The 44,280-nt window shown below is 59.6% G+C and carries 31 protein-coding genes; 16 read left to right on the top strand and 15 right to left on the bottom strand.

Features of this window, described 5'->3' with window-relative positions:
• Positions 1-123: 123 nt before the first annotated feature.
• Positions 124-1,368 (bottom strand): Zn-dependent hydrolase, encoded by a 1,245-nt coding sequence (locus HMPREF0908_RS07460; protein ID WP_006690872.1) that lies wholly within the window; start codon positions 1,366-1,368, stop codon positions 124-126.
• 181 nt (positions 1,369-1,549) lie between these two features.
• Between HMPREF0908_RS07460 and clpX the strand changes: the two genes are divergently transcribed.
• Positions 1,550-2,845 (top strand): ATP-dependent Clp protease ATP-binding subunit ClpX, encoded by a 1,296-nt coding sequence (clpX, locus tag HMPREF0908_RS07455; protein ID WP_006690871.1) that lies wholly within the window; start codon positions 1,550-1,552, stop codon positions 2,843-2,845.
• Positions 2,846-3,224: 379 nt separating this feature from the next.
• Here clpX and HMPREF0908_RS07450 read toward each other — a convergent pair whose 3' ends face one another.
• The 3 genes from HMPREF0908_RS07450 to HMPREF0908_RS07440 all read right to left on the bottom strand — a co-directional run bounded on the left by HMPREF0908_RS07450 (position 3,225) and on the right by HMPREF0908_RS07440 (position 7,637).
• Entirely contained in the window at positions 3,225-3,977 is a 753-nt protein-coding gene (locus tag HMPREF0908_RS07450) for a nucleoside/nucleotide kinase family protein (RefSeq protein ID WP_245522932.1), read from the bottom strand.
• Between the two features lie 441 nt (positions 3,978-4,418).
• The gene (locus HMPREF0908_RS07445; protein WP_040572590.1) at positions 4,419-6,683 is read right to left on the bottom strand and encodes an anaerobic ribonucleoside triphosphate reductase; all 2,265 of its coding nucleotides are present in this window, start codon (positions 6,681-6,683) and stop codon (positions 4,419-4,421) included.
• Between the two features lie 183 nt (positions 6,684-6,866).
• Entirely contained in the window at positions 6,867-7,637 is a 771-nt protein-coding gene (locus HMPREF0908_RS07440) for a class I SAM-dependent methyltransferase (protein ID WP_211204796.1), read from the bottom strand.
• 211 nt (positions 7,638-7,848) lie between these two features.
• On the opposite strand from HMPREF0908_RS07440, the gene trpS reads away from it, so the two are divergent.
• The 13 genes from trpS to aepY all read left to right on the top strand — a co-directional run bounded on the left by trpS (position 7,849) and on the right by aepY (position 27,582).
• Positions 7,849-8,853 (top strand): tryptophan--tRNA ligase, encoded by a 1,005-nt coding sequence (trpS, locus tag HMPREF0908_RS07435; RefSeq protein ID WP_006690867.1) that lies wholly within the window; start codon positions 7,849-7,851, stop codon positions 8,851-8,853.
• On the top strand, positions 8,853-9,572 hold the full coding sequence (locus tag HMPREF0908_RS07430) for a phosphocholine cytidylyltransferase family protein (RefSeq protein WP_006690866.1): 720 nt from the start codon (positions 8,853-8,855) through the stop codon (positions 9,570-9,572). The genes trpS and HMPREF0908_RS07430 overlap by 1 nt, the downstream gene beginning before the upstream one ends.
• Before the next feature lie 89 nt (positions 9,573-9,661).
• Positions 9,662-10,957, top strand: a complete 1,296-nt coding sequence (gene aepX / locus HMPREF0908_RS07425; protein WP_006690865.1) for a phosphoenolpyruvate mutase — start codon at positions 9,662-9,664, stop codon at positions 10,955-10,957.
• A 32-nt stretch (positions 10,958-10,989) separates the two neighbouring features.
• Positions 10,990-11,697, top strand: a complete 708-nt coding sequence (locus HMPREF0908_RS07420; RefSeq protein ID WP_006690864.1) for a class I SAM-dependent methyltransferase — start codon at positions 10,990-10,992, stop codon at positions 11,695-11,697.
• A 6-nt stretch (positions 11,698-11,703) separates the two neighbouring features.
• On the top strand, positions 11,704-12,411 hold the full coding sequence (locus HMPREF0908_RS07415) for a class I SAM-dependent methyltransferase (RefSeq protein ID WP_006690863.1): 708 nt from the start codon (positions 11,704-11,706) through the stop codon (positions 12,409-12,411).
• Positions 12,412-12,414: 3 nt separating this feature from the next.
• Positions 12,415-13,509: a 2-aminoethylphosphonate aminotransferase gene (locus tag HMPREF0908_RS07410; protein ID WP_006690862.1), complete on the top strand. Its 1,095-nt coding sequence runs from the start codon at positions 12,415-12,417 to the stop codon at positions 13,507-13,509.
• Positions 13,510-13,550: 41 nt separating this feature from the next.
• Positions 13,551-15,707, top strand: a complete 2,157-nt coding sequence (locus HMPREF0908_RS07405) for a sulfatase family protein (protein ID WP_006690861.1) — start codon at positions 13,551-13,553, stop codon at positions 15,705-15,707.
• Positions 15,708-15,723: 16 nt separating this feature from the next.
• Entirely contained in the window at positions 15,724-17,829 is a 2,106-nt protein-coding gene (locus HMPREF0908_RS07400; RefSeq protein ID WP_006690860.1) for a sulfatase-like hydrolase/transferase, read from the top strand.
• A gap of 1 nt (position 17,830) precedes the next feature.
• Positions 17,831-19,984, top strand: a complete 2,154-nt coding sequence (locus tag HMPREF0908_RS07395; protein ID WP_006690859.1) for a sulfatase-like hydrolase/transferase — start codon at positions 17,831-17,833, stop codon at positions 19,982-19,984.
• A gap of 30 nt (positions 19,985-20,014) precedes the next feature.
• A complete protein-coding gene (locus HMPREF0908_RS07390; protein ID WP_006690858.1) occupies positions 20,015-22,162 on the top strand; it encodes a sulfatase-like hydrolase/transferase in 2,148 nt (715 codons plus the stop codon).
• Between the two features lie 14 nt (positions 22,163-22,176).
• Positions 22,177-24,306 carry a sulfatase-like hydrolase/transferase gene (locus HMPREF0908_RS07385; protein WP_006690857.1) on the top strand — a complete coding sequence of 710 codons (2,130 nt, stop codon included), beginning with the start codon at positions 22,177-22,179 and terminating at the stop codon, positions 24,304-24,306.
• Position 24,307: 1 nt separating this feature from the next.
• Positions 24,308-26,479, top strand: coding sequence for a sulfatase-like hydrolase/transferase (locus tag HMPREF0908_RS07380; protein WP_006690856.1), 2,172 nt, complete (start codon positions 24,308-24,310; stop codon positions 26,477-26,479).
• Entirely contained in the window at positions 26,476-27,582 is a 1,107-nt protein-coding gene (gene aepY / locus HMPREF0908_RS07375) for a phosphonopyruvate decarboxylase (RefSeq protein ID WP_006690855.1), read from the top strand. Before HMPREF0908_RS07380 ends, aepY begins: the two co-directional genes overlap by 4 nt.
• A 352-nt stretch (positions 27,583-27,934) precedes the next feature.
• Here the strand turns inward: aepY and csaB are convergent, their stop codons facing one another.
• The 6 genes from csaB to HMPREF0908_RS07345 form a co-directional block, all read right to left on the bottom strand.
• Positions 27,935-29,032: a polysaccharide pyruvyl transferase CsaB gene (gene csaB / locus HMPREF0908_RS07370; protein WP_006690854.1), complete on the bottom strand. Its 1,098-nt coding sequence runs from the start codon at positions 29,030-29,032 to the stop codon at positions 27,935-27,937.
• 137 nt (positions 29,033-29,169) lie between these two features.
• Complete coding sequence (locus tag HMPREF0908_RS07365; protein ID WP_006690853.1) at positions 29,170-31,221, bottom strand: DUF5693 family protein; 2,052 nt, start codon at positions 31,219-31,221, stop codon at positions 29,170-29,172.
• Between the two features lie 267 nt (positions 31,222-31,488).
• Positions 31,489-32,163: a DUF2993 domain-containing protein gene (locus HMPREF0908_RS07360; protein ID WP_040572589.1), complete on the bottom strand. Its 675-nt coding sequence runs from the start codon at positions 32,161-32,163 to the stop codon at positions 31,489-31,491.
• 216 nt (positions 32,164-32,379) lie between these two features.
• Positions 32,380-33,486 (bottom strand): peptide chain release factor 2, encoded by a 1,107-nt coding sequence (gene prfB, locus HMPREF0908_RS07355; RefSeq protein WP_006690851.1) that lies wholly within the window; start codon positions 33,484-33,486, stop codon positions 32,380-32,382.
• Between the two features lie 231 nt (positions 33,487-33,717).
• Positions 33,718-36,369, bottom strand: coding sequence for a preprotein translocase subunit SecA (secA, locus tag HMPREF0908_RS07350; RefSeq protein ID WP_040572588.1), 2,652 nt, complete (start codon positions 36,367-36,369; stop codon positions 33,718-33,720).
• 167 nt (positions 36,370-36,536) lie between these two features.
• Complete coding sequence (locus HMPREF0908_RS07345) at positions 36,537-37,550, bottom strand: acyltransferase family protein (protein ID WP_281042017.1); 1,014 nt, start codon at positions 37,548-37,550, stop codon at positions 36,537-36,539.
• A gap of 363 nt (positions 37,551-37,913) precedes the next feature.
• Here HMPREF0908_RS07345 and HMPREF0908_RS07340 point away from each other — a divergent pair, with 363 nt between their 5' ends.
• Entirely contained in the window at positions 37,914-39,476 is a 1,563-nt protein-coding gene (locus tag HMPREF0908_RS07340; RefSeq protein ID WP_006690848.1) for an ArnT family glycosyltransferase, read from the top strand.
• 30 nt (positions 39,477-39,506) lie between these two features.
• On the opposite strand, the gene HMPREF0908_RS07335 is transcribed toward HMPREF0908_RS07340, so the two are convergent.
• Positions 39,507-40,400, bottom strand: a complete 894-nt coding sequence (locus HMPREF0908_RS07335) for a LysR family transcriptional regulator (protein ID WP_006690847.1) — start codon at positions 40,398-40,400, stop codon at positions 39,507-39,509.
• A 239-nt stretch (positions 40,401-40,639) separates the two neighbouring features.
• On the opposite strand from HMPREF0908_RS07335, the gene HMPREF0908_RS11045 reads away from it, so the two are divergent.
• A complete protein-coding gene (locus HMPREF0908_RS11045; RefSeq protein ID WP_006690846.1) occupies positions 40,640-40,807 on the top strand; it encodes a hypothetical protein in 168 nt (55 codons plus the stop codon).
• A 111-nt stretch (positions 40,808-40,918) separates the two neighbouring features.
• Here HMPREF0908_RS11045 and hypE read toward each other — a convergent pair whose 3' ends face one another.
• The 4 genes from hypE to HMPREF0908_RS07310 all read right to left on the bottom strand — a co-directional run.
• Positions 40,919-41,929: a hydrogenase expression/formation protein HypE gene (gene hypE / locus HMPREF0908_RS07325; RefSeq protein WP_006690845.1), complete on the bottom strand. Its 1,011-nt coding sequence runs from the start codon at positions 41,927-41,929 to the stop codon at positions 40,919-40,921.
• Positions 41,919-43,022 carry a hydrogenase formation protein HypD gene (gene hypD, locus HMPREF0908_RS07320; protein WP_006690844.1) on the bottom strand — a complete coding sequence of 368 codons (1,104 nt, stop codon included), beginning with the start codon at positions 43,020-43,022 and terminating at the stop codon, positions 41,919-41,921. Before hypD ends, hypE begins: the two co-directional genes overlap by 11 nt.
• Entirely contained in the window at positions 43,019-43,282 is a 264-nt protein-coding gene (locus tag HMPREF0908_RS07315; RefSeq protein ID WP_006690843.1) for a HypC/HybG/HupF family hydrogenase formation chaperone, read from the bottom strand. The genes hypD and HMPREF0908_RS07315 overlap by 4 nt, the downstream gene beginning before the upstream one ends.
• A 361-nt stretch (positions 43,283-43,643) precedes the next feature.
• Positions 43,644-44,280, bottom strand: a 637-nt coding sequence (locus HMPREF0908_RS07310; RefSeq protein ID WP_006690842.1) for a Kae1-like domain-containing protein, incomplete at its 5' end; no start/stop codon positions are given.

Below are 44,280 nucleotides of genomic sequence, written 5' to 3'. Positions count from 1 at the left end.
ACCCGCCGCCCGCATCGGCGCGACTGTCATAATATAACACGTCCCCTTTCGTTCGTCAACCCCTCTTTTGCAGTTTTTGAAAAAAATTGCTTCCTCCGCCCGCAGAGGAAGCAGCCGTGTGCATCAGTCCAGCGTTATCGCTCGCTGCGAGAGCCTTCGCACGACGGCGGAGTAAAGCTGTACGCCGCTGAAGATATGTTCCGGATCAGCATACTCAGCGGGATTATGGCTGATACCATCGCGACAGGGAATGAAGATCATGCCCGTTGGTGCATAGTCTGCCCAGTGCATGCTGTCGTGTCCTGCCCCGCTTGGCATTCTGCGGTATCTCATTCCAAGCTCTTCTGCCGTCGCTGCAATCATATCCACAAGGGCAGGCGACATTTGTGCTGGAGTTTCCTTGCTCACACGGCGCATTGTCCACGTGATGCCGCGCCGCACCGCCGCTTCATCAAGTGCCTCGGTCACATCCTGCTCGACCGCATCGCGTGCCGCGGTGTCGATGCTGCGCAGGTCAACGCCGAGTGTAACAGCACCGGGGATGACGTTCATCACACCGGGCACGACATCGACGATACCAACCGTGCCGACCGCCGGCGGCTCCTCCTGCGCCCCTGCCGCACGTTCCACGGCAAGGATGATCTCCGCTGCCGCACAGAGTGCATCATGGCGCAGGTGCATCGGCGTCGCCCCGCTGTGGTCAGCATTGCCCTGAATATCAATATAGAAACGGGAAGGCGCGGCAATCCCCGTCACGACGCCAATGGGCAGATGTTCATGTTCCAGCACCTTGCCCTGCTCGATGTGCATCTCAAGCACCGCCTTCAGCGGCTTTTGGTAAAGGGCCTCCGCTATCGCATCGGGACGAAGCCCGCGCTCTTTCAAAACCGTATAGAGATCCTTGCCGCTCTTCTCGTGCAGAGAATGCAGATCCTCCCTGCTGAGTTCGCCCCGCATGGCGCGGCTGCCAAGCGTCGCCGCAGAAAAGCGGCTTGACTCCTCACACATAAAGAGGACAATCTCGAGCGGGTGCTCCGGGCGGAAACCATCCTCTCCCATGCTGCGCACGGTCTCGATCGCCGCCAGCACACCCGCCAGCCCGTCATAGTTTCCGCCCTGCGGAACGCTGTCGCTGTGTGACCCGCACATCAACGCCGGCAGGCTCTCATCTTGACCTGTATAATGACCGATGACATTGCCGAAGGCATCCTCACGCAGGGTGAGTCCCGCCGTCTCCATCTGCCGCATGAGATAGGCACGCCCTTCCCAGTCCTCCGCCGAGAAAGCAAGGCGCGTGATCCCTTCCCCCGGCGCAGTAATCTCCTTCATCACGGCAAAATCCCTCATCAGCCTCTCTTTGCTGATCATCGTATCGCTCCCTTTCCTGTTTTGCTTTCTCTATATTGTAGGCACTTGATGACGATTTTTCAAGTACACCAAAGTACACCACATGCTCACGGCATTTGCTGGACGCATCCCTCTATCTATGTTATAATTCTCCCGTAAAAATGAAAACAAGTGATATCATTTCTTTCGAAAGGAAATTTTCATGTCGAAAAATCCGGTCAAGCATCAATGCACCTTCTGCAAGCGAATCATCGATGTGCACGATCAATACGATATGCCGATCTACGATCCAAATACGGGCTTTGCCATCTGCAAGGACTGTGTGCGTGAAATCAATCGCTTCCTCGACGAGCACGACGCATCCGTCTCCTCGGAGGAGCGCACGACGTTCCGCAAGGAGCTGGGCGACGTGCTGGAAAAGACGCGCCCTCACCTCATCAAGGAGTATCTCGACACCTACATCATCAATCAGGACCGCGCGAAGAAAATCCTCGCCGTCGCCGTCTACAACCACTACAAGCGCATGAAATACGGCTACGAAAAGAAAGAGGACGAGGGCACGGAGATCGAGAAGTCGAACGTCATCATGCTTGGTCCCTCGGGCTGCGGCAAAACCGCCCTCCTCTCCCATCTCTCAAAGCTCCTCGATGTGCCGTTTGCCGTGACAGATGCCTCCAGCCTCACCGAGGCGGGCTTCGTCGGCGCGGATGTCGAGGTCGCCGTCCGCAACCTCTACTATGCGGCGGACAAGGACGTGGAGAAGGCGGAGCACGGCATCATCTACCTCGACGAGTTCGATAAAATCGCGCGCAAATCCGGTGCGAACAATTCCATCACTGCTGACCCCGGCCACGAGGGCGTCCAGCAGGCACTCCTCAAGATGCTCGAAGGCAGTGTCGTCGAGTTCACGGCGCGCGGCCAGCGTAAACACCCCGAGGCGCCGACCATCAAGGTCGATACGAAAAACATCCTCTTCATCGTCGGCGGCGCATTCGTCGGCATCGAGAAGATCATCGCCAAGCGTCTCAAGAAAGGCAACGTCGCCATGGGCTTTGGCGCGGAGGTGCGCGGCAAGGATCTCGAAAAGGAATACGACGCACTCATCCATCAGGTCACGCCGGAGGATCTCATGGAGTACGGCATCATCCCTGAGATCATCGGCCGCCTGCCCGTGATCTGCACGCTCGAAACCCTCGACGAGGACGCGCTCCTGCGCATCCTCACGGAGCCGATCAACGCGCCGGTACGCCAGTACCAGCAGCTGCTCGCGATGGATGGCGTGGAGCTCGTCTTTACCGAGGACGCTCTGCGCGCCGTCGCAAAAAAAGCAATCGAGCGCAAGACGGGTGCACGCAGCCTGCGCGGCATCATCGAGGAGGTCATGCTCGACGTAATGTTCGACATCCCGCGTGAGACCGCCCCGCGCCGCGTCACCGTGACGAAGGAATGCATCACCGAGGGCGCGGCGCCGACCGTGGAGAACGCGGCGGCGGGGTGATAAATTTATCCTTGCAAAACAGCATAAACGTGTTATACTGTGTGTAGAAGTCAACGATGGTCATTGACAACCAAAAGAAAGAAATCCCCTGCGGCTGGTTACCGCAGGGGTCTTTCTTTGCAACTGGTGAGGTCGCATCTGGCTGGTGCCACGACGGCGGTCGCTTCTACCGCCCCAGCCTCTGCAGAATCAGCGCCCCGAGAATACTCCCGAGTACGCTGGTCAGCAGGGAAAGCATAACATCTCCGATGGTCATCGTGACAACCTCCCTTCCTTGCCGGATTGGCTTGGTTAGGGCCGTGGCAGCTTCAGTATAACACAACGGACGACAAAACTCCCACTGCGATGCCAGCCGCAGTGGGAGTTTTCATATGGAAATTTATACCCGCACGAAATCGCCGTCTGCCTCCATATGCCAGATCTCGTCCGCCGCACCTGCATGTGCGGCAAAGCGTTCGACGTTGCGGGCATCGCTCGCCTCGCAGAAGGCGGTCGCTTCCGCCTCGGAGAGTCCCCCCTGCACCTTGCGGGCGATGAGGCGATTCCGCAGGAACGCGGCGGGTGCGTCGATGCGAACGACATAGTCGGCGAGCGGACGGAGGCCGCCCCACGGCTCCTCGTCCAAGATCAGCCAGTTGCCCTCGACGAGGAGGATTGGCGCATCCGCCGTGACGGCATTGGGCACGACATCGTGAATGCGGCGGTCATAGACGGGGAATTGAACCGCGCCAACCTTTGCCGCCGCAAGTTTCTCCGCAAGTGCTGCCGCATCGAATGTCTCGGGTGCGCCCTTGATGGATTTCAGCGAAATCTCTTTTCCGCCGCGCACGGTGGTATACGTTTCGAGAGCGGCATTCGGATAGTGGAAGCCGTCCATGCCGAGTGCCTGCACGGGGGTCAGTCCCTCCTCTGTGTGCGAAAGCCGCTCCAAGAACTGCGCGAGCGTCGTTTTCCCCGTGGCGGGCGGCGCGGCAAGGAAGACGATGCACCGCCGCCCGCTGCGCCGCTGCAGCTCCGTGAGACGACGCAGCAGCGGCAGGAAGAGATGCTCCACCGTATCGGTGCGGTAACGAACACGCTGCGGCAGTCCGTTGACGGTCATCGCGCAGGTACGCCACTCTTTTTCACGCACAGAGATCCCCTCCTCGATGGAATATTTTAGCAAAAGTATGCCCGTGGTTCAACTGTAGATAAGTTTCCATATAAAAAGGACTGCTGAACGAGTCAAGCTTCGTACGGCAGTCCTTTCTTGTGCCCCCGCCACCGCTTGCTGACCTGTCCAAGAAGCAAGTCCGTAGGACGAAGCTGATTGGAAAACAGGTCGTATGCGAAAACGTCCCAAGAACACGAGCGTTAGCGATGTGTGATTGGCTGACGTTGACCGCTCGCGGTCCCCCTCCCCCGTCACAGCGGGGGAGGCTTTAGCGAAATCACGGCATAGCAGCTTCCCCATTTACGAAGGGGCTAGGGAAGCACGAATAAGTTTGGCACAACCATCTTGAAGCATCTTTTACGCCCGCTTTTCGTTAGCCAATGTTCCACATAGCCTCTGCTATGCGCCCGGTTTGCCTCCTTAATCCTTCATGCGCGGAACGGTCATGGTGCCGAAGGCAGTCTCCTTGCGATGGCAGTGCGGGCACTCGTTCTCGATGAGTCCCGTGTAGCCGCAGACAGGATCGCGGTCAACAGGGTGGTTGATGGAGAAGTAGCCCATGTCTGCGTCGTGCATGGCTCGAACGACTTTCTCGAAGGCCTTGACGTTCTTCGACGGGTCGCCGTCCATCTCGATGTAGGCGATGTGTCCCGCGTTCTCGAGCGCATGATACGGAGCCTCGATGCGGATCTTGTCGTAGGCACTGATGTCGTAGTAGACGGGCACATGGCTTGAGTTCGTCATGTAAGAGCGGTCGGTGACGCCGGGTATCGTCCCATAGACGCGCTTGTTCGCACGCTGGAACTGTCCTGCCGTACTCTCCGCAGGCGTGCCGAACGTCGACCAGTTGCGGTGCTCCGCCTCAGTGTACGCGTCGGTACGCTCACGCATGTGACCGACGATCTCGAGCCCGAGTTTCTGCGCCTCCTCACTCTCGCCGTGGTGCTTTCCGATGAGTGCGACGAGGCATTCGGCGAGTCCGCAGAAGCCGATCGAGTACGAGGCGTGCTTCAGCACTTCCTTGATGGAGTCGACGGGACTCGCCTTTTCGCTGTCGAGCCAGACGCCCTGCCCCATAAGGAATGGATAGTTGTAGATGTGCTTTTCCTCGATAATCTTCAGCCGATCGAGCAAATAGTCGTGGCAGAGGTCGATGTAGTAATCGTAGAGTTCCCAGAATTTCCCCAGATCGCCCTTGGCCTCGAGCGCAAGCTTCGGCAGGTTGATCGTCGTAAAGGAAAAATTCCCGCGGCTGCCCGACTGCTCGGGGCCGTTGACGTTGCTCATGACGCGCGTGCGGCAGCCCATGGTTGCGACGCAGCTGTTATAGTCGCCGGGCTTGTAGTATTGGAGGTTGTACGGCGCATCGAGGTTGACGTAGTTTGGAAACAGGCGGCGCGCACTGACGCGGCAGGACTCGATAAAGAGGTCGTAGTTCGGATCCTCGGGGTTGTAGTTGACGCCCGCCTTAAGCTGAAAGACAGAAATGGGGAAGATTGCCGTCTCGCCGTTGCCGAGCCCCTGCCAGATCGCGCTCAGTACCTCGCGGATAACGAGCCGTCCCTCGGGCGAAGTATCCATGCCGTAGTTGATGGAGCTGAACGGCACCTGTGCCCCCGCACGCGAGTGGAGCGTGTTGAAGTTGTGAATGAGCGCCTCCATCGCCTGATGCGTCTCCTCTTCGACACTCTCGCAGGCGAGCTGGTAGATCGTCCGCACGTCCGCCTCGAGTTCCTGCTCCGCCGGGGTGTCGAATGCCGCACTGTAGACGATGTTCAGTGCACGCATGAGTTCGGCACGGGCGCGCTCCGCACGCGCGTCGTCCTGCTTTTCCGCATAGACGCAGACGGCAAAGTCGAGCTCCGCGCGCAGTGCCTTCTTGAACGCCTCGTGGGTAAAATAACCATGCCCGATGTGGTAGAGCAGCGCCTTCCACGCCTCCTCGAGGATTGCCTTGCGGAAGGACTTCTTTACGCCGTCTGCCATGGCGTAGTCAAACGCGTTGATGCTCTGCCCGCCGAACATGTCGTTCTGGTTCGACTGGATCGCGATGCACGCGAGGCTCGCGTAGGCACGGATGGAGTTCGGTTCGCGCAGGAAACCGTGTCCCGTCGAGAAGCCGCCGCGAAAGAGTTTCAGAAGATCGATCTGGCAGCAGTTGAACGTGATGAGTGAGAAGTCCTTGTCATGGATGTGGATAAAGTTCTCACGGTCAGCAGTCGCATAGCGTTCGTCGAGAACGTAGTTGTCGACGAAGTGCTTTGCCCCCTCCGCACCGAGCTTCAGCATGATGCCCATCGACGCGTCTGTGTTGATGTTCGCGTTGTCGCGCTTGAGGTCGGAGTCCACCGCATCGGCAAAGAAGATGTCGCGGTAACTCTCCATGAGGTGCTTCTGCGCGCGGCGGCGCTGGGCATGCCGCTGGCGGTAGGTGATGTAGCGGCGCGCAATGTCATAGTGCCCGTGCGCGAGCAGCTGTTTTTCGACGAGATCCTGGATCTCCTCGACGCTGATCTCCGTGCGGTCGCCAAATGCCTCCTCGACGCTCTTCGTCACCGTGTCGATCTCAAGTGCCGTCATCGGGTGGACGTACTCCTTGCTCGCCGAGGTAATGGCATTGAGGATCTTCGAACGGTCGTAGGGCACCGCATTGCCCGCGCGTTTTGTCACCGTCGTCACTGTCATAGATTTCGCTCCTTTATCCATACATAATACTATATCTTGTGGTTCGCATTTTTTGCTACGGAAGATATTGTAACAGAGAGGAAGATTCTTGGCAAGGTATTTTTCACGCAAAAAGGCAGCGGTGCGTCACAATATGACATACCGCTGCCCATGTGCGCAGCGAAGCATCCTCGCTGCTTTTCGTTACTTCTTGCTGACGATGGCAATATAGGAAAACTCTTTGCCATGATCGAAAAAGAAATTGAACATCGTGCGGAAACGGTCGATGTTCTCCGTGCGCAGCCCGTTGCGGATGATCTTCATCGCACCGTCGAACCCCTCGTCGCGCACCAATCCGGCAGGATCGAGCAGCGTCATCCGCCCCGTCTGCACCTCCGTCGTAAATCCCGTCTGTTGAAAGAGCTGCCGCCACATGCCCTCAGAGAGCGGATCGACGTTTACGCGAATCGCACGCGAGATCCCCGCGCGCAGCTCCGCCGCCTGCTCCTCGTCGTCCGTGCGCAGGGCAACGTCATGGGTCAGGAGCACACCGCCCGGCTTCAGCACGCGAAAGTATTCGGCGATCGCCTTTGCCTTGTTCTCGCGCGGCAGCATGGTAAGCATCGCCTCATTGATGACGACGTCAAACACAGCATCGGGGAACGGCAGCGCCATGGCGTTGCCCTCGACCACATCGACCACATCGGAAAGCCCGTGTGCCTCGATATTGGCACGCGCCTTCGCGAGGGCGGCGGGATTCATATCGAGGCCCGTGATGCGGCAGCCATGCTCCTCCGCCAGCGCGATCATCGTCGTGCCCATGTTGCAGGCGACCTCAAGGACACGCGTGTCAATGGTAAAATCCACATGGGAAAGGAGCCACTCCGTCGCCTCACGCCCGCCGGGACGCAGGCGCGTCTTGCCAAGACGTGCAAGGAACTCATGGCCCATCTCGTTTTGCTTCTGTTCTGTCATCATAACACCTCCGTTGGTCGATTATAGAACGATTCTCAACGTCATTCTACTGGGTATTGGCAGTCGTTTTCTGTAACGAATGTTACGGGCATAAAATTATTTCCGTATCTTCTATCTCCTTAACGGGAAATTCATTGCTCCGCGGCTTTGCTTATCTTTCTCTCATGAGATATAATGAAAGAGATTCTACGTGTATAAGGAAGGAATATCCATGAACGAAAACGATCCAGCCCGCCGCAGGATCATCCTGAGCGGCATTCAGCCCACCGGCACATTCACCCTCGGCAACTATCTCGGCGCGGTGAAAAACTGGCGCCAGCTGCAGAAGGAATACGACTGCTACTACTTCGTCGCCGATCTCCATGCGCTCACCGTCTATCACGAGCCTGCGATGCGGCGAAAGGCAAGCCGCGCGGCGTTTGCCCTCCTGCTCGCGTGCGGACTTGATCCGGAGGAGAGTCTCGTCTTTATCCAGAGCCACGTGAGTGCACACGCGCAGATGGGATGGATGCTCTCCTGTCTCAGCCCGTTCGGTGATCTCAGCCGCATGACGCAGTTCAAGGACAAGTCGGCGAAGCATCCCGAGGACATCAACGCGGGGCTCTTCACCTACCCGGCGCTCATGGCCGGCGATATTCTTCTCTATCAGGCGGACTACGTGCCCGTCGGGGCAGATCAGACGCAGCACCTTGAGTTTACGCGGAACGTCGCCGCGCGGTTCAACCACGTCTACGGCGAGACGTTCCGCCTGCCCGAGGGCTATTTCCCGAAGGCGGGTGCGCGCGTCATGAGTCTCGCGGAGCCGACGGCGAAAATGAGCAAGTCCGACGAGAACGCCAAGGCGACCATCTTCATCCTCGACGATGAGAAGACGATCCTCAAAAAATTCAAGTCCGCCGTCACGGACAGTGATGCCGAGGTCGCATTTCGCGAGGGCAAGGACGGCATCAACAATCTCATGACGATCTACTCTGCCATCACGGGGAAATCCTACGATGCGATCACGGCGGAGTTTGCAGGAAAGGGCTACGGCGACTTCAAGACGGCCGTCGGGACGGTCGTCGCCGATGAGCTGCGCCCCATCCGCGAGCGTTATGCGGAGCTGCTCACGGATAAGGCGTACCTCGACGCAGAGATTGCGCGGGGGGCAGAGCGCGCCGCACACATCGCCGAAAAGACGCTTGCGAAGGCGAAACGCAAAATGGGGCTGTGCTGATGAATGCACATCGTGTGACGCGCGCCGTCATTCTCGCAGCCGGGCGCGGGTCACGGCTCACACCGCTGACCGATCACCTGCCGAAGCCGCTTGTTCCCGTGAACGGCGTGCCGATCATCGCAACCATTTTAGATGCGCTTAATGCGGCGGGGATTTCGTCGATTACTATAATACGGGGCTATTGCGGTGCGGCGCTTGACACGCTCAAGGACGCGTACCCGCACATCGCCTTTCTCGACAATCCGGACTGGGCGGCGGCAAACAACATATCCTCCATCGCGCTCGCGGGGCGTGCAGGGCTGCTTGAGGACAGCTACGTCATCGAGGGTGATCTCTACCTCGCGCATCCCGCCATCATCACGCCCACACAGGAGCGCACGAACTACATCGCCTTCCCCGTGGCAGCGACGGACGACTGGTGTTTCGACGCGGATGCCGACGGGAGGATCACGCACATCGCTACAGAGAGCTCACACCCCTGTCACCAGATGCTCGGTCTCTCCTACTGGACGGCAGAGGACGGGCGGCGGCTCGCGGCCTGTGCGGATGCGATGTACCGCGAAGAACGATACCGTCAGCTTTACTGGGACGAGATCATTTTGAAATACAATCCCGACACATGCGATGTGTATATCAGGGAGTGCACGCGCGAGGACGTGTGGGAGATCGACACCGTGGCGGATCTGCGGGCGCTGGAGGCGCGGATAAGACATAATTGAGCCCCGTCTGCGGGGACGTCCGACGCAAACGCCTCGTCAGATCACACATAAACACTCCTCCAACGAAATCAGGGAATAGAGGGAAAGATATGAAGAAAGTCTACACCTGCTTCTGCACGGACATCATCCACGCGGGGCACAAGAACCTCCTGCGCGCGGCGGCAGAGCTCGGCCGCGTCACTGTCGGCGTCCTCTCCGACGCGGAGATGGTGCGCTACAACCGCTTCCCGACGAAGACACTCGAGGAGCGCATGGCGATGCTCAGCGAGCTGCCCGAGGTCGCGGAGGTCATCGTACAGGATCACATCATGTACGACGAAGTACTGGACCGTCTGCGCCCCGACTACGTCGTCCACGGGAGCAACTGGGCGCAGGGTCCTGAGTCCGCCATCCGCAAGAACGTCCTCGCGGCGCTCGCGCGCTACGGCGGAAAACTGATCGAACCATCCTATACCTATAATGACGAGGTGCGCAAGATCGACTGGCAGATGCGCGAGCAGCTCGCTATGCCCGAGGCGCGCCGCGGCCGTCTGCGCCGTCTCCTCGATATTGTCCCCATCGTCAAGACCATCGAGGTGCACAACGGCCTCACGGGACTGATCGCGGAGAAAACCATCGTCGAGAATGACGGCGGCCTCGACCAGTTCGACGCCATGTGGGTCTCCAGTCTCTGTGACTCGACCTCACGCGGCAAGCCCGACATCGAGCTCGTCGACCTCTCCGACCGCATCCAGACCATCAACGAGGTCATGGACGTCACGACGAAACCCATCATCCTCGACATGGACACGGGCGGAACGGCAGAACACTTCGCCTACAACGTCCGCACCCTTGAGCGCATCGGCGTTTCCGCCGTCATCGTCGAGGACAAGACGGGCGCAAAGCGCAACTCCCTCTTCGGCACGGAGGTCGCGCAGACGCAGGACACGATCGAAAATTTCTCCGAAAAGATCGCGGCAGGCAAATCGGCACAGCGCACGGAGGAGTTCATGATCATCGCGCGCATCGAGAGCCTGATCCTCGAAAAGGGGCAGGAGGATGCCCTCGCACGCGCCGAAGCGTACGTCGCGGCGGGTGCAGACGCCATCATGATCCACTCGCGCGCCAAATCACCCGATGAGGTCATCGCGTTCTGCGACGCCTTCCACGCGAGCCACCCGGACGTCCCCATCGTCGCCGTCCCCTCCTCCTACAACACGATCACGGAGGCGGAACTCTCGGCACATGGCGTCCGCATCGTCATCTACGCCAACCAGCTCACGCGCGCGGCATTCCCCTCTATGGAGAATGCGGCACGCTCCATCCTCGTCCATCACCGCGCCCACGAGATCGACAAGGAGCTCCTGCCGATCAAGGACATCATCCGACTGATCGAGGTCGTCTGAGCGCTGCGTCATCTGTATGGAAGGAAGGTCACATGGACAACAAGTGGAAAGACGTTTGGAACCGACGGCACGCAAACAAAGCTGCCCTCTCGGGCAGCTGGCAGGATATCTTCCTCGAGCTCAAGCGCATGAACGGCTTCGACGTCATGGACGGCGGCATACCGCTCGATTCTCTCCTCATGCAGGCACAGCGCATCAAGGAGCTGCTGCACCTCACAGCAGGGATGAGTGTCTTCGACGTCGGCTGCGGGGCGGGCGCGAACCTCTATCTCCTGCAGCGTGACGGCATTGCCGTCGGCGGCACGGACTACTCTGCAGCTCTCGTCGAGGCGGCACGCGGCGTGCTTCCCGAGGCACGGGAGCTCACGTGCGGCGAGGCAGACGCCTTTGACACAACGCTGAACTACGATGCGGCACTCTCCAACAGCGTCTTCTCCTACTTTCCTGACGAGGCATTCGCGGAGCGCGTGCTCACGCGGATGCTCGAAAAGGCAGCGGGAGCGATTGGCCTCATCGACCTGCACGACGCAGCGAAGAAAGAGGATTTCCTCGCCTACCGCCGCGCGGCAATCCCCGACTATGACGAGCGCTACAAAGGACTCAGCAAGCTCTTCTACCGCCGCAGCTTCTTCGCGGACTTTGCCCGTTCGCACAACCTCAGGATCGAGTACCCCGCCATCGAGATGGAAGGGTACTGGAATACACCGTTCGTCTTTAACGTATTTCTGTATCGAAAGTAGGTCGCCATGGACAACAAATGGAGAGAGATTTGGAACCGCAGAAAGCCCGGCACGGGCAAGCTGTCGGGGAACTGGGAGGACACTTTCCTCGAACTCAAGCGCCTCAACGGTTACGACGTGATGGGGGAAGGCATCTCACTGGATGCCTTCCTCGACGAATACGCACAAACGAAAGAACTGCTCTGCCTCACCAATGATTCCAGCGTCTTTGAGGTCGGCTGCGGGACAGGTGCAAACCTCTATCTGATGCAGCGCGATGGGATGACCGTCGGCGGAACGGACTACGCCGAGGGGCTCATCGAGACCGCACGTGCGGTGCTCTCATCCCCGGTAGAGTTATACGCCGGCGAGGCAGACGCCATCGCCGTCGATCAGAAATACGACGCCATCTTTGCCAGCGGCGTATTCCCCTATTTCCCCAGTGACGACTACGCCGTCCATGTCCTCGACCTCATGCGGGAAAAGAGCCGCGGCGCCATCGGCATCATGGGGCTGCACGACATTGAAAAACGCGAAGACTACCTTGCCTTCCGTCGGGCAAATATTCCCAACTACGACGAGCTGTATAAGGATCTGCAGCGGCACTTCTACACACACAGCCTCTTTACCGACTACGCATCGGCACATGGACTGCGCATCGCATTTCCTTCCATGGAGCTCAAGGGATACTGGAACAACGCGTTCGTCTTTCACTGCTTTATGTATCGGGAGTAAACCATGAACATCCAGCGCAACGTCCTCCTCAACCCGGGACCTGCGACCACGACGGACACCGTCAAGATGGCGCAGATCGTCCCCGACATCTGCCCGCGTGAGCGTGAATTTGGACAACTCATGCGCGAGCTCAGCACCGACCTCCTGAAGGTCGTCCACGCCGATGCGGCGGACTGGGCGGCCGTTCTCTTCTGTGGGTCGGGCACGCTCTGCATTGATTCGTGCGTCAGCTCGCTCGTCCCCGCGGGGAAAAGACTCCTCATCATCAACAACGGCGCCTACTCCGCACGCGCGGCAGCCGTCGCACGCGCCTACTCCGTGCCGCACATCAACCTGACCTTCCCGGCGGACGGTCTGCCCGACCTCGATGCGGTGGAGAGCACGCTCGCAGAGAACACCGACATCGCCGCCGTCTACACGACGCATCAGGAGACAGGCACGGGCATCCTGAACCCCGTACGCGAGATCGGTGCGCTCGCCCACGCGCATGGCGCGGTCATGATCGCCGATACCATCTCGACCTATGCCATGATCCCCTTCTCCGCCGACGAGATGAACATCGACGTCTGCATGTCCTCGGCGCAGAAGGGTATCCAGGGGATGACGGGGCTCTCCTTCGTCATCGCCAAGAAATCTCTGCTCACAGCGGCAAAGGACTACCCCGTGCGCTCCTACTATACGAACCTCGTCATGCAGTACGAGGGCTTCGAGGAGACGGGCGAAATGCGCTTTACCCCGCCCGTGCAGACCGTATACGCGGCAAAGCGCGCCCTCGCCGAATACTTCGCCGAGGGAGAGGCGAAGAAATGGGCACGCCATACGCGTACGATCAACGCCATCCACGAGGGAATCGCCCGTCTGGGGCTCACCGAGACCATCCCGCGCGCGATCCAGTCAGGACTCGTCGTCGCCGTCAACTATCCGTCGGCGGACTTTGATTTTACCCGTGTGCACGACTACTGCTACGAACGCGGCTACACCATCTATCCCGGCAAGATGCAGACGGCATCGACCTTCCGCCTGTGTGCACTCGGCGCGATCGATGCGCCCGACATCGCGGCGTTCTTCCGCGTATTCGAGGAAGCACTGAACGCATAGCAACAGGAGCCCTATCGCGGCTTTGAGGAAAGGGACCCACCATGCAGGACGACGATTTCAGCATATTCTGGCGCAACGATGCACACGCCCAGGGGCTCTTCTGTGATCTCCTCGCACGGTCGGAGCAGGATGCCTACGACGACGCCTTTCTCATGCAGCTCGCCGCGTATCGGGAGGAAGCGCCCACGAGTGAGCGCGCGGATATCTTTGCGGCGAAGTATCTCCTCCATCACGGTGACGCGGAGAATGCGGCGGTCTGCGCGGAACGTGCCCGCGAAAAACGTCCGCTCAACTACGAGATCTGGAAGATCCTCGCCGTTGCCTACAAAGCCCTCTACCGCGAGATGGATTCTATCGATATGCAGGGACTTGCCTACGGGCTTTACCAAGCACCGAAACTTGCACTGAGCCTGACACCGTCCAATCTGCAGGAGGGACTGGGACGTCTCACCATTGCGCTAGGGCACAGCCTGTATGCACCCACATCGGAAAGTCGTGCCTATGTGGAAAACGGTGCACTCTGTTTCCGCCATGACGTCTTTCTTGGTGAGGCACTCCCGCTCACTATGCCCGCCGGCAGTGCACGGTTTTGGAGTGCCGTCTATACGGAAAATGCGTTTCTGTCAGACCACAGCCGCCTGATGGAGGGTCTGCGCCATCAGGAATCGTTCATCGGCTACGGACACCGCGATTTCCTCTTTGACCTGCAGAAGGCGACAGAGGTACGCGGGACGGCGAAGATCGAGCTCCCTCCAGGGGAGGAGGCGATCCTCCCCATCGCAGGGACGGTCATCAATCAGCCGCTCTCCGTAACGACGGAGTCCCTCGGAATAAAGGAAGCCTATCTCGGTAAATGGGCATTCAGCTTCTTCCGTTTCAGTGAGAGTGCCACACTGCACGCCTCCGAGGATGCTCCTTATGCCGTTGGAACACCGATCCGCCTCGGACACGACCCGCAGCGGAGAAAGCTCGTCCTGAACCTCTTCGTCGATGGCCTGTCCTGGGCGGCTGCACGCTCCTATGCAGCGACACATCTGCCGAACGTCATGCGTTTCTTTTCACGCGGAGTCATCTTCGACCAACATTTTTCGACCTCGGAGTACACCCTGCCGGCGCATCCCGCCATTGAGACAGGATACTATCCGCATCATACACAGATCTTCAACGAGAAGGCAGGCTATGAGCTCCCGCTCCACATGACGACAATAGCCGAGCAGATGAAGGCACAGGGCTACTACTGTGCTGCACCACTTGCCTCCACCCATGGTGTTTCCCATGGCGTAATGCGCGGTTTCGACCGTCTGATCGCCACCGGCTGGACACTGAACTCCGTCAATGCCGTGGACTCGGCCATTCGACATCTCACGGCATTCGACGAGGCCGATCTGTTTCTCTTCCTGCACATCAATGACGCGCACCCATACGATGCCCTTGATTTTAAGTTTGACACGGCGGTTGAGACGCACATTCCGCTCGCAGAGCGCATCTTCAACCAAAAAGCGCCTGCCGCCGCCGTGCGTCTCCCAAGTCTATACATCCATCAGGAGCAATATCTGGAACGGATCAGGCAGGTTGACCGCAATCTTGGGCAGCTGCTTTCCTATCTGGAGCAGCATTTTAACGAGGATGAGTATCTTGTCAATCTATACTCGGATCACGGAGTTTCCATTTTCAACCGCAATAACACTGGCGCGGTGGACGTCATCTCAGAGAATTCTACCTGCGCCGCGTGGATGATGCGCGGTGCAGGTGTGCCTGAGGGACGCATCGTCCACGACCTCACGAGTACGGTGGACATCTATCCGACCCTGGGGCACCTCTGCGGATTCCCTGTCAATGACGATATTGACGGCCGTCTTCCCGCCGTCTTCGGGGGTACAGTCCGCGACGCAGCATACAGCATGTCAATGTTCCCGGGGCAGACGTATAAGCTCGCCGTGCGAAACCACGGGCACGTACTTCGTCTGGAGACGCGTGAAGTGCTCGACGAGGACGGCACGGTGGATTTCACCGATGCACGTGTGGGGATCTACCCGCGCGGCCATGAGCTCGATGAGAACTATGCTGAGGATAGTGCGGATCTGCGGAAATTCTTCTATCCGCGTGCCCGTGACTTCGTCCGCGAGATCGCAAACAACGGGGAGTTCTGGCCCGCGATGCGTGCTGCACGCCCCACGTGGTTCGGCGGACAGCTCTAAAAGGAAAAGAGATATTATGAGCGACGATTTCAGCACATTTTGGCGCAATAACGAGCAGGCTTCTGCGCTCTTTTATGATCTCCTCGCACGTGCGGAGCAGGATGCCTGCGACGACGACTTCCTCATGCAGCTCGCCGCCTATCGGGAGGCGGGAGGGGATGCCGCACACGCCGACATCTTCGCCGCGCAGCATCTTCTCGCAAATGGAGAGGCAGAAAGCGCCGTCATCTGCGCGGAACGTGCCTTTCGCCTGCGCTCTGTCGAGCCTGCGGTCTGGGCAGTGCTTCGCCGTGCGTACACAGCGACGGCACGCTATGCCGATGCGCTTGTCATGCAGGCGTACACGGCGAAGCTGCTGAACCGTCCGCTCACGCTCCCGACGGATATTCCGCGCAGTGCGCTGACCCCCGAGGTGCTCGATCGCCTGTCCGTTGCCATGGGCTCACCATCATTTGCCCCGCTGGCATTCAGCCGTATCAGCTGCGATGGGGAACATGGTCTCTGCGCATCCGAAGGCGTTTTTGCGGGTGAATACATTCCCGCACCGCACGCTTCACACCCGCCCTACTACGTTGCTGCATATACCGAGCAGGAACAGCAGGGGGACAAAGCATGGCTGCTGCAGACGATTCAGGGTGCGGCTGGGTTTGCCTACAATGTCGGCGGAGGGTTCACCTATGAACTCATTCGCGCCAGCCGTGCTCCCGGGTACGCCGAGCTTCACTGCACAGGAGAGACCGTTCTCCCCATCATCGGCGTATCAGCCTTTCAAAATCTCCATATAAAGACCTCATCGGTGGATCAGGACACGCCTCTTGCGCCCGCAACACCGAATTTTTTCCGTCTGTGCGAAGACACCCATCTGTCCTCGGATCATGATTTTCTCGTCGGTGCACCGATCGCAATCGGGCACAGCTCGACGCGCCGGCCGCTCGTGCTGAACATCCTCGCCGATGCACTCTCATGGGAGGTCGTGCGTACTCACTTTGCCGAATGGATGCCGAATACGGCCCGCTTCTTCGCGCAGGGAACGATCTTCGATCAACACTTCTCCGCATCGGAGTATACCTATCCGTCTCTCTCGACCATTGAAACGGGGATGTATCCGCACCACAATCAGATCTTCAACGATACGCTTGCCGTCCTCCTCAACCCTGAATATATCCCGCTCTCCGAGCGCATGCGTACATGCGGATATGCCACGGCGAATCTCATGGGGGAGGGCAGCGGTATCTATAACGGGGCAACGCGTGGCTTTGACCGGCTTGTGATCGCTCCCTATCACCTGTTCGCCTACGAGGCTGCGGAACGAACCATCCGTTATTTGGAGGGGCTGCGCGACGCCGATCATTTCATCTACCTGCACACATTGGATGCGCATCCATGGCCTTATCCGCGCTTTCAGATCACTGCGAGCACGCAGGCACGTCTGCCGCTCGAGGAACGTCTGTCGGGGGCAAGGAGCAACTCTCCCAGTCCCTATCTTCAGTCCACGAAACTGAGCATGGCTGCCTATATCCAGGGCATCCGTGATCTCGACCGGGCGCTCGGCACACTCTTTTCCTATCTGGAGCAGCACTACACACCGGATGAATACCTCGTCAGTCTATACTCCGACCATGGTGTTCCCATATTCAGCAAGCACCACTACATCGTCAGTCCGGACATGACACACACTGCATGGATGATGCGCGGGGCAGGCGTTCCCGCGGGGATCACGGTGAGCGAAATGACCAGCACGGTGGACATCTATCCGACACTCGCACATCTTCTCCATTTCCCTGTCGGAGAACATGTGGATGGGGTCCTTCCGCAGATCTTTGGCGGCAGCGGACGTGAGATCGCGTTCAGCAACTCGCTCTACCCTGGGCGTACCTACTGCCTGCGTGCACGCACGCGAGAGCATACATTTCACCTCGAGTCAACAGATGCTCTCCTGCCGAATGGGACGGTGGATCTCGCGCGTGCTGTCACAGCATGCTATCCACGCGGCGAGGAGGGACTCGCGGGGCGTGAAATTGACGATCCCGCGCTGAGAGCCTTCTTCTATCCGCGTGTGCGGGATTTCCTAATGGGCATCGCAAGCAATGGGGAGATATTCCCGCCGCCAAAGGAGGCATGAGATGAACGACGATTTCAGCATATTCTGGTACAATGATGAGCACGCGCAGGGGCTCTTTTATGATCTCCTCGCACGATCAGAGCGTAATGCCTACGACGACGATTTTCTCATGCAGCTCGCCGCCTATCGTGAGGCAGCACCCGCGAGTGAGCGCGCCGATATCTTTGCGGCGAAGTACCTGCTCCATCACGGCGATGCGGAAAACGCCGCCGTATGCGCAGAACGTGCCCGCGCAAAGCGCCCGCTCAACGCCGAGATCTGGAAGCTCCTCGCCGCCGCCGATAAGGCCCTCGGCCGCGAAAGCGATGCGGCCGCCATGCAGGGCCATCTCTACGGCCTTTACGGCGCGCCGATGCCATCGCTGGATATGGGATCACCATCGCTGACAGAGGCACTGGATCGGCTCTCCCTCGCCATGGGAACATGCCTCAATATACCGACTGCCACGAGCCGTGCCTACGTGGAAAACGGGGAGCTTTTATTTCGTCCCGATATATTTGTCGGTGAGGCACTCCCCCTCACCATGCCGGAGGGAAGCGCCTCCTTTTGGGGTGGGATCTACGCCGAGAATGCCTGTCTGTCGGATCAGAGTCATGTGCTGACCGATCTGCGGCATGAGCGTTCCTTCAGTCGTCATGGCTACCACGACTTCTTCTTCGATCTGCAAAAGGCGCAGGAGGTCCGCGGCACGGTGTCCATCCAGCTTCCGCCGGGGGAGGAGGCGATCATCCCCATCGCGGGCACGGCACCGGAGCAGCCGCTCGCCGTAACAACGGCATCCGACGGCACACAGGAAACCTGTCTGGGCAAATGGTCGTTTAATTTCTTTCGCTTCAGTGAAAATGCCACCCTGCATGCCCCTGCGGACAGCCCCTATACCGTCGGCACGCCGATCCGCCTGGGGCACAGCCCGCGGCGCAGAAAGCTCGTCCTGAGCATCTTTGTCGATGCGCTGTCATGGGCCATCGCACGCCCCTATGCAGAGACACATCTGCCGAACATCATGCGTTTCTTCTCGCGCGGAACAATCTTTGATCAGCAGTTCTCGAGCTCTGAGTATACCCTGCCCGCCTACCCCGCCATCGAGACCGGATACTATCCGCATCATACAAATATATTTAATCTGCGCGTCGGATACGAGCTGCCGCTCCGCATGCCGACCATCGCAGAGCGGATGAAAGGACTCGGCTACCACTGCGCTGCCCCCATGGCGACGACACAGGGGATCGCACACGGTCTGCTGCGCGGGTTCGACCGTGTCATCGCCGCCGGATGGACGCTGCACACGGCGGTTGGCGTGGACTCCGTCCTCCGCCACATCGACGCCTTTGACGAGACCGATCAGTTCCTCTTCCTCTATCTGCTGGATGTGCATCCGTACAATGCACGCTGGTTCAAGTGCGATACTGCCGTTGAGGCACACCTGCCGCTTGCGGAACGGTTCTTCCCGCATGACTCTGATGTAGCGAGTGTCCGTCTGCCCAATCTCCGCATCTATCAGGAGCAGTATCTGGAGCAGATGCGGCAGACGGATCGCACGCTTGGGCTGCTGTTCTCCTATCTGGAGCAGCATTTTAACGAGGATGAGTACCTCATCAACCTGTACTCGGATCACGGGATTCCCATGTTCGGTGATACCATCGGCGGCAGCATCGACATCCTCAGCGAACGCTCCACCAGTGCCACGTGGATGATGCGCGGTGCGGGCGTCCCCGAAGGCACTGTTGTTCACGACCTTACGAGCACGGTGGACATCTATCCGACCCTGGGCCACCTCTGCGGGTTCCCCGTCAACGACGATATTGACGGACGTCTTCCCGCCGTCTTCGGCGGTACGCCGCGCGACGCGGTATACAGTGCATCGCAGTATCCGGGGCAGACGTATAAGCTCGCCGTGCGCACCCACGATCACACGATGCGCGCTGAGACACAGGACCCCGTCGATGAGGACGGAACGGTGGACTTTATGATTACGCGCGCCGGTATCTATCCGCGCGGCCATGAACTTGAGGCAGGCTGCGCCGTTGACCAAGAGGATTTGAATGCGTTCTTCTATCCGCGTGCCCGTAACTTCGTCCGTGAGATCGCGAACAACGGGGAGTTCTGGCCCGCCATGCGCGCCGCACGCCCGGAGTGGTTCGGCGGACAGCCCTAAAAAGCGCAACCGAAAAAGGAAAGAGATACGATGAGCGACAATTTCAGCATATTCTGGCGCAATAACGAGCGGGCATCTGCGCTCTTTTACGACCTCCTTGCGCGAGCAGAGCGTGGTGCCTACGACGACGACTTTCTCGCGCAGCTCGCCGCCTATCGGGAGGCAGAGCCCACGAGTGAGCGCGCGGATATCTTCGCGGCGAAGTACCTGCTCCATCACGGGGATGCGGAGAATGCGGCGGTCTGCGCAGAGCGTGCCTACCGCAAGCGCCCCGTCAACTACGAAGTTTGGCTGCTGCTGGCCGATCTCTATGCACGACTGAACCGCCCGATCGACGCGCTCATCATGCAGGGATACGCTTATGGTCTCTACGGTGCGCCGCAGTTCTCCTTTCACCTCGACGAGGATCAGCTCCGCGAGGGGTTGGGGCGTCTGTCGATTGCGCTGGGCATGGGCAAGGGTGCTCCCCTGGCAAAGGTGCGCGCGGTCATCAGAGGACAGGGACTCCAGTTCTCTACGGATCTTTTCATCGGCGAGCCGCTCCCTCTCACCATGCCGCCGCATTACTCCAGGTTTTGGGCGGCATCCTATACGGACTACTATCTCTCCGACCAGGGCATCATGCTTGACCACAACCGCCATACGGATGCATTCAGCACATACGGCTACCGCGCCGCTTCGTTCCAGCTGCAGCAGGCGGAGGAGGTGCGCGGTCCATCGGAGATACAGATTCCGGCAGAAACAACCGCCATCGTTCCCATCGCGGGCACAAGCCATCTGCAAAAGCTGACCATCACAAATGCAGGAGCCTCCCATCCGCTGTACCTTGGAAAATGGGCGTTCAGTCTTTTTCGTCTGGAGGGATCCGCGCACATCACCCCCGCAGATGACCGCCCTTACGCCATCGGCACACCCATCCCACTGGGACACAGCCCCGCACGGCGAAAGCTCGTGCTGAACATCCTCGTCGATGGACTTTCCTGGGGCGTCATCCGTGCATGTTTTGCCGAATGTATGCCGAATACCGCCCGTTTCTTTGCACGCGGCACGATCTTTGATCAGCATTTCTCCGTATCGGAATTCACATATCCCTCTTTGCCGACCATCGAGACGGGACGTTATCCGGCGCATACGCAGGTATTTAACGAGAACGATAGTCACGAACTGCCCCTCGACATCAAGACGCTCTCGGAGTCGATGGCGGATCTCGGCTACTATACCGCCGCACCGCTGGGTGCAGCGGACTGCATCTACAGCGGGGCCATGCGCGGCTATCGGACGCTCAACGTAACGCCATGGACGCAGCCAAGTGCCGATATGGCGGAACGTACCATCCGCCAGATCGAGGCATTTAACGAGACAGATCAGTTCCTCTACCTGCACACAGCAGATGTTCACCCATGGAACCCCAAGGGGTTCAAGTTCTACCCGGCGACAGAAACCCACCTCCCACTGACACAGCGCGTTTTTGAGGTGGATGAAAATGTGACGGGTGTGCATCTGGCGCAGCTGCCCGTCTATCAGGATCATTTTTGGCGCAGCCTTTCCTGTGTTGACCGCCACCTCGGTTATCTGTTCTCCTACATTGAGGCGCACTTTGACGAACGCGATATCCTCGTCAGTCTCTACTCCGATCATGGGAATTCGGTATTTACCATGCCTGTAAAAGGCAGTGTGGACGTCATCGCCGAAAATGCGACGCACGCCGTATGGATGATGCGCGGTGCGGGTGTCCCCGAGGGACACATCGTAAGCGAGCTGACCAGCTCGGCAGATCTCTATCCGACGCTCGGGACGCTCTGCACCTTCCCCGTGGCAGAGGACATCGACGGCAATCTGCCGGCGGTCTTTGGCGGAAAAGAACGCGATGCTGTATATAGTATGTCGATGTTCCCGGGACAGACCTATAAGCTCGCCGTGCGCACCCACGACCATGCGCTGCGCCTTGAGACGCAGGAAAAAGTCGATGAGGACGGTACGGTGGATTTCGCAGATGCGCGTGTGGGGATCTATCCCCGCGGCCATGAGCTCGATGAAAACTATGTCGTGGACAGTGCGGAGCTGCGGGCATTCTTCTGCCCGCGTGCCCGTGACTTCGTCCGTGAGATCGCGAACAACGGGGAGTTCTGGCCCGCCATGCGCGCCGCACGCCCCACGTGGTTCGGTGGACAACCCTAACAAAGAAAAGAGATATGATGAGCGACGATTTCAGCACATTCTGGCACAACAACGAGCGGGCTTCTGCGCTCTTTTACGATCTCCTCGCACGCGCGGAGCAGGACGCCTACGACGACGACTTTCTCATGCAGCTCGCCGCGTACCGCGAGGCGGGAGGGGATGCGGCACACGCCGACATCTTCGCGGCGCAGTATCTTCTCACGAATGGAGATGCAGAGAACGCCGTTATCTGCGCGGAACGCGCCTTTCGTCTGCGCCCGCTCCAAGCGCCGATCTTCGAGGTGCTCGCGCGTGCCTGCAAGGCGCTCGGCCGCTATGCTGACGCACTCCTCATGCAGGGCTACACCAACCGGCTCACCGATGTGCCAATCGCGGTGGATGACTACCCGCATGAAGCGATCACGCAGGAGGCACTTGACCGCCTGTCCGTCGTCCTGTCTCATCCTTCGTTCGTGCCGCTCGCCACACGCGCGTCCTATGATCCAGAGGCGGGCATCACCACGATGGACGGGCTCTTTGCCGGCGAGTTTCTCCCCGCATCCCAAAATCACCACTGCGCCTACTATGTCGGTGTCCACGCGGAGCAAGGGCAGCAGGGCGATAAGGCATGGCAGCTGAAGAACATTCGTGATGCACAGGGCGTCGGTTACTTCGCCGCAGGAGACTTTGTCTTTGATCTGATGCGCGCGCAGCGTGCCCCCGGTGCAGCACATATCGAGCTTGCTCCCGGACAGGAGGTCGTCCTCCCCATCATCGGCACCGTGCTCCCCGCTGTCGGCGTGTGCCAGCCACAGCAGATCCACGTGCGCTCCGCATCGGTCGACGAGCCCGGCTGGCTGAATGTTGCCACGCCCAATTTCTATCGGCTTCGTGAGACGACCGACTTCTCCTCAGATCATGCGTTTCTCGTCGGCCCCCCGATCCAGATTGGGCATCATCCGAGACGCCGTCGTCTGGTACTGAACATCCTCGTCGATGCGCTCCCCTGGGAGATCGTCGGCAGCTGCTTCGCAGAGATGATGCCGCAGACAGCACGCTTTTTCGCGCGCGGACTGATCTTCAATCAGCAATTCTCTGCCTCCGAATACACCTATCCGTCGCTGGCGACCATCGAGACCGGGCTCTATCCACACCACAGCAAGATGTTCCACGACAAGATTCCCGTTGCGCTGTCCCCTGACATCGCAACGATCTCGGAGCGTGCACGGGATCACGGCTATGCAACGGCACAGCTGATGGGGTTCGGCATGGGGCTGTACGACGGGTGCATGCGCGGCTATGATCGCCTCATCGCCGCGATGTACCGTACGCCTGCCTACGAGGGGACAGAGCGCATCATCCGTCATCTGGACGGCATGCCCGACGCAGATCACTTCATCTATTTTCACACGGCAGATGCCCACCCATGGCCTGCGCCGCTCTTTCAGCAGGCAGCCACAGTGCAGGCCTCGCTGCCGCTTGCCGCACGTATGACGGATGAGATTCACGCGCCGCATAGCCCCTATCTCCGTCCGAGCCCCATCAATCAGGCATCGTTCCGCTATGGGGTGCGCAGTACGGATCGGGCTCTTGGCACACTGTTTTCCTATCTGGAGGAACACTATGCGCCGGAGGAGTACCTCGTAAACCTCTACTCCGACCATGGCGTCTCCATCTTCAGCCCAACGCCCTACATCGTGGACAGCCCGCTGACCCATACGGCATGGATGATGCGCGGTGCGGGCATTCCCGAGGGGGTTATCACCGAGGAATTGACCAGCACGGCAGACATCCATCCGACGATAGCGCATCTGCTGGGTTTCCCCGGCGATGCCGATGTGGACGGCGTACTCCCGCGCGTATTGGGCGGCTCAGGACGGGATGTTTCATTCAGCAACTCCCTCTACCCCGGCAAACCGTACTTTCTCGCGGTACGCTCGGCATCGCATACGCTCTGCCTCGAAACAGAGGAACCGGTCCACACCGACGGCACCGTCGATCTCGCTCGAGCAAACGTCGCCATCTATCCGCGTGAGCACGAGCGGGAAAGAGGATATGAAATCGACGACCCAGCCCTGCGCGCATTTTTCTACCCGCGCGCGCGGGATTTTCTAAGGGGAATCGCAAGCAACGGGGAGACATTCTCTCCGCTGAAGGAGTCATGAGATGAACGAAGACAACCGCGTATTCTGGCACAACAACGAACAGGCTTCTGCGCTCTTTTATGATCTTCTCGCGCGGTCGGAGCAGGATGCCTACGACGACAACTTTCTCATGCAGCTCGCCGCCTATCGGGAGGCAGCGCCCACGAGTGAGCGCGCGGATATCTTCGCGGCGAAGTATCTCCTCCATCACGGGGATGCGGAGAATGCGGCGGTATGCGCGGAACGCGCCTACCGAAAGCGCCCCGTGAACCGCGAGATCTGGCTGCTGTTGGCCGAGTCATACGCCCGGCTGGATCGTCCCGTCGATGCACTCACGATGTATGGATATGCCTATGGGCTCTATCTCTCCCCTGAGATTCCCATGGAGCTGCTCATGCGCGGCGGAAAGGACGGTCTTGACCGGCTCTCCATCGCCGCAGGCATCGGAACAGGTGCCCCGATGACACAGAACCGCGCCTTCCTCGCAGGCGCAGATCATGTACTGGAGTTTCAGCTCGACGCCTTCGTAGGAGAGTATCTCCCGCTCACACCGCCCGAGGGAAGTGCACGCTACTGGGTCGCTGCCTATGTCGATAATGCGTTCCTCTCGGATCAAAGTCAGCTGATCGAGAAAATGCGGCATACCGACGTCTTCGTCGATAGGATGCAGCGGGATTACCCGTTCTGTCTGCAAAGGGCACAAGAGGTACGCGGCCGTGTGACGATCGAAGTGCCGGAGGGGGCGGAGGTCATTCTCCCCATCGCGGGGACGGAGCCCCTGCAGGAGCTGACCATCGCATCCAAGTCCCAGCCGCCGGCATCCGCCTATCTCGGCAAGTGGGCGTTCAGTCAGTTCCGCCTCACGGAGACGACCGAGATCACGTCTGCCTCTGATGCCGTCTATGCTGTCGGCACGCCGATCCGCCTTGGGCACAGCCCCGCGCGGCGAAAACTCGTGCTGAATATTCTCATCGACGGGCTCGCGTGGAATATCGCGCGCACGCACTTTCCCGATGCGATGCCGAACATCGCACACTTCTTCGCGCGCGGCACGATCTTCGACCAGCATTTCTCCACATCGGAGTGCACCTATCCATCCCTCCCCGTGATCGAGACGGGACGCTATCCGATCCATACACAGGTATTCAACGAGAGGAACAGCCACGAACTTCCGCTCGATATGATGACCCTCTCGGAGTGCATGACGGATCTCGGCTACTATGCCGCCGCCCCGATGGGGGCAGCGGACCCCATCTACAGCGGCACACTGCGCGGCTACGATCAGCTGAATACCACTGGGTGGAAGCTCCTCTCTGCTGAGGCAGTTGACCGCACCATCATGCAGCTCGAGGCGTTCGATGAGACGGATCAGTTCCTCCATCTGCACGTCGCGGACGTGCATCCGTGGAATGCCAAGGGGTTCAAATTTCACCCTGCGGTGGAAACGCATTTGCCGCTCTCAGAGCGCCTGTTTGATACTGATGAGCATATCGCCAGTGTACGCCTGCCCAAGCTCAAGATCTATCAGGAGCAGTTCTGGCAGAGTCTTCGCCGCGTGGACCGCAATCTGGCGCAGCTCCTCACCTACATCGAGGAGCACTACGCGGAGGAAGAATATCTCGTCAGCGTCTACTCCGACCACGGCAACTCGATCTTCAGCGCGCCCGTGAACGGCGTGATGGACGTGATTGCCGAGAACTCAACGCGTGCCCTCTGGATGATGCGCGGTGCCGGTGTCCCCGAGGGGCGCATCGTAGACGAGCTGACCAGCTCGGCGGATCTCTATCCGACACTCGGTGCGCTCTGCGGTTTCCCCGCGGCAGAAGACATCGACGGCAATCTGCCGGCGGTCTTTGGCGGAAAAGAACGCGACGCTGTATATAGTATGTCGATGTTCCCGGGACAGACGTATAAGCTCGCCGTACGCACCCATGACTTTGCGCTGCGCCTTGAGACGCAGGAGAAGGTCGACGAGGACGGTACGGTGAATTTTGCAGATGCGCGTGTGGGGATTTATCCGCGCACCCACGAGCTCGAGGAGGACTGCGCCGTCGACAGCGCGGAACTGCGCGCATTCTTCTACCCGCGTGCGCGCAGCATTGCCCGCGCGATCGCAAACAACGGGGAGTTCTGGCCTGCGATGCGCGAGGCGAGACCTGAGTGGTTTGGAAGCAGTACAAAGGAGCATCTATGAACGCGAACGATCTCATCACCGCCCTCGGAGCGGAGTTCTTCACAGGCGTGCCCGACTCAAAGCTGCGCCCCCTCGTCGACTGCCTGATGGATACCTATGGGGCGAACAGTCCGTCGCACATCATCGCGGCGAATGAGGGGAATGCGGCGGCACTCGCGGCGGGCTATCACCTCGCAGCGGGCAAGGTGCCGCTCGTCTACCTGCAGAACAGCGGGCTCGGCAACATTGTCAATCCCCTGCTCTCCCTCCTCCACGAGGAGGTCTACGGCATCCCGTGCATCTTTGTCATCGGCTGGCGCGGCGAGCCGGATCTCCATGATGAGCCGCAGCATCTCGTCCAGGGGCGTCTCACGCTGCCGCTCCTCGAGACGATGGGCGTCAAAACGATGGTGCTCACGGAAGCGTCGCGCGCAGAGGATGTCGCCGCATGGATGGAAAACCTGCGCCCGCATCTCGCTGCCGGCGGGCAATGCGCGCTCCTCGTCCGAAAGGGGGCGCTCACACATCCGAAACACAAATACGCAAATGGGAATCCCCTGCGGCGCGAGGATGCCATCGCGCAAATCCTCGATGCGGCACAGGGCGCCGTCGTCGTCGCGACCACGGGCAAGACGGGACGTGAGCTCTTTGAGCTGCGCGCGGCACGCGGCGAGGATCACGCCCATGACTTTCTCACCGTCGGCTCGATGGGGCACGCGGGGGCGATTGCTCTCGGCATTGCCCTCCACCGCCCGTCACAGCGCATCTTTATCCTTGACGGAGACGGGGCAGCCCTCATGCACATGGGCGCGATGGCGACCATCGGTGCCGCCGCTCCGCCGAATGTCGTGCACGTCCTCCTCAACAACGAGGCGCATGAGAGCGTCGGCGGCGCGCCGACAGCGGCACATACCGTGGACTTCCCCGCCGTCGCGCGTGCCGTCGGCTACCGCCTGGTGCAGACAGCGGCGGATGCGGCAGAACTCGCGCAGGTACTCCCTGCCGTGCAGAGGAGCGATGTGCTCACCTTCCTCGAGGTGCGCACCGCCATCGGCTCGCGCGACGATCTCGGCCGTCCAACGACAACGCCGACAGAGAATAAGGAAGCTCTGATGCGGGGATAAAAAAGGGCACTGCATTGGCGAATCACCGGTGCAGTGCTCTTTTAATATAAGAATTTTTGTTTGCTTTTTTAAGTAATTTTATTGATAATCAAGTGGAACGTCCCAGCAAAGAGGCGGTGTCTTTCCCCCGAAAGGGGGTGAGTGAGATGACGGAAGCTGACGCTATCGTATTGCTTGTCGCAGCAACTGGCTATATACTCGCAATAACCCAAAAGAAATAACCGCCGTCCCTGACAAGTCGTGCGGTTATCTTAAAAAATAATTCGTTATGCTTGGAAAGGCGCCGCCGGGGCGTTCTTTCTTTTCTTATTATAGCAACAATCTCCCCCATTGACAAGCGGAAAATACAACATTACTTTTTCCCGCTGATCAGTCCCACAGCGAGTTCGGCGTTGCGTGCGGCGAGGCTGCGCATCTGTGCGAGGAGGTCGGCGTTCGCCGCGGTAAATTCGCTGCGTGCCGCCCATTTGCGGCGGACTTCCTTGAGGACGCTCACGGTAGTGATGTCCTGCAGGTCGTTGACAGGCTTTTCCCCGATGGAGCGCAGGAAACGGTCAACCTTGGGATCGTAAGAGATGCCGATCATGGGGACGCCCATGACACCTGCAAAGATGAGGGCATGCAGGCGCACGCCGATCATGAGGTCCATGTTCGCGACGAGGGAGAGGAGCTCGGCCGTCGTATACTCGCCTGTGAGGACAGTGCAGTCCTCCTTGGTCCATGCAGCGACGGTCTCCGCCGTCCGCACGTCCTCGGGGTACTGCATGGGGAGAAAGACGACGCGCGCATCGAGCTCGCGGACGATGGCATCGCTGATCTCAGCGAGAATTTCCTTGTAGTGCTGCCAACCCTGCCAGTCGCGCACGGAGATGCCGACGACGGGACGTGCCCCGTCTGCCGCGCAGGCAGCTAGAATAGCACGCCCTGCCTCACGTCCGACGGGATGGATGCCGAGCACGGGGTCGGCGGTGCACTCCATCGGCGGGCGGCGGATGCCGAGGCGGCGCAGCTCCGCCATGGAGCCCTCATCACGCACGGTGATGAGGGAGACGCGGTTGCCGAGCCAGCGCATGCAGCGGCAGGCAAATTTCCCCGTGACGGGGCCGATCCCCTGTGCATAGAGCATGGTACGCTTGCCGAGGAGAAGGGCGAGCAGGATGACCGCCATGTAGTAGTAAAGGCTGCGGCGGCTCGTGACGTTCTGGAGGAGGCTGCCGCCGCCGCTGATGAGGAGGTCGGCATGGCGCACAGCGCGGAAGATTCCGCGCGCGTCAAGCGAGCCGACCGCATGGACGCCGTGGCGCCGCTCGGTGTCGGCAGGGTTGGCTGAGATGACTGTGATATGAAGTTCCGGGTCCAAATCTCCGAGCACCTCCAGCATCGCCGCGAGCATGGCCTCATCGCCCGCGTTCTTTGCACCGTAGTACCCGGATACAACGATCCGCTTCATCAGGTAAAGCGCCCTCCGTTCCGTTTTCCCATTCCTGCCATTTTCCCTATGATAAGGCACAGGCAATCCCCAAGCGAACTCTAGTGAAGTACACGACCGCTTGCGTAACGAGACGTTCTGCGAGGGGATTGCTTATCCTACTCCGCCTTCCTTACGCGCTCCAGCAGTCCATTCCACGCTGCGACGAGGGCAACGAGAACGGCACCGATCGCGCCGCCGAGGACGATGCCGCCGATGCCGCGCACGAGAGACATCTCAATCGGCGTCCGCATGTGGGCGAATGTCTCCACCATCGAGCCCTGGCCGATGGTCGCCGCAAGCACGAGCGCAAAGACGATCCACGTCCGCCACCGCTGTGCCGCCGCGTAGAGGGCGAGGAGGAAGGCAGGATGTCCGATCATGAACTCCTTGGTCCGCGGCCGCGCGTAGAAGATCTGCTCCAATGCGGCGCGCATTTTCAGCTCGATCCCGGGCACCGGCAGCCCCGAGGTGTGCCCGCTGCGCAGGACGAGGACAATCAGTGCCCCGATGAGGACAAGCCCCCCGAGGAGCGAGCCGACGCGCACGGGGGTCGCGAGGATCTCGCGCATCTGCCCGAGGACGCCCGCCGACGTGTCGAACTGCCCGTCAAAGATATCAAAACGCTGCATAAAAGCAATCGCCACGAGTACCATCGGCAGGACAAAGGTCAGCTTGATCCCGCGGAAGATGTCGAATTCGAGGAGATAGCGCGTATCGACGAGCGCTCCCGAGAGATAGCCCGCGCCGACGAGGGAGAGCGCGCTCGTGATGCCAAGGAGCACCCAGCCCGCGACAATGATCCGCCATGCGGGTGCCCCCTTGGCGAAACGCCGTCCACCGAGGAGATCAAGGAGTGCCGTAACGGCAAGTGCCGGAAAGAGGTTTGCGCTTGCCAGCGCCGCGAGAACGCGGATCTTGCTCCCTGCGCCGAGCAGGACGGGCATCATGCCGATGAGCGCGAGCACGACAAAGGCGAGGAGCACCACGCGGCGGCGGCGATTCAGTGCCGGAACAACAAGCGAAAGATAGAGCACGCCCGCGGCAGCGACGCCCATGATGACGAGCGCGCGCAGGAGGCGGGACGGCGCGTAATCCGCGAATGTCCCCGCCCGACCGATGGCAAAGCCGTGTGACTCGAGTGCCATACGCGTATCGGTGAAATACTTCATATTCGTCTCGATGAGAGACATATTGGGCGCAGGCGTATCGTAGATGCGCAGGAGATTGATGCGGATGTTGCGCTCCTCATCCGTCGTCACCCAACGCTCGACCGCCTCGGCGATCTTGAGCTTTTTCTGTTCATCGGGCGGGATGGCGTAAAGACGCACGACATGCTCCTCGCCCAGACCCTTCGCAATCTCATCCATTCCCTGCTGACGGTAGAACTGCAGCTGCGTGATGCCCTCGATCAGCCCGAGCGTCAAACGGCGTTCCTTCATCTCATCGATGGTCGTCTGCAGTGCCTTCGGCGCACCGAGGGTCTCCTGTCCCGAGAAAACGACGGCAGAAACGCGGATGCCCTCCATGCGGTCAAAGACCGCGTGCACATCGTCCGCCGTGCAGGCATGGTAGTTCGACGGACGCGCGAGCACATCAAAGCCCGCCGCGTTGACGGCGTGCATCTCGTCCGTCGGCATCCCGATATTCTGCTTCAAAAAAGCCTCGTAGAATGCCTTGACCGCAATGACTTCATCGCTGCCGACGGTGTAGACCGTGACGCGGTCTGCGCCGAAGCGGCGCAGGAGATCCTCCTTCAGCTCCGTATAGGTCTCGGGGTCATGCCCCACAACATAGACCTCCGTGCCGACGATCTTCCCTTCGGCAACGAGGGTGCGCCAGAGCGGATCCATAAGCATCCCGCTGTGGTAGCGTGCGAGGACGTCCGCCCCCGAAAGCACGGCCGCCTTGCCGTTCGCATTGAACTTCTTGAACGTCGTCTCATAGACGGCAAGCGAGGTGATGCCTGCCTCCTTTGCCTGGGCGAGCACCTCCTCGGCGGGCAGCCCCTCCCGCTGTGCGAGCTCCAAAAGCCCCTCGTAGTCGATGGCGAGCTCCGCCGTGCGCGAGTTCACCTCGACGGCGTGCCGCTGGAAGCCGATCACGACACTCGCGACAAAGCCGATGAGAATCGCCGCCAGCAGAATCGGATGATAGTAAAATTTCTTCATCTGAAATAAGTCCTTCGATATAATACAGCGTCCATGCCGCGCATTCTGTATCAAATGAGGGCGTCTGCCATACTGGTCACTTATGTATGTGGAGGGCAGCATCCGCTGTGAACCCTAGTGGAGCAAGCGAAGAATAAGGCACGTTCTGCCCCCTGCGGATTTCTATCGTTCAAGCGAAGCGCGTTAAGGAATCCGCAGGTATTTAGGCAGATAAGTGCCTGCCCGCTTGCGCAACGAGGCGTTCACAAGGCATGCTGCCAGCCCCCCTTACTTCCCAGCCGTCAGCACCACAACACCGTCCCGCGCCTCGACCGTCTCAAAGGCAAGGCCAAGCGGCAGGCTGTTGGCACGCGCGACGAGGATGTCGGGGAGGAGACTGTCGAGACTCAGTGCGTTCAGCCCCAGCCCCCGTGCGGAGATACGGCGTGCCTTATAGTAGAGATCCCCGTCCGCGACGGTGAATGTTCCGTCGATGGTCACATCAAACGTCTGCCCGAGGGCTTTTGTCTTTGCCGTCGCGAGCACCTTGCCTGGCTGCACAGTCACCTCGATGTCCTCGAACTTGCCCGAGGAGCTGCCGATCAGCTCACGGACGGCATCGCCGTCCACGACACCGCGCATCTGTACGCTCTCGGCAGAAGTAAGCGTCACCTTGTGCTCACGAAGGAGGGTCATCATATCGACCTGCAGCCCCGTACCGCTGACGGTCAGTTCACGCACGAACAGCTTGCCGACGCGTCCCTGCCGCAGAACACCGTCCACCGCGCCGATTTCGCCGAAAACGAGACGCGGGCTGTCACTGATTGAGATCTGCACATCCTCCGCCGCCGTCTGCTGCTGCAGGGCATCAACGATGCGCTCCTCCACAACTGACGGCAGGACGAATACCGCCCCCGCCGCAATCAGCGCAAGGATGAGAATGGCCGTGACTGCCTTCCACATGATGCTCCCTCCTTGTGTGAACTTCATACAACGCAAACCATACGCATGGCCTCGATGTGAACCTTAGTGGAGCAAGCGGGGAACGTACACGTTCTTCCCCTGACGAATTTCTTCATTCAAGCGAAGCGCGTTTAGAAATTCGTCGGTATTTAGAAAGATAAGTGTACGACCGCTTGCGAAACGAGGTGTTCACGAGAGGCATGCGGATGCGATTCCTTAAAACTCGTGATTCGCCTTGGCGTTGAGATACGCGCGGATAAATGGGTCGATCTCGCCGTCCATGACCGCCTGCACGTTGCCCGTCTCGGCGTTCGTGCGCACGTCCTTCACCATGGTATAGGGCTGGAATACGTAGGAGCGGATCTGGCTTCCCCACTCGATCTTCTGCTGGACGCCCTCGAGTTTCGCGATCTCCTCTTCCTTCTTCTCCTGCTCGAGCTCAAAGAGCTTCGCGCGGAGCATCTTCATGCACTGCTCCTTGTTCTGGAGCTGCGAGCGCTCGTTCTGACACTGCACAACGATGCCCGTCGGTTCATGCGTCATGCGCACAGCAGACGAGGTCTTGTTGATGTGCTGTCCGCCCGCGCCGCTCGCACGATAGTAGTCCACACGCACATCGTCCATATTGATCGGCACCTCGACCGCATCGTCGATCTCCGGCATGACATCACATGCGGAGAACGACGTGTGCCGCCGCGCCTGCGAGTCAAACGGCGAGATGCGCACAAGACGGTGTACGCCTTTCTCCGATTTCAAAAAGCCGTAGGCGTTGTGTCCCTTGATAAAGAGCGTCGCGGACTTCACGCCCGCCTCATCACCCGGCTGCAGGTCGGCGGTCTCCACGGCAAAGCCGTGCCGCTCGGCCCAGCGCCCGTACATGCGGAGAAGCATCTGCGTCCAGTCCTGTGCTTCCGTACCGCCCGCGCCCGCATGGAGCGTCAGGATGGCATTGTTTGCATCGTAGTCGCCCGAGAGCAGCACCTCAAGCTGCAGCGTCTCAAGCCCCTCCGTAATGAGGTCGAGCTCGGCGCGGATATCGTCCTCCATGGACGCATCGCCCTCCTCGATCCCCATCTCATAGAGCGTCTCGGCGTCCTCGTACTTCGCCATGAGCCCCTTATAGGTATCGACGCCGCCCTTGAGGTCCGCGAGCTCCTGATTCAGCTTCTGCGCCGCCGCCGCGTCGTCCCAGAAGGACGGCTCGCCCATCTTGTATTCGAGCTCGGCGATCTTCTCCTCCTTCGCGGGGATCTCAAGCGAGATGCGCATCTGATCCAGCTTTTCGCCCAGATCATTCAGTGTCGGTTTCAGATCTTCCAGCATTGTTTTTTCCTTAAAGTGTAAATCCCTATTTCCTGTTCAACGTGATATAACAACGGACCGTTCAAAGCGCCCCCACCGGCTCACTCCGTTCGCCACCTCCCCCGTACCGACGGGGGAGGCTTTCGTATTCGGTAGAATGCGGCAGGATGCTCATAAGCAAACCCTAGTGGAGCACGCGATCACTTGCGCAACGAGACGTTTGCGTTGAGCATCCGTCGCAAAGCCTAATCATCATTTATCCTTCCCGTGGCAGTTCTTATACTTCTTCCCGCTGCCGCAGGGACATGGGTCGTTCCGTCCGACCTTCCTGCCGTCCTCATTCTTCGCCGCCTTTGCCTCGGCGGGCACGGACTCCTCACCGTGCGAGGCGCGTGCGTTCATGAGGTGGTTTTCGAGCTTTGAGCGCTCGCGTGCGAGCAGCTGCTCCGCGCGCTGCTGCGCCGCCGCATCCACGACGGGTGCGGGCAGGGGCGCACTGCCTTCTGGCGCGCCGTCCGCCGTTCCCTCCTGTGCGGGTCCCTGCGGCGTGACGATGCTCACATGATACATGAGCGAGGCGATCTGATCCATGATCGCCGCCTCCATCTCCTCGAACATCGTGAGCGCCTCGATCTTGTACTCGACGAGCGGGTTGCGCTGGCCGTAGGCGCGCAGGTTGATGCCCTCGCGCAGCATGTCCATGTGATCGAGGTGATCCATCCACTTCTGATCGACGACACGGAGCATGACGACCTTCTCGAGCTCGCGCATATTCTCCTCGCCGAACATCAGCTCGCGGTTCCTGTAGCCCTCTTCGGCGACCTTCTCCAGTTCTTCCTGGATCTCGTCACGCGCGAGCTGCTCGAGCTCCGCCTTCTTGAGGCGTCCCTTCGGTGCATAGACCTTCTCCGCGTCCTCGATGAGGGCGTCGAGCTGCCACTCCTCGGGGTAGAGTTTCTCGTTCGCGTACTGGCTCATCTCGTCCTTGATGATGTGCTTCACCATCGCAAGGATATTCTCACGCAGATTCTCGCCCTTGAGGATCTTCCTGCGCTCGCCGTAGATGACCTCGCGCTGCTGATTCATGACGTCGTCGTACTCGAGGACGTGCTTGCGGATGTCGAAGTTGCGTGCCTCGACCTTCTTCTGCGCATGCTCCACCGAGCGCGTGATGATCGCGTGCTCGATCGGCTCGTCCTCGTCCATGCCGAGGCGGTCCATGATGCCCGCGATGCGGTCGGAGGCAAAGAGGCGCATGAGATCGTCCTCGAGCGAGAGGAAGAACTTCGACGCCCCAGGGTCGCCCTGACGGCCCGAGCGGCCGCGCAGCTGGTTGTCGATGCGCCGCGACTCATGCCGCTCCGTGCCGACGATATAGAGTCCGCCGAGCGCCTCGACCCCCTCGCCGAGTTTGATGTCCGTACCGCGTCCTGCCATGTTGGTCGCGATCGTGACCGCGCCCTTTTGTCCTGCATTGGCGACGATCTCGGCTTCTTTTTCATGGAACTTCGCGTTCAGCACGACGTGCGGGATGCCGTTCTTTTTGAGGACGTGCGACATCTCCTCGGACTGGACGATGGAAGTCGTGCCGATGAGGACGGGCTGCCCCGTCTCGTGGATCTCCTTGACCGCCTGTCCGACGGCGCGGTACTTGCCTGCCTTCGTCTTGTAGATGACGTCCGGCTCGTCGACGCGGCGGACGGGTTTGTTTGTCGGGATGACGATGACGGGCAGCTTGTAGATCTTGAGGAACTCGTTCTCCTCCGTCTTTGCCGTTCCCGTCATGCCCGCGAGTTTGTCGTACATGCGGAAGTAGTTCTGGAACGTGATGCTCGCGAGCGTCTGCGACTCGCGCTGGATCTTGACGCCCTCCTTCGCCTCGATCGCCTGATGGAGGCCGTCGGAGTAGCGGCGTCCCTCCATGAGGCGTCCCGTGAACTCATCAACGATGATGATCTCATCGCCCTTCACGACGTAGTCGCGGTCACGGTGCATCAGTGCCTTCGCGCGCAGTGCCGCCGTAAAGCAGTGCGAGAGCTCGATGTTCTCGGGCGCGTAGAGGTTCGAGATGCCGACGATCTTCTCGATCTTCGGCACGGCAGAGTCCATCGGTGCGACGGTCTTTGCCTTCTCGTCGACCGTGTAGTCCTCGCCTTCCTTCAGGTGGCGTACGGCATCCGCCATGATGCGGTAGTTGTCGGTGGACTTCGTGCCGGGGCCCGAGATGATGAGCGGCGTGCGCGCCTCATCAATGAGAATGGAGTCCACCTCATCGACGATCGCATAGTGCAGATCCCGCTGCACCATCTGGCTCTCGGAGAGCACCATGTTGTCGCGCAGATAATCAAAGCCGAATTCATTGTTCGTCCCGAACGTCACGTCGGAAGCGTACGCCGCCTTGCGCTCGGGGAAATCCATATTGTGTGCAATGAGGCCGACCGACAGCCCGAGATAGCGGTAGAGCTTGCCCATCCACTCGCTGTCGCGGCGGGCGAGATAGTCGTTGACCGTGACCATGTGGACGCCCTTGCCCGCGAGCGCGTTGAGGTAGACCGCCGTCGTCGCGACGAGCGTCTTGCCCTCGCCGGTACGCATCTCGGCGATGCGCCCCTCGTGGAGGCAGATGCCGCCGATCAGCTGGACGTCAAAATGCCGCATGCCGAGCACGCGGCGCGAGCCTTCGCGCACGACTGCGAACGCCTCTGGGAGGATCTCCTCCATCGTCGCCCCCTCTGCGAGCTGCTCACGGAACTTCCGCGTACAGCCCGTCAGCTTGTCATCCGTGAGGTTCACCATCGACGGCTCGAGCGCGTTGATCTGCTCCACGATGCCGCGGTAGCGCGCGATCTCCTTGTCGTTGTTGTCGCCGAGGAATCGCTTGAGAATCGAAGATATGCCGAACAAATATTTCACACTCCTGTGCTGCTGGTAATCATAAATCGATTGAAAGACAATATCCGTTTTATTATAGCACAAAGCCCCCGTCTTTGCATAATAAATGTTGCAAAACAGGGGCAGGGAATGTGATCTCTTATGCGGAAGGCGCAGAAAATGCAGCAGGAAATCTTGTTCTATTTGATGCGTCGACCAAGCATGCGCATAAGCGGCCGTTCCACAAGCCTGATGCGTATGTACTCCAACCCTGAACACACCGCAAAAACTGCCGCAGCGGAAAGAATCATATGCGGCACAGCAAATGGGGTGTCATAAAATCGATATCCCTGCATCACGTCATTCCACAGCCACATTGACACGAACGAATTATCATGGATGAGGTATATGCCGAATGTCGTTGCGGCAATCGTATTGATGCGCGGATGAAAGGCCATCCGAACATCTTTTGCCCACACAAACAATCCCATTGCGGTCATCAGGGCAAATACATTTTCTCCGCTTTTCGTACACGACAGCACATTGCTTTGGATCCGATAAAAAGGATCACTGAGCCCCATATAGTCAAAGAACAGGACGGAGGAAGCCAATACGATCAGGCCCAGCACACCGGCAATTTTCAGCTGTCTTGCCAGCCTCTCATTCCCATATTGACGGATATATGCACCGATCATATACATATCAGCAAACATAAAGGTCGAATTCCCATAGCCGCCCCTTGTCCCTCCAAGCACGGTCGGAACAACATAGAAATACATGGTCAGAACCAGTATGACACAGCCCAGGGTCCTCCGACTGACACGAAAAATAAACCGATTCAGCAGGGGGAATATGATGTACAGGATGAAGTACGATCTGGCAAACCAATTCAGCGGTGTAAGGGGGAAAAGCGACTCCAAGATGCGGTCCGGAGCGAGCTGATCCACACCAAACATAAAAATCGCAAAAGCAAGAATAACAAGGCTCCAAAAATAGGTGCACGAAAAGAATTTACATAATTTCAGCCATCGGAACTCCTGCGTGATTAAAAAATATCCGGTGATGACAACAAAGACATCCACGCCGATTTTCGAACCGGAGCTCAAGAGCTGCATCACGACATGGCTGGCCGTAACATCCATTTCCTTTGAGAATGCTCCATATAGATAGTAATGAAATAAAATAATCATCACCATACATACGATTCGAAGCATTTCAATGTTGCTGATTCTTGCCGTGGAGGATAAATGCGCATGTTCATATTGTATCTTCTCCCATTCGCTGCTGTAACCGGATCTCATTTTATCATAATTTCTGCATCTGGGAAAGCAGCATCGGTCTCTCCTAAAAAACACCTGTGCTGCTCATACGACGGAGAGCCCCTATTCGTTTTGTTCTGACACAAAGCCCCTGCCTTTGCTGAATCCCTGTTGACATGCCGCAGACAAACGGCTATAGTACGAGTTTAGGCATAATGACCGATGAATCATGACGTGACGTCTTCACAGGATGATATCAAAGGCGCGCGTATATTCTGCGCAAATCAAACGGACAAGAAAGGAGGTCGATGATTCCGCGTGGCTGAAACCAAAAAACATCTGGGACTCTTGTGCGTGCTGTGCGCGATTTTCTTTCTCGGAAGCAGCGGACTTGTGATCACGGATCAGGTGGAGTCAAACTATGCGCTGACCGCGAAAGAGATGCTTGCCTCCGGTGATTACTTCTCACCGCGTATCTACGGCAATTATTGGTACGACAAGCCGGTGTTCTTCTATTGGGAGCTGATCGCTGCCTTTTCCCTCTTCGGCACATCGGATTTTGCGGCGCGCTTCTTTCCGGGACTCTTCGCGAGCATCGGCGTCCTGCTCACCTATGCCTTTGGGCGGCAGATCTACAGCGCGCGGACCGGCTTCTTCGCCGCGGCCATTCTTGCGACCTCCTTTGCCTATTGGCTGGTCGGAAGGAGCGTGATTACCGACGCGACGCTGTTTGTCTTCCTGAACGGTGCCCTCGTCTTCTTCTATCTCGGCTATACGCGGAACCGCAGGTTCTACTACCTTGCCTACGTTTCCGCCGGACTCGCCGTGCTGACAAAGGGCCCCGTCGGCATCGTCCTGCCGGGTCTCGTCATTCTTGCCTTCCTCCTCATGCGCCGCGACCTCGGCGAGCTCCTGCAGATGAAACCGCTCGGGATTCTCCTCTTTGTCCTCGTGAGCGGCATCTGGTATGCAGGAATGTATGCGCTGCACGGCATGGATTTCATTGTGAGCTTCTTCGGTGTGCACAACCTTCTGCGTGCAGCAGTCGCGGAACACCCCGCTTGGGATGTCTGGTACTTCTACCCTGCCATCTTCCTCATCGGCTTCTTTCCATGGAGTTTTGCCCTCGTGATTCCGCTCGCCCAAAGGCTGCGCAGGGGGCTCGGTACGCTCGCCCCGCATACTCTCTTCCTGCTGATCTGGGCGCTCACAGTCAACGTATTCTTCCAGCTGATGGCGACGAAGTACGCGACGTATACGCTGCCGGCACTCATGCCCATTGCTCTCCTCACGGCGCGTCTTCTCCTATCGCATATGCGGCTGCTGCACAGGACGCTCTCTCTTGCCATCGTACTCTGCGGACTGCTCACGATGCTGCTGCACCTGCCGATCGACGCCGCGGACGGCAGGATCGCATACGCGCTTGAGGTGCCGGGTCAGACAGGCTACCACACGATCGACCTGTTCTCGGGGAAATGGCAGGCGGACGTGCTGAAACAATATGTGAGGCGCGACGACCTCATCGTCTCCTACGGGGAATACCAAACATCCGTCGTATACTATACGGGACACATGGTCTACGATCTCATCCCCGCCTCCCTGTACGCAAAACGAACGGGCACGGACATCAACTGGCAGCGCAAGTACGTCATGCCCGTTCTCACGTTCGAGCAGCTGCCACACGATCGGGACATCTATCTGCTCTGGGACACGCGGCACGACAAAGAGCTCGGCGAGCACCTGAACCTCAATGAGTGGCAGGTGCTCGCCGAGCAAAAACACGTACGCATCTATCGGCGGGCAAAGGATACGTCCGCCGCACATTCCGGAAATCGACAGCACAATGCCGCCGGATCATGCCGCATTCCCCAAATCATCTAAACCAGGGGATACGGCATGATCCGGCGTTTTTTATTCCCCGCCGCCCAGCAGTTTCTTCGTCAAGCCGCGCAGGTAGTGCATGACGAGGCGAGTGTCATCGAATACCTGCCGCCCCTTTTTCGTGACGAGCCCGCTGTTGATAAAGATGGGGTCGATCAGAGGGATCTGGACGAAGCCGTCCGTCGGGAGGACGGATGGGCGTGCGAGGAAGGTCGATCCGATGCCCGCGTGCACGAGGTTTTTGACGGTGTGGAGGTAGGGCGAGTAGTGGATGATGTTCGGCTTTTCTCCGGCGCGTCCATAAGCATCCTGCACGAGGCGGTCAACGAAGAACTTGCTGTCGAGCATGATGAGCGGTTCATCCTTCAGATCGGAAATGCTGAGGGTATGCCGTTGTGCGAAAGGATGGTCGGGACGTGTGACAAAGGTACACTCACAGTCAAAGAGTTTTGCGTAGGAGAGCCGTGCGCTGAAGTCCGCCGTATAGTTCGTCAGGGCGAAGTCGAGTTTCTCCTCCTCGACCATCTGCAGGGCGCTCACGCCGCCCGTCTCGATGATCTCGAGCTCGATCTCTGGATGCTCCGCGCGGAACTCACCGAAGATGTGCGGGAGAAAGACGACGCCGAGCTGCAGCGGCATGGCGATGCGCACCTTCGCATGGCGATGCGCCATGTCGCGGATCTCATCGTCGAGGCGCGCGACCTCCGTGAGAATGTAGGAAACCTTGCTGAGGAGTTTTGCCCCGTCTGCCGTCACGGTGATCTTGCGCCCCTCGCGGTGAAAGAGGTTCAGCCCCGTCTCCGCCTCGAGTGCCTGCATGGCGACAGTGACGGTCGGCTGGGAGACATGCAGATGCTCTGCCGCCTTCGTGATGTTCTGCCATTGACACACCTCGTAGAAATATCGCATCTGAACCAGCGTCATGGGATCATCTCCTTCCGCGCCTCTGCGGCGACAGAACGTAGTGTATTCCTATATCATCATTAGTCTACTATATAAAGAACCGGGACAATATTTCAAATATCACATTTGTCCAATAGATTTTTTTAATAAAGTTACACTATTATTTTATCAGAAAGAAATATTTTCCACAAGTCCCAAAAAATGATATGCTCGGTTCGAAATAAAGATCACCATCAACGGTCATAGGAAGGGGTTTTACGATGAAGGTATATTGTGCAGATGCAGTGGAGCGTTTTGTCGAGGATATGCTCAAGGCGAACGAGGACAATCTGAAGGCGTATGAGACGAAGCCGGGCGTGTATGCCAACGTCGACCCGGACACGCATCATGATACGGTCGAGATTCCCGACGTACATCTGACGAAGTAAGACGTTTGATAAAAAGCGAGCGGACGATCCGCTCGCTTTTTTGTTCGTAAAAATTATGTCAGTAAAAATCATGCAAACATCATCCATGGAGGTGGGTGCTCCTGCCGTATCCTAGCAAATGCGCGGCACCAGTTCCCCAAGCGGCAAATCCACGACGCGGATGCCGCCGAGCGCGGTCCTGAGCCCCACCGTGCCGGGCGCATCCGCCGTCGTGTGTCCGATCACGCACGCCTCGCGTCCGTAGGGGTTCTCGTGCATCACATCGAGGACACGCGCCGTGACGTCGGGACGGACGAAGGCGAGGAGTTTGCCCTCGTTCGCGAGCGTCAGCGGGTCGAACCCGAGCATCTCGCAGACGCCCTGCACGGCGGGACGCACGGGGATCTGCTCCTCATCGAGCAGGACGCCGACGCCCGCTGCGCCCGCCAGCTCGTTCAGCGACGCCGCCGCACCGCCGCGCGTCGGATCGCGCAGAACGGCGATGCCGTCGCCCGCCGCCACGATCATTTCCGCCGTCAGGTGACAGAGCGGCGCACAGTCGCTCTGTATCTCGGGCGGCAGGGTGAGCCCGTGCCGCGCCGCCATCACGGTCGCCGCATGGTCGCCGAGCGTGCCCGAGACGATGATGTCCATGCCCGCCGTGATGTTCGTCGGCGCGATATCCGCCCCCGCGAGCATCGTCCCGACACCTGCCGTATTGATGTAGATGCCATCGCCGCAGCCACGCGGCACGACCTTCGTATCGCCCGTCACGATGGAGACACCCGCCTCCTCTGCTGCCGCCGCAATGTCCGCGACGATGCGGCGCAGCGCGGCGATGGGAAAGCCCTCCTCAAGGATGACGGCGAGCGAGAGATATGCGGGCGCCGCCCCCGTCATGGAGAGATCGTTGACCGTCCCGCAGACGGCGAGCCGCCCGATGCTCCCTCCGGGGAAGAAATGCGGCTGTACAACATAGGAGTCCGTCGTAAACGCCGTGCGGCCCGTGAGCGGCAGTACCGCACCGTCGTGCAGAACGTTCAGCAGCGTGTTGCCGAGCGCGGGCAGAACGACCTCCTCCATGAGCGCATGGGAGAGCTGTCCGCCCGCCCCATGTGCCATGGTAATCACATCATGCTCCATAGTGGAACCTCCCTCCGCCGTACTTGTACCACGCGGCGCACGTCCCCTCGACAGACACCATGCAGGGGCCGACAGCGTGCTCCGGCACACATGCTTTGCCAAAGAGCGCACATTCCTTCGGCAGGATCGCCCCGCGCAGCACCTCACCGCAGCGGCAGCCGCGCCGTCCCTCGATACGCGTCTCGATCGTGAGCGGGCGCACAGCGGCAAAGTCATAGGCACAGTACGCCTCGCGCATGGCAAGGCCCGAGGCAGTGATCATGCCGAGTCCGCGCCATGCCGTCTCCGCCGGCTCATAGACGCGCTCCATCGCCGCGCGCGCTGCCGGATTCCCCGCAGGCTGCACGACGGACGGGTAGGCGTTCTCGATGCGTGCCGCGCCGTCTGCGATCTGGCGGACAAGCATCTGCAGGGCGGTGAGAATCTCCAGCGGCGCAAAGCCACCGACCACACCGGGCACATGGTAGTCCTCCGCGAGGAAGGAAAATGCCTCCGTCCCCGTCACAACGGCGACGTGCCCCGGCAGGAGAAAGCCGTCCACGTGCGTCTCACCGCCGTCGAGCAGGGCGCGCATGACGGGCGGCACAAGTTTCTGCGCCGAGAGCAGGAAGAAGTTCCTGCGCCCCTGCTGCTCTGCCGCGAGCACTGCCGCCGCCTCGGTCGGCGCGGTCGTCTCAAAGCCGACGGCGAGGAAGATCACCTTTTTCTCCGGATGCTCTGCCGCAATGGGGAGCGCGTCAAGCGGCGAGTAGACGATGCGCACGTCCGCCCCCGCCGCCTGCGCCTCGGTGAGACTTGAGCGCGTTCCGGGGACTTTCAGCATATCGCCGAACGTCGTGATGATGACATCCTCCATCCCTGCATACGCAATCGCCGCGTCGATGTAGCTGTCGGGGGTCACGCAGACGGGACAGCCCGGCCCTGAGACCAGCTCGACCTCGGGCGGAAGGATCTGGCGCAGCCCCGCGCGAAAGATCGCGACGGTATGCGTCCCGCAGACCTCCATGATGCGGATATGCCGCCCCGCGAGCAGACAACGCATCTCATCGAGGATCGCCCGACTCTCAGCCTGCATCTTCTGTGCGCGGGTCATGCCATGTGCTCCATGCACGGCGTATCGATGTGCGTCACCGTGCGCGGCGCACCGTTCATCTCCGCGCGCAGTGCCTCAATGCGCTCCATCTCCGCGGGATCGACGATCTGCATCGCAAAGCCCGCATGGACGAGCACGAAGTCTCCTACCTTCGCCTCGGGCAGGAGCATGAGGCTTGCCGCACGGCGTACCCCCTGCACCTCCACCGAGGCAAGCTGATCCTCTATTTCAACGACTTTCGCCGGAACTGCTAAACACATGTTGTTTCCTTCCCTATATGATGAAAATTTTATCTACAAGGACATCGCATCTAAAGCGTCCAAGGTGCCCCCTCCGTCACGCTGCGCGTGCCACCTCCCCCGCTGTGGCAGGGGAGGCTTTCGGTTTACGGCATGCAGCTTCCCCCGTCCAAGACGGGGGAAGTGCCGAGCAGCGTGAGGCGATAGGGGCGCTCGTTGCTCATACACATTTCTCACGATAGAACACCGATAGCGTCCAAGGCGCCCCTCCGTCACGCTAGCGCGTGCCACCTCCCCCGCTGCGGCAGGGGAGGCTTTTGGTTTACGGCATGCAGCTTCCCCCGTCCGAGGCGGGGAGGCTTTGGTCTGCCGCAGATCGCCGCTATGCGTGCTGCGAATGAGCCATCCGCGCGAGCGCCACAGCCGCCTGCCCGTAGGCAATGCCGCCGTCGTTCGGCGGAACGCGGTGCGGCAGGAGCACATGATAGCCGCCGATGCGCGGCAGAAGCTCCTCCAGGAGAAGCGCGTTCTGGAACACGCCGCCCGCGAGGGCGACCGTGCGCAGCCCCGTCCGCACCGAAAGGATGCCAAGCACCTCGGCGACCGCCGCCGCCATCGTCACGTGAAAGTCCAGCGCGCGTCCCGCACGCTCCTCCACGGTCAGCGCCTCCGCCCCATCCGCGAGCGCATAGAGCGCCGGCAGAACGTCCACGGTCAGCCGTGCCCCCTCCGCCACGGTGTACGGCAGGACGCGTCCTGCCCGCCGCGCCGTGCGCGCGAGACGCTCCAGCTCGATCGGTGCCTGCCCCTCGTAGGCATTCCGATACGCGACGCCGAGCAGCGCCGCCGCCGCATCGAAGAGCCGCCCCGCACTCGACGTGAGCGGCGCGGACAGCCCCGCCGCCGTTGCCTGCATCAGGAGCTCCCAGCCCGTCGGCAGCTGCGCCGCAAACTGCGGAAACTGCGCCGCAAAGCCCGCGCCGTCGCGCCGATAGAGCATCCAAAGGGCGAGCCGCCAC

The organism is Centipeda flueggei ATCC 43531 (genome assembly GCF_000160695.1).
Classification (GTDB): domain Bacteria; phylum Bacillota; class Negativicutes; order Selenomonadales; family Selenomonadaceae; genus Centipeda; species Centipeda flueggei.
Note: the sequence above shows the minus strand (reverse complement) of the source record. Positions and strands in the feature narration are given on the sequence as shown.

Excerpts from the sequence above, each read along its gene's own strand:
- HMPREF0908_RS07460 (WP_006690872.1), bottom strand. The coding sequence starts at position 1,368 with ATGATCAGCAAAGAGAGGCTGATGAGGGATTTTGCCGTGATGAAGGAG.
- clpX (WP_006690871.1), top strand. The coding sequence starts at position 1,550 with ATGTCGAAAAATCCGGTCAAGCATCAATGCACCTTCTGCAAGCGAATC.
- HMPREF0908_RS07445 (WP_040572590.1), bottom strand. The coding sequence starts at position 6,683 with ATGACAGTGACGACGGTGACAAAACGCGCGGGCAATGCGGTGCCCTAC.
- HMPREF0908_RS07440 (WP_211204796.1), bottom strand. The coding sequence starts at position 7,637 with ATGACAGAACAGAAGCAAAACGAGATGGGCCATGAGTTCCTTGCACGT.
- trpS (WP_006690867.1), top strand. The coding sequence starts at position 7,849 with ATGAACGAAAACGATCCAGCCCGCCGCAGGATCATCCTGAGCGGCATT.
- HMPREF0908_RS07430 (WP_006690866.1), top strand. The coding sequence starts at position 8,853 with ATGAATGCACATCGTGTGACGCGCGCCGTCATTCTCGCAGCCGGGCGC.
- aepX (WP_006690865.1), top strand. The coding sequence starts at position 9,662 with ATGAAGAAAGTCTACACCTGCTTCTGCACGGACATCATCCACGCGGGG.
- HMPREF0908_RS07420 (WP_006690864.1), top strand. The coding sequence starts at position 10,990 with ATGGACAACAAGTGGAAAGACGTTTGGAACCGACGGCACGCAAACAAA.
- HMPREF0908_RS07415 (WP_006690863.1), top strand. The coding sequence starts at position 11,704 with ATGGACAACAAATGGAGAGAGATTTGGAACCGCAGAAAGCCCGGCACG.
- HMPREF0908_RS07410 (WP_006690862.1), top strand. The coding sequence starts at position 12,415 with ATGAACATCCAGCGCAACGTCCTCCTCAACCCGGGACCTGCGACCACG.
- HMPREF0908_RS07405 (WP_006690861.1), top strand. The coding sequence starts at position 13,551 with ATGCAGGACGACGATTTCAGCATATTCTGGCGCAACGATGCACACGCC.
- HMPREF0908_RS07400 (WP_006690860.1), top strand. The coding sequence starts at position 15,724 with ATGAGCGACGATTTCAGCACATTTTGGCGCAATAACGAGCAGGCTTCT.
- HMPREF0908_RS07395 (WP_006690859.1), top strand. The coding sequence starts at position 17,831 with ATGAACGACGATTTCAGCATATTCTGGTACAATGATGAGCACGCGCAG.
- HMPREF0908_RS07390 (WP_006690858.1), top strand. The coding sequence starts at position 20,015 with ATGAGCGACAATTTCAGCATATTCTGGCGCAATAACGAGCGGGCATCT.
- HMPREF0908_RS07385 (WP_006690857.1), top strand. The coding sequence starts at position 22,177 with ATGATGAGCGACGATTTCAGCACATTCTGGCACAACAACGAGCGGGCT.
- HMPREF0908_RS07380 (WP_006690856.1), top strand. The coding sequence starts at position 24,308 with ATGAACGAAGACAACCGCGTATTCTGGCACAACAACGAACAGGCTTCT.
- aepY (WP_006690855.1), top strand. The coding sequence starts at position 26,476 with ATGAACGCGAACGATCTCATCACCGCCCTCGGAGCGGAGTTCTTCACA.
- csaB (WP_006690854.1), bottom strand. The coding sequence starts at position 29,032 with ATGAAGCGGATCGTTGTATCCGGGTACTACGGTGCAAAGAACGCGGGC.
- HMPREF0908_RS07365 (WP_006690853.1), bottom strand. The coding sequence starts at position 31,221 with ATGAAGAAATTTTACTATCATCCGATTCTGCTGGCGGCGATTCTCATC.
- HMPREF0908_RS07360 (WP_040572589.1), bottom strand. The coding sequence starts at position 32,163 with ATGTGGAAGGCAGTCACGGCCATTCTCATCCTTGCGCTGATTGCGGCG.
- prfB (WP_006690851.1), bottom strand. The coding sequence starts at position 33,486 with ATGCTGGAAGATCTGAAACCGACACTGAATGATCTGGGCGAAAAGCTG.
- HMPREF0908_RS07345 (WP_281042017.1), bottom strand. The coding sequence starts at position 37,550 with ATGCTTCGAATCGTATGTATGGTGATGATTATTTTATTTCATTACTAT.
- HMPREF0908_RS07335 (WP_006690847.1), bottom strand. The coding sequence starts at position 40,400 with ATGACGCTGGTTCAGATGCGATATTTCTACGAGGTGTGTCAATGGCAG.
- HMPREF0908_RS11045 (WP_006690846.1), top strand. The coding sequence starts at position 40,640 with ATGAAGGTATATTGTGCAGATGCAGTGGAGCGTTTTGTCGAGGATATG.
- hypE (WP_006690845.1), bottom strand. The coding sequence starts at position 41,929 with ATGGAGCATGATGTGATTACCATGGCACATGGGGCGGGCGGACAGCTC.
- hypD (WP_006690844.1), bottom strand. The coding sequence starts at position 43,022 with ATGACCCGCGCACAGAAGATGCAGGCTGAGAGTCGGGCGATCCTCGAT.
- HMPREF0908_RS07315 (WP_006690843.1), bottom strand. The coding sequence starts at position 43,282 with ATGTGTTTAGCAGTTCCGGCGAAAGTCGTTGAAATAGAGGATCAGCTT.